The sequence below is a fragment of the Bartonella clarridgeiae ATCC 51734 genome, assembly GCF_000518185.1.
GTDB classification, from domain to species: Bacteria; Pseudomonadota; Alphaproteobacteria; order Rhizobiales; family Rhizobiaceae; genus Bartonella; species Bartonella clarridgeiae.
In genome coordinates this window covers 57,672-115,342 of sequence record NZ_KI912397.1, presented here as the reverse complement: position 1 = coordinate 115,342, position 57,671 = coordinate 57,672, and the positions used below count along the sequence as shown (strand labels likewise).

The following is a 57,671-nucleotide window of genomic DNA, read 5'->3' as shown; positions in this document are numbered from 1 at the left end:
ACTGCTGATTTAATTCGGCTTATTATTCGTGATGAGGCTGTTCATGGTTATTATATCGGTTATAAATTTCAATTAGGCTTTGCGAACCTTGATAAGGCTAAAAGGCAAGAAATAAAAGATTTTGCTTTTAACATGCTTTTTGATCTTTATAATATTGAGTGTAAATATACTGAAAATCTTTATGATTCTATTGGATTAACAGAAGATGTTAAGGTTTTTCTTCATTATAATGCAAATAAAGCATTAATGAATTTAGGTTTTGAAGCTCTTTTCCCACCTGAAGTGTGCCGTGTTAATCCTGCTATTTTAGCAGCCTTGTCACCGAATTCTGATGAAAATCATGATTTCTTTTCAGGGTCAGGTTCTTCTTATGTTATTGGTAAAGCAGTTGCAACTGTTGATGAGGATTGGGCGTTTTAATGAGTAAAGGAAAAAAGAAGCGCACGAGGTATCCCGTTTAAGTCTTCGCGTATTTTTAGACATTTAAATCCATTTTTTTCAAATAAATCACAAACTTTTTTTTCCTGGGAATAGCTAATTTCAACAGCGATATGGCCCTTCTCTTTTAAATAATTTTCTGATTCATGGGCGAGCTTTCGATAAAAATCAAGGCCATCTTTTCCACCAATCAGAGCGCGCAGAGGGTCGTGTTGACGCACTTCTTTTGCAAGATTTTTAATTTCTTTTTCTGGAATATAAGGGGGATTAGAAATAATAAGGTCAAACTGTCCCTTGATCGAATCAAACCAATTACTGAGAAGAGGTGCAAAACGGTGGGCAACATTTGCATGCTGTGCATTTTTTGTAGCTGTTTTTAAAGCATCTTCGGAAATATCAACGGCTACAGCATAGGTTTGAGGAATTTGCTTGAGAATTGCAATGGCGATAGCTCCACTTCCTGTTCCCATATCAAGCAGTGTAGCTTGTTCTGATTTTTCTAGATGTGTTTTGAGGATTGGTACAACAAGATCAACAAGTGTTTCTGTATCAGGACGTGGTTCTAAAGTATCTTTGGACAAGGCAAATGGTATGCCGTAAAATTCTCGTGTTCCTATAATACGGTAGACGGGTTCGCCTGCAATACGGCGATTTATAGCTTGTTCTAATTGTACAAGCTGTTTAGAAGATAGACACATATTGGGTCGAAGAATTCTATCAGATGCATTAGTGCCTGTTATCCATTCAACGAGTATTTTTGCGTTAAGATCGGCTTCAGAAATTCCTTTATGTCGTAATTTTTCTTGTGTTTTCTGAATAGTATTGCTGAGCGAATGATCGTTCATCTATTATAACTCCAATTCAATAAGGAGTGTTGTCTGATGATCAGAAATGAGTGCATTGATCAGCTCATTTAAATCTCCTTCCATGATACGATCAAGTTTATATAGAGTCAGATTAATACGATGATCAGTTACACGTCCTTGTGGAAAATTATAGGTACGAATACGTTCTGATCGATCACCAGAGCCAACTTGAGTTTTTCGGGATGCTGAACGTTCACTTTCTGCTTTTTGTCGTTCAATATCGAATAAACGCGCACGTAAAATTTGAAGTGCGCGCGCACGATTTTGATGTTGTGATTTTTCTGCTTGTACAACCATAATTCCTGTTGGAATATGTGTAATACGAACAGCTGAATCTGTTGTGTTGACATGTTGCCCACCTGCACCAGATGCACGCATTGTATCAATGCGGATATCTTCTGGGCGAATTTCAATATCAATCTCTTCCGCTTCTGGTAATACTGCAACAGTGGCGGCTGATGTATGGATACGTCCTCCTGTTTCTGTTTCAGGGATGCGTTGCACACGATGGACACCTGATTCAAACTTAAGCTTAGAAAATACGCCTTTTCCTGAAATGGTAGCAATAATTTCTTTATATCCACCGACTTCGCCATCACTCAAAGAAATGACTTCAACTTTCCAGTTATGAGTATTAGCATAACGTTCATACATACGGAAAAGATTTCCTGCAAAAAGTGCTGCTTCTGATCCTCCTGTTCCTGCTCGAATTTCAATAATAACACTTTTTTCATCAGCAATGTCTTTGGGTAAAAGAAGAATTTGGAGTTCTTGCTCAAGTTGTTGAACTTTTTGATATAATGATGATAGCTCTTCTTGGGCCAAATTACGCATTTCTGTATCTGTTTGTGTATCACTGATTATAGTTTCGAGCTCTGCTATTTCTTTACAGAGAGAATTTAATGCTCGTATAAGAACTATAATTGGCTGTAATTCTGCGTATTCGGAAGCTAGTTTTACATATGTTTCCGCATTTGGGTTTTCAGCCATTTGGCTTTCAATTGTTTCGAAGCGTTTTTCAAGCTGCTTCATGCGGTCTTTTGGCAAAGAAACCATGGCAATATTGGCCTAATTCATTAAATGTTAGAAGTTGATAATATTATACCATTATATTGTAGAGGGTGATAAAGAAGAAAAATACTCTTGCCAATCAAATTATAGAATTTTAGAATAAATTTATGTAAAAACTTGATGTGCATAAGTAATTTCTTTCATTATACACGTAGGTCTATTAATTTAGGAATTGCGTTTTTTCCCGTAAATTTCAAGACGATGATGAACGATATTATAACCAAGGGAATGGGCAATTTCTTCTTGCAGTTTTTCAATGATAGCAGAATGAAATTCAATAGCTTCTCCTGTTTCTATATCAATAAGATGATCATGATGTTCGCTTTTTGCTTGTTCGAAACGAGAAGGACCTCCATTGAAGGCGTGACGATGAATTGTTCCATTTTCTTCTAATGTTTTCATTGTGCGGTAAACAGTTGATAGCGAAATACTGGAGTCTATTTTATGAACACGCTGAAAAATTTCAAACGCATTCGGATGATCATCTGTATCGGCTAAAACATCAAGAATAATACGTCTTTGACGTGTTACCCTTAAACCGGCAGTCCGTAATTCTTTTTCATAACTTTGTTTAATCATTTAATTCTTTGACTTTTTAGGTAAAGGATCCATGACAATGTTTATATTTTTTTCTTGAACCACAAGGACAGGATTCATTTCGTCCAATTTTTCCCCATGTTGTTGGATCATTAGGATCGCGTTTTGGGGGATTGACTAACCTATTTTCGTTTATCTGTGTCCACGCTATGGTATTATTTTTTTCGCTCTGAGTATTAGAAGAATATTGGGAGCGGGGTTTTTCAGGGGTTTGTGATTCTATGGGCTGTTGAATAATTTCAAAATGCATGAATTTAGAAATAAAATTTTTACGGATATTGATGAGCATGGTTTGAAAGAGTTCGAATGACTCTGTTTTATATTCATTGAGAGGATCTCGTTGTGCATAACCACGGAAGCCAACAGCAGAACGTAAATGATCTAAATGAACCAAATGTTCACGCCATAACATGTCAATTGTTTCAAGAAGTATAGCTTTATGAAAGTAAGCAATTACTTCTGGACTATAGCGTTTAGAGCGCTCCTTTTCAAAATTCTCAACAGCCTTTGTGATGCGTTCTACAATTTGCTTTTCTGCGATTCCTTCTTCGCTTGCCCATTTTTCTATTGGAAGGTTCAAATTGAAAATCTGATATAGTTCCTTTTGTAAACCTTGCACATTCCATTTTTCTGCGTATGCTCCATATGGAATATGGGTTTCTACCAGATCTTCAATTACTTCATTACGCATTTCAACGATCATTTCAGTTAAATTTTCTGCGTTCATGATTTCCATGCGTTGCTCAAAAATAACTTGGCGTTGATTATTCATCACATCGTCATATTTTAAAAGATTTTTACGAATTTCGAAATTTCGTGCTTCAACTTTTTTTTGAGCTTTCTCAAGAGCTTTATTAATCCATGGATGGGTAATGGCTTCATCTTCTTTTAGTCCAAACTTTTGCAGCATACTATCCATACGATCAGAGCCGAAGATACGCATGAGATCATCTTGAAGAGAAAGAAAAAATTTCGAACGTCCAGGATCACCTTGACGCCCAGAACGACCGCGAAGTTGGTTATCAATGCGACGACTTTCATGGCGTTCAGTTGCGATGACATAAAGGCCCCCCGCAGCTAACGCTTTCTCTTTAAGTCGTTGAACATCTTGCTTAATTTCTTCAATTTTAGCGATTCGTTCTGGACCTTCAGGCATATTCTGCAATTCTTGTCGAATACGTATTTCAACATTACCACCAAGTTGTATATCGGTACCACGACCTGCCATATTGGTTGCAATAGTCAATGCTTTAGGGACACCTGCTTGCGCTATAATATGTGCTTCCTGTTCATGATAGCGAGCGTTCAAAACTTGAAAATTAGTAATACCTTTTTTCCGCAAACGTTCTGCCAATTGTTCTGACTTTTCAATAGAAGTAGTTCCAACTAGAATAGGTTGTCCTTTTTCATGAGCTTGGCGAATATCACGGACAATGGCTCGATATTTTTCCTCTGCTGTTCGATAAATTTCGTCATCTTCATCGCGGCGTTGAACAGGTAAATTTGTAGGAACTGCAACGACATCAAGATTATATGTATTATTAAATTCTTCAGCTTCCGTTGTAGCCGTTCCAGTCATACCAGATAGTTTTTTGTACATACGAAAATAATTTTGGAAAGTAATAGAAGCTAAGGTCTGGTTTTCTGGTTGAATAGTGACATGTTCTTTGGCTTCTAATGCTTGATGCAATCCTTCAGAGTAGCGTCGTCCTGGCATCATACGGCCAGTAAATTCATCAATGATAACAATTTCACCATTGCGGACAATATAATCTTTATCACGGATAAACAATTTATGCGCTTTTAGAGCGTTGTTAATATGGTGAACAATCGTAACATTTTCTATGTCGTAGAGGCTTTCATTTTTGAGATGCCCAGCTTTTTTGAGCATTTCTTCAATTTTTTCAGTACCAATTTCAGTAAAAGTTGTTGTTTTTTGTTTTTCATCTATTTCGTAATCTTCTGGTGTTAGGAAAGCAATAAATGCATCAATAAGATTATAAAAGTCGGTACGATCTTCTAGAGGACCAGAAATAATAAGCGGGGTTCGTGCTTCATCAATAAGAATTGAATCAACTTCGTCAATAATTGCATAATGATGATCACGCTGCACCATTTGGCTACGGTCAAAAGCCATATTATCGCGAAGATAATCAAATCCTAATTCATTATTTGTTGCATAGGTAATATCACATGCATAAGCTGTTCGACGAGAATCATTATCAAGATTATTGAGAATAACACCGGTTGTCATTCCTAAAAAATTATAAATTTTCCCCATTGTTTCAGCATCGCGACTGGCAAGATAATCATTGACTGTAACAACATGGACACCTTTTCCTTCTAATGCATTAAGATAAACTGGTAAGGTTGCCATTAATGTTTTACCTTCGCCGGTACGCATTTCAGCAATCCCTCGGTTATGAAGAACCATTCCACCAATGAGCTGTACGTCAAAAAGACGCATGCCATAAACACGTTTCGCTGCTTCACGGACAGTTGCAAAGGCTTCTGGTAAGAGCGAATCAATCGTTGTTCCTTCAGTTAACCGTTTACGGAATTCAACAGTTTTTTGACGTAATTCTACATCGCTTAGTTTTTGTAATTGTTCTTCTAAGGCATTAATTTGTATTGTTTTTTGGCGAAGTGCTTTAAGGCGGCGTTCATGAGCCGAACTAAACAATTTATGCGCAAGAGCACCTAAACTGACCATTTCTGGTCCTTTCTTTCATTTGTTGTCACCGCAATCGGGTGTTTATACATTGTACCTATTACTCTGAATCACTTAATATTTTTGATATAACAAAATACGAGCAGTGTTTTTATATTGATTTATGTGTAGTATTTTTCATTTTATTTCTAAAGTAGAGATTAAGGGGCTAAACTCATTGTGTCAACTTTAGTGATATTATTTGAATAGCAAGGTATGGAGTAATTTAGGGTATAATGTGACATTTTTCTATATTATTATGTTTTGTATTATCTGGAATTAAAGCGTAATAAGATAAAAGGATCAGTTTTTGTTTTTGTGAAATAAAATTGTTAATTTATCTATGTTTAGGTTTTAAAATGCTATGGTAAAAAAGTTTGAATTTGAAAACGCATTTATTTTTTAAAAGGGAGATATTTATGAAATTCAATTTTAGTGCTCTATTGTTGGCATCAACTTTATTGGTTAACATAAATATGGATGTGATAGCCAAAGAGAGCGTAAAGTCTGCACGAAGTGATTTAAATACTTTAGAGAAAGCTGTTGAAAAAACAATTCCTCTTTCTCATGTAATGGCAGTGATTGATGGAAAAAATATTACAGCGGGGCAATTAGATGAGCTAGCACTTGAAATAAATCCTAATTTAGTTCGTATTCCTGATGAACAACGTCGTGTAACAGTCTTAAAAGCTTATTTGAATATGCAAGCACTTGCTAAAGCTGCACTGAAGAAGGGGATGGATAAGACAGAAGCTTATGATAAGCGTATGGCAGTAATGCGCGATAATATTCTTCAGCAACTTTATTTTAAAGAGATGATTGTTGATAAGATTGCAGATGCTGATGTGAAAGCTCTTTATGATAAGGAAATTGCTGCTTTACCTAAAGAAGATGAGATTAAAGCGCGTCATATTTTAGTTAAGACAAAAGAAGAAGCAGAAGCAGTTATTAAGCGTTTGAATAAAGGTGAAAATTTTGAGGAGGTTGCAAAAAAGGATTCAACAGATGGTTCTTCTGCTGTTGGCGGAGATCTTGGGTATTTTAGTCGTGGTCAAATGGTTAAACCGTTTGAAGAGGCTGCGTTTAATTTGAAAGTAAATGAATATACTAAAAAACCTGTTGAAAGTCCATTTGGTTGGCATGTTATTAAGGTAGAAGATCGTCGTTTGAAACAACCTCCTGTCTTTGATGATGTTAAGGATGTATTGCGTACGCAGCTTATAAGAGAGCGATATCAAACGCTTATCCCTGATTTGCGGAGTGAGGTTAATGTACAATATCCTGATTCTAATTTTGCAAAACTCATGCAGTCACTTAGTGAAGATGAAGCACCATTTTTGGGTGAAACACCCAATTTAGAGGGAGGAGAATAATATTTCTTATGCTGGGTCTTTAATTAAAAGACTCAGCGGCTTTATTAAGTTGCATTTAATTAAATTTATGGAAAAGCATGTAATGGTTGTGAAGATGTCGCCTTTGTTACCTAAACAAATACAAGAGCTTCCATCATTGTCCGGTGTGCGGATAGCAACAGCCGAAGCTGGTATTAAATATAAAGACCGTACAGATCTTCTTTTTATTGTGTTTGATGAGCCAGCCAACGTAGCAGGTGTTTTTACACGTTCAAAATGTCGGTCTTCAGCTGTAGATCATTGTCGTGCATCGCTTCTTCATGGAGCTGCTAGAGGGCTTGTTGTTAATTCTGGAAATGCAAATGCTTTTACAGGATACAAAGGTAAGCAAACAACAAATGCAATAGTACATTCTGCATCCAATGTTTTAAAGGCACAAGAAAATGAAATTTTTATAGCTTCTACGGGTGTTATTGGTGAACCAATGGATGAGGCTTGTATTTTAAATCTTTTACCTGATATGGCTTTTAAAGCAGAGGAGGGACGGTGGTTAGAAGCTGCGAAAGCTATTATGACAACCGATACGTTTCCAAAACTTGCGACGCGTCAATTTGATTTTGGAGGAGAGCTTATTACTATTAATGGGATTGCTAAAGGCGCTGGTATGATTGCACCAGATATGGCAACGATGCTTTCTTTTGTGGTGAGTGATGCAGCGATTTCTTCAGATATACTCCAAATTATGTTATCAGAGGCCGTTCAGGAAACTTTCAATTCGATTACTGTTGATGGTGATACTTCGACATCTGATACATTAATGATCTTTGCAACAGGAAAAGCAAAGGGTTGTCTCCCTTATTTGACAAGTCAATCTGATTCCCGTTATTGGACATTTGCAAAGCACTTGCGTGAGCTTTTGCATGAACTTGCATTACAAATTGTTTGTGATGGTGAAGGAGCCCGCCATTTAATTGAGGTATCTGTGATTGGTGCTTCAACAAATAGTGCTGCTAAGACTATTGCTTTATCAATTGCGAATTCGCCACTTGTAAAAACAGCTATTGCGGGTGAAGATGCCAATTGGGGGAGAGTTGTTATGGCGGTTGGTAAGGCAGGTGTTGAAGCAGATCGCGATCGATTAAAAATTTGGTTTGGTGAACATCGTTTGGCTTTCAATGGTGAACGTGATCCTCATTATAATGAAGAAGCAGTGAATGCTTATATGAAAGGTCAACACATTACGATTTGTGTTGATATTGGTCTTGGAAGTGGGAAAGCAACGATTTGGTCTTGCGATTTAACGAAAGAATATGTTGTGATCAATGGTGATTATAGAAGTTAATTCATACAACACAAACTTGAATATTTGATATTTATACACTTTTAGAGAATATTAGATATTAGTTGTTTATTCTACGATAGGAATTTACAATATAAAGGCAATAGTCGTCTATTATCTCTTTTGGCCATTAGTATGCATATAAAAAAATCACTTCTTCTTGTTGTTGCATGTGCCTTATTAGATCATGATAATCGGATTTTGCTTACGCAACGGCCTCAGGGAAAATCATTAGCTGGTTTATGGGAATTTCCTGGTGGAAAGATTGAAAAGGGTGAAACGCCAGAGGCATCATTAATTCGTGAGTTATCAGAAGAGCTTGGTATTCATGTTCAGTCAGATGATTTATTGCCCTTAACGTTTGCAAGTCATAATTATGAAACTTTTCATCTGTTAATGCCATTATATACTTGTCGCCATTATAAGGGGATTCCAAAAGGACGAGAAGGACAAAATTTAGAATGGGTTTTCATTAGCAATCTTGATAAATATTCTATGCCTGATGCTGATAAGCCATTAGTTGAAGCGCTGAAAAATTTTCTGCTTTAATTGTTGATAGCGGAAAATATTTATAAACAATGGGGGACTCTTTTCGCTAATATTTTTTGATTAAGGGATCTTAGTGACTTTGCTTTTTAAGACAAGGTGTTTAGGATTATTATGAAAATTTTCTATATTCTTGAAGATAAATTGTTTGATTGTTGTTATCCACTTTAATTGTGTATTATTTTGCGTTGGAATAAGAGGGGGGTATGCGTAAATTTATTTTTGTGAAGAGATCTTATTTTAGAAGATAATTTTGAAATAAGTTTAAAATTATATTATTATTTGAATAATTATTAATAGATAAAAATTATTTTTTTAATATAAATTTAAAAGTAATAATTTTTTAAAATTATATTGTAGTAAATTTTATATTTTTTATTTTATGTATTAATTTTTATTTGTGAATTATTTTTTAAGTTAAAAAATAATAATACTAGGCATAAGTAATGACATTTAGTTTTTTTATTAATTTAAGTTTATTTATTATTTTTTTGTTATGTCTTTTTCATAGCAAAAAAATTAAAAAAGGCCCTACATTACAGGTTATAATAGGTCTTGTTACTGGTTTGATTTTTGGCAGTGTTTTGCAGATTATTTATAAGGAAGGCAATTCCATTCTATTAGAGTCTGTTGAATGGTTTAACATTGTTGGTAATGGATATATATCGTTGTTAAAAATGATTGTTATGCCATTGGTTTTTGTCTCTATCGTTTCAGCAGTAGCGCATTTGCATTCTGTTTATGCTGTTGGCAGAATTGGCATAATAACAATTTCAATACTCCTTTTGACGACATCTTTTTCCGCATTGATTGGTATCTTTGTGGTTAATTTCTTTGGTCTCACTGCAAATGGTTTGGTGCATGGAGGAGAAGATGTATCCGCTATTCTTGGAAGTCATACGTCTCAGCTTGGTGATATAAGTATACCAAAGATGATTTTATCATTTATTCCTCAAAATCTATTCGCTGAGTTAATAGGGACAAAGCCTACATCAATTATTAGCGTTGTTATTTTTTCAGCTTTTTTAGGAGCAGCGGTTATTCTTTTAAAAAAGGATGAACCAGATAAAGGAGAAAAGGCCCTTTTATTGATTCAGGTTATACAATCTTTAACTATGCGGTTAGTGCGTATTGTAATTTCTTTAACACCTTATGGTGTTTTTGCACTTATGACTAAAGTAGGAGCAACTTCAAACGTTACAGATATTTTAAAATTATTGGTTTTTATTGTCATTTCTTACGTTGGTATTATTCTTATGTTTGGAGTTCATAGTATATTACTTGGCATATCAGGTATTAATCCATTCTGCTTTTTCAAAAAAGTTTTTCCTGTTTTAACATTTGCTTTTAGCAGTCGTTCAAGTGCTGCTAGTATTCCTTTGAATATTGAGGCACAAACTCAATGGATTGGTGTACCTCAGTCAATTGCAAGTTTTGCAGCTTCCTTTGGTGCAACAATCGGACAAAACGGTTGTGCAGGTCTTTATCCAGCAATGCTTGCGACTATGATAGCTCCCTCTGTTGGTATTAATTCTCTTGATCCTATCTGGATGGTTACTCTTGTTGGTGTTGTAACATTAAGTTCTATTGGTGTTGCTGGTATTGGCGGAGGAGCTATTTTTGCTGCGTTGATTGTTTTGCCAATTATGGGGCTTCCTGTTACTTTGGTCGCTGTATTAATTTCTGTTGAACCTTTAATTGATATGGGGCGTACGGCTCTTAATGTAAATGGCTCAATGTTGGCTGGAACTATAACAAGCCAGATATTGTGTACAACAGATAAGAGTATTTTTGAGAAATGATTTTCATATTGAGACTATTGCTTTTTAGTGTTTATTTCGATTGTTTTTTCAGTGTAGTCTTTAGAAATTTTATCTCTTTTATACAATACAACACTTGTATCCACGAGATGTAACGTCTTACAAACTTGCGCATTGTCTACAAATGCTGTAAACCTGAGTTTTATTATAGTCTTAGCACTGCCAAATTTCGGTATTGTTGAAAATTGTCTCATCTTTAGAAGTTCTAATTCTATCATAAATCTGATAATCGCATTTATCTAGTTTTCAAATTCAATAAAACTTATTGAAGGTGCTTTCTTTAGTCTTTGGGAGTTCTAATATAATAAAGTTTATAATTGTCAGCTATTATATCTTCTTTTGTAACTTTATATTTGGATAACAATTTTTATGCATAATATGTATTCTTAGTTTGTATATTTTAAACTGATGCTCAAGGCACTAAATGTTAATAATCTATAAAACTAAGGAAATATTGCTATTTTTTCTTTTTGCAGTAATTACAAAACTATAGCAGAGCTACTTATCTTAGATAGCTATTTTAAAGTGTTATTTCCTGTTTTGATAAAAATTTACTGCGATTATAAATTCTAACATTAAGTAAAAAATATTGTTTAATACGATTTTATATCCAGTTTATAAATTCGGATTTCATTTCCAAACATTCATAGAGCTAACGTGCATCAAAAAATTTCTTTAAAAAGCGTTGTTGAATTTACAGCTTTTAATATTGCTTTCTGAATTAAGAGTTTCTTGATTGCTCAAAAGAGAAATTTTTAGTATTAGGTTCTTGTGTCTATTTATTATAAATAAAGCTTTATTATAAGCTAAGCTAAGCTAATGCTCTGCGACTATTTAAATTAGTAATTTCTAATCGTAAAGCAAGATTAATGTTAATTACTATCTTATAATTTAAAAATTGTAATAAAATAATTAATATTCAAACGATCGGTTGGTTCGTTTATTGGTTTCAAAGCTCATTAAAAAATTCTTCTCTTAAGATGTTACTATGGTAAGCAAGATTTTACATCATGATAGTCAATTATAACCTTGATAGTCAATAAACTTACCATTTATGCTCAATAGCTTCTTGAAAAAATCCTAATCAAAAACATATCAATTGAAATATGTTTTTACTTTTTTTAGAGACTCTTTAACAAGAGATTCTTTAATTAAACTATTTGCTTGCTCAGCGTCTAATTCTTTTGTAATAAGAGTATTTGCAGCAGAAACTGCTAAATCAATAGCAGATGAAGCAACCATTCGAACTGCATTAGCTTCTGCTTGAGCAATTTTCTGTTCCGCTAATTTATTGCGACTCTTGATATATTCGTCTGTTTTTACGCGAGTTTCAATAAGAACGGCTTCAATTTCACGTTGAGCCTCAGCAATAATCTCTTGCGTTTCTTTTTCTATTTCCAGATGTTTACGCTGATATTCAGCAAGTATTTCCTGCGCCTCTTCACGAAGACGAAGAGCTTCATCAAGTTCATCCTTAATACGTTTTGCACGTGCATCAAGCTTACGTGTCAGCATAGCTGGAACTTCAAAATAGATTAAAAGAGCTAAAAAAAGAACTAATCCAATAAAAGCCCAAAATGTATCAGTCATTTTTATAATCCTTAATGACTTACAGCTTTAACAGCTGAGCTAACAGATTTTCTACTAACATTAATATCAATTAATTTCTTAACGATTTCAAAAGTAATTTCTTCTGCGATTAAACCAACATTCTGCATTGCTTTATTTTGAATTTCTTTAATTTTATCTTCAGATTTTTTTAGCTTTTTCTCTAAATCTTCTTCAATTTTCTTGCGTTGAAGATCAGCCCTTATTTTGATTTCATTACTCTCTGTCTGTATTATAGTCTTTGCTTCTAAACGAGCCTTTGCTAATTTTTGCTTATAAACTTCGACTACATTATCTGCTTCCTGTTTCAGGCGCATTGCCTGATCTAAATCAGATACAATTCGATCCCGACGTGTTTCAATAACACCACCGATACGTGGTACAATTACACGAGAAATGAAGAGATAGAACAATCCAAAAGAAATTGCCAACCAAAGAAAATGTGAACCAAAATACATAAAATCGAAAGGTGGAAAAACACGATTTGCATGCTCTACACTACTATTAAACTTTACTCCATCACCGTGACATCTAGGCATTTCAGTATCTTCATGATCAAAGTCTGATCCATCATCAAAATGCTCTGGCATTTTAGTATCTTTTGCATCATCGCTGGAAATCAACATTTTATTTTTCCTTCGAAAGAATCACTTTGATTTTGTTAATTAAAAGCCTTTGATAAGTATAACTCGCTTTTATGAAGAGTTAAAAGATTATGTCTATTCTCAATCAACTTATAAAATAGACATGCTCTTTTAAAGGTAATTTAGACTGCAAAAAGGAGTAAAAGGGCAATAAGCAATGAAAAAATACCTAAAGCTTCTGTTACGGCAAAACCAAATACTAAACGACCAAATTGACTGTCTGCTGCTGATGGATTTCGTAAAGCACCAGAAAGATAGCTTCCAAAAATATTTCCAAGACCTAATGCGGTTCCTGCCATACCAAAACAAGCAAGACCAGCACCAATATATTTTGCTGCAAGTACTAGTTCCATATTATTCTCCTTTGATGTGAAATTGCATAATTTGACGGAAATCCGCCGGTTTTATTAATGTCCTGGATGGACTGCATCATTGATATACATACAAGTTAAAACTGTAAAAACATAAGCTTGAAGAAAAGCAACTAAAAATTCAAGAGCAGTAATTGCTACAGTCATAGCAAGTGATAAAATCGCACCGCCCAAACCTATGATTCCAATCCCAACCATTGAAACAATGAAGCCAGAAAATACCTTAAGTGTGATATGACCTGCAAGCATATTAGCAAACAGACGAAATGAAAGACTAATAGGACGAGACAAAAAAGAGATAACCTCAATTATCGTAACCAAAGGTAGAACGATAACAGGAACACCACTAGGAACAAAGAGCTTTAAAAAATTTAGCCTATGTTTATAAAAACCATACCCAATTACCGTCAAAATTACCAACATCGCTAATGAAAAAGTAATCACAATCTGTGAAGTAATTGTATAAAAATAAGGGAATAAACCAATAAAGTTGGCAACAAGAACAAAAACGAATAACGAAAAAACTAAAGGAAAAAATTGCATTCCCTGCGCACCAGATGATTCTCGCAAAGTTGATGCTACAAATTCGTAAACCATTTCGGAAACAGATTGCATCCGTGTTGGAACTAACCGACGACTTGATGATGAAATAAAAAGAAACAATGAAGAGATAACAACTGTCAAAACGATAAAAAACGATACATTTGTAAACGACAAATCAATATTTCCAATAGAAATATTAATCAATCGTGAAACCTCAAATTGATGGATAGGATCTGGAGCGTGGGATGTCACTTTTAAACCTTTCTATTATCTTCTTTATTTTGTTGCAGAGCACTACGTTGTTCTAATCGGCTGGGAGCAATATATTTTATAGATCGAAGAATACTTAATATACCCGCAACAAATCCAAGGAAAAGAAAAAATACTAATCCCCATGGTAATGAACCTATTAATTTGTCAAACCCAAATCCTAAAACAGCTCCCACAATAATATTTGCCAGAAATTCACTCGACAACTTAACGGCATATGCCACTTTTTTCTGTTGCTCTTCTCCTCCAACTTTAGGCTGTTCTTTCTTTAACACTTTTTTACTGATTAAAGCTAACCCTAAATTTCGACTACGACATTCTAAATCTTCTGAGTGAAGAGAAGAGACTCGTTTGTGTTTTTGTCTTTCAACACCCCTTTGCGGCATATTGGGTTTATCACCCTTCGCCATAATTGGCTCCTTAATCAAAAACAAAATTACAATACATTCTATCAGGCTTTGTGTAGCATATTGCTGTCAGATTTATTCGTCAAGTCCTCAAAAGAATTCTAACACAAAGATTTTTGTAGATAAATAAAAACACCTAAAATTTATTTTATTGCGAGAAAATATAATAAAAGAGGCATTAAATCTTAAATTTTAGCAGATTTGCAAATATTTGTTTTTTATTGACAATAAGTAATCAAATGTCGATTTTTAATTTTATAAAATTTAACAGTTACTCAATATCTAAAAGAAAATTACTTCTTTTTTTTGCGTCCTGCAAAAGGATTATCAGATGTCCGCAAAGATAGGCGAATTGGCACACCTTGCATATCAAATTTATCTCGCAGTCGATTAGAAAGATAACGCAAATATGATTGAGGCATTTCTTCCGATCGTGAACAAGAAATCACAAATTCAGGAGGACGTGTTTTAACTTGTGTTATGTATTTAATTTTAAGTCGACGTCCAGAAACAGCTGGTGGTGGATAATTGACAATCATCATTTCAAGCCAGCGGTTAAGTTTTCCTGTAGAAATACGACGGTTCCATACACGATGCATCATCGTAATGTTTTCCATTAATTTATCAATCCCTTGACCATATTGACCTGATAAAGGGACAGCTCTCAAGCCATGTACTTGAGGAAGAAGGCGAGTACATTTTTCATATAAAGTATTTAATGCTTCATGACGATTTTCAATAAGATCCCATTTGTTGAAAGCAATGATGGGAACACGCCCTTCACGAATCACAAGATCAGAAATTTGTAAATCTTGCTTTTCAAAAGATGCAGTTGCATCAAAAACAATTACAACGACTTCAGCGAAACGGATTGCACGTAAAGAATCTATAACAGAAAGTTTTTCTAACTTTTCTTGAACTTTTGATTTGCGACGTAAACCTGCAGTATCAAAAAGTTTAATACGACGATTATTCCATTCCCAATCTACAGAAATAGAATCGCGCGTAATACCAGCTTCAGGTCCTGTAAGTAAACGATTTTGCCCTAACATGCTATTGATAAGTGTTGATTTCCCAGTATTTGGACGACCAACAATTGCTATTCGAATGGTTTTTTTTTCATCATAAACAGGATCTTCTTCTGCTGTATTATCAACATTATCGCTAAAAGATGAAACCTGTGCAGCAGTAATATAAGCATTTTCTTTTTTTTTCTTCGGATCAAAAACTTTATCTGCACCAATAGCATCTAAAATAGCATCACGAAGGTCTGAGAGACCTTGACCATGTTCAGCAGATATTGAGCAAGGTTTACCCAACCTCAATGACCATGCATCATATTCTCCCGCTATCGCTGCTTTTGATTCAGATTTATTGGAAACGAGCACAATTGGTTTTCCTGATTTGCGAATGAGTGAAGCAAAATCTAAATCACTGGACGTTATTCCACTCTTAGCATCAAGCACAAATAAAATGAGATCTGCTTCATCAATGGCAATCTTTGTCTGAGAACGCATACGGCCTTCAAGTGTATGGTTATCTGCTTCTTCCAAGCCAGCTGTATCAATGACATCAAAATGCAGATCTTGAAGCTTAGCTGAGTGTATACGTCGATCACGGGTTACACCCGGTTGATTATCAACTAAAGCTAGCTTTTGCCCAACCAAACGATTAAATAGTGTCGATTTTCCAACATTAGGCCGGCCAACTATAGCAATGGTAAGGCTCATCAATTTATTCCTTATTTACCTTTCCACTTGCTTGAATAAGCTCAAGCATAATTTTTGCTCGATCTGTTATTTTAAATCCTATAGCGCCCTCTTCAACAATTTTCTGGAAATAATAAACTGCATTTTCCATTTTATTAGCTTTATAAGCGGCTAGACCTAAGGCTTCTCTTGCAGACATGCGCATAGGATCAATATCATTTGCCATATCTTTAACACGCTGTATCACATCATCGAATGTTCCTATATCAACTAAAATATAAGCTGCTCGAATTTTTGCAACTTTCCGCAAAATTTGCGGTGCTCTTTCATTAGCTACAATCACATCAAACATTTTTACTGATTTAACAGCATCACCTCGTTCCATCCACAAAGAAGCTTCACGTAAACCAGCAAGAAAAGGATATCCACCAAAATCAGATTTTTTAACACTTTCTAATTGCTTAATTGCTTCATCAAAATGATGTGCATCGGCTAAATCGAGGCTTTTTATAAACTTATCACCAACATTACTGGCTTTATTCATCTGTTGATGATGATAAATTTGATAGAAAGCTATCATCAAAACAAAAACAATAATTGCACCAATAATCAAAAAACCATAACGTTTCCAAAAAGCGTAGAATTTTTCTTGACGGAGTTCTTCATTAACTTCATAAATAAAATTATCATGTGTCATAATATTCTACCTTGAAAAAAATATTCTGCAATTTTACATAAAATGAGTAAAATCAATAACCTTAATCAACAAAAAATTCTATAATTTCAGTTGATGAAATTAGAATTAATGTTCATTTTCATCAATTAGATTTTTTTAATCATTGTACCACTTAAAATCTCTGTAAAATCTGTCAATTGATTTATGGTTTTGATATGCTTTACCTTTATAAAAGCGTGAAAAACTATTTTCAATGACTTCATTCATTGATACTCAACTGATTACTCATTTAAATATAATACAGGTTATTCAATTCTTAGTTATTTTTTGTAATAGCTTTGTAACGATAATGCATGAATAACAGTTACAGTGCAAGATAATCCTGTTGTCAACTGTTTTTACTGCTTATGAAAATTTTATACGAATGATTTTGTAGATAACAAATAAGTGCCAAAATATAGCATGTAGAAAAAAATAATCATCTTCTGATTATTTAGTTTTACATAGATCTATATAATTTTTCAATAATATTATTGAATTTCGCTTTGTTTTTATCTACACAATCTTTTCTACAAAGCATATCTGAATTAAGAGTATTCTATTGCAGTGGCCAAATCCACATTAACATGGGAACGGCAACGATTGCTATTAATATAGCTAATGGAATACCAAAACGTGGATAATCACTAAAACGGTAACCACCTGGACCCATTACTAACATATTGCATTGATGTCCAATAGGTGTAAGAAAATCACATCCAGCACCTATCGCAACAGCCATTAGAAAAGCTTCAGGTTTATAATGAAGAGAATGAGCAAAACTTGATGCGATTGGTGCTATCACCATTACTGTTGCAGCATTATTCAAAAATGGTGTCACCAACATTGCTGTAATTAAAATGAGTGCCAACGCTCCAGATGGTGGTAAAAATACAGCCAATTGACTTAACCAATTACCGATTAAATTTGTGCATCCTGTTTTCTCTAATGCTTCACTCACTGGAATGAGAGCTGCTAATAATACCAATATTTGACCATCTAGAGTTTGATATAAATTACGTGCCGGAAGAACCCGAAAAATAACCATTGCGGCAGCGGCTGCAAAGAAAGATAATGCAACTGGAATAATTTGGAAAGCTGTCAAAGCAATTGCTATAAATAAAATAGACAAAGCCGCAAGACTATGTCGTAAATTACCAAACATAATATTACGTTTTGCTAATGGCAGACATTTTAATTCCCGTAATAAATTTGGAATAACTATATCTTGCCCTCGTAAAACAATCACATCTCCAAGACGGAAAATGATATCACTAAGCCTTCCCCGAACCCTTTCATGTTGACGGCTTAATGCAAGAAAACTCACGTCATAACGTTCAAAAAGTGAAAAATTTTTAGCACTAATGCCAATAAGAGGTGAGTCATGTGCGATAACTGCTTCAATAATATCAAGATCACTGTCTTTATCGTTTGTAGGTATGGAACGGCCGGTAAAAAATTCCAAACGAGAAGAATTAATGACAATATCTAATCCCTTATGCGATCCTTCCAATAAGACAATATCTCCCTCAGAAAAAACAAAATCCGGCAATGGAGAAATAAACACTTGATTTCTAATTACCTGAATAACCATAACTTCACCACTTGATGGTTTAACAAGATCAATAATGGTTTTACCAATAATCGGAGAACAAGCTGGAATATGTACTTCTGAAACATAATTATGAATATCAATAGCATCATCAAATGATACATCTGGATGTGCACGGATAGGTAAACGCCAAGAAAAAAACACCAAATATAATACCCCAGAGACAGCAACTGCTATGCCAACTGGCATAAAATCAAACATAGTAAAGGGAGCTCCTGTCAAACGCTCCTGCATAGCTGAAATAACAATATTAGGAGATGTACCTATCTGTGTCATAAGACCACCCAATAAAGCACCAAATGCCATTGGCATTAAAAATACTGATGGTGTAACCTGAGAACGTCGAGCAAATTGAAAAGCTATCGGTAGCATGATAGCCAAAGCACCAATGTTTTTCACAAATGTTGACAAGAGTACTACAGAAAGAACTAAAAAAGCTAGCTGAAGCCGTACCGATTTCACATCAGGCCATATATGTTGAATAATCAATTCCATCACACCAGAGCGTGATACAGCGGCACTAACTACAAATACGCTACCGACAATAATGACGATATCATTACTAAAACCGCTAAATGCCTCCTTTGGACTAACAAGGCCTAATATGCAAGCAATCAGTAATGTACAAACAGCAACAATATCATAACGAAATCGGTCCCAAATAAAAACAATCATCATAAGACAAATCATAGAAAAAGCCATTATTTGATCTTCTGTCATGACATCCATTTCTCCTTGTTAACTTAAAATGATTGCAAAGCACATATTGTTTTTAACTGTTCCTATTACTAGAAACAAGATCAAACCAAACATGGCTGTAATTGAATCGGTGATTAAAAATGATGATATTTAGCATATACTTTCTTGTTCATTATCATAGTTTTTGCAAAAAATGAAACTAAAGAAAATTGGTGATAGTTAATAAAAGTTTATTGAAAAAAAGATGATAATAACTCTACATGTAAAAGGAATAAAAATCGATAGTTGTTTAATAGATAATCTGAATTGTAGAGGAATTTATCTATATTTTTGCATTATGGATTATAAAATCGAAAGAAAAAATGATGGCCAATTTTAATAGTCAGTATCAAAACACCCAAAAGAATTGGTTAATATATATCATTGGATTTATCGCTATTTTTTCTATCATATTCGTTGGGGGATTTTATATAGCAAAACCCTATCTTGACAACTTTATAAAAAAAGAAATGGCTCGCCACTTTATTAATGTTGAGACATCGGAAGTTAGTATTATAGGAAAAGTTAACTTAACTAATATTATTCTCCCAACCCCTACAGGTATATTACTTAAAATTGGTGCTATTTCAGCTCGTCCTCCTATTAGCTTCATTCCAGGAATTTTCACACTTTATGATATTGATTTAAAATACGATAATATTCATTTACAAATACCCAAAATGTCTATCAATAATGTATTTTTAAAGGGAAAGGATATCACAATTAAATCTCGTATTTTGCAGTCACTTATGCGTCTTCATATCGCATCAATTTTTGCACCAGACATGTTTCTTTTCATAAACAGTGGAAATAAATCAGCTGAAAAGATCAATATAAAGAACTTTCAGATTGCTGATTTTAAAAATGGCCGCATTCGTTCTATTGGTATCGACAGTATAATAACGAACATAGATCTTGTATCAACAGCTGCAAATGATACTCAACAAATACGTTTGATAGCTCAAAGTGATGAAATGAAAGCTTATAATATCAATGTTAATTATGCCCATTCTATCATTTTTGGTACAAGTAAAACAAAGAAAAGCAAGACCGTTATTGGTTCTATTGTGCTGGATAATATAATGATTAATATCCTTCGAGGAAGCAAAAAAAATACCTCTTTCTCTCTTGGCAAGTTTAAAACATCTTGTCTGAAAATGAAACCGATGGCTCATTCTCTTGAGCAACTTATCAAGGCCTATATTAATGCAAGAAAGACAAATAATCACGAAGATGTAAAAGCAGTACGAAAAGCTGCTCTATTAAATAGTTTTTCAGCTATAACCTCTATTGATGTTACCATTAATAAAGCAGCAATTGATATGCCACAGCTTAAAACAAAACTTAAATCATTTGAATTGAGACCAAGTCAATGGCAGCAATCCATACCTCAAAAACTTTTAATTTCTCTCGATGGCCTTTCGATTTTATCTAAAAAAATGGAAAAAAAAGACTTAGATTTTCTTAAAAAAATGAATTTTGAAGATTTTAATCTTTCAGGAAAAATTGATGTTTCATACAATGAAGAAAAACGTGAGCTTTTGCTAAACACGATATCTTTTAATATGAAGGATATCGGTTCTGGAAGTATATCAGCAAAAATAGTGAATATTGATAAAGCATTCTTTTCAGGTCAAAAAGATACAATGATTATTGCTTCTCAAGATTTTAGTATACCTGAAATTGATATGTATTATAAAGATGCTGGTTTCATTGATAAATTTTTCTCTTATCTTGCACAAAATTTCGGTGATCATGATCACAATCTCAAAGAAGAGCTTTATGATTATTTTTATCTAATTATAACCAAAAGTTTGAAAATGTTATTAAAAGATCACGATGAAGCTGAAAATATTTCAAAATCTTTTGGAGACTTTGCTAAAAATCCACAAACATTAAAAGTTAAAATGAGAGCAAAAGATAATAAAGGTCCTACAGCTGTCGATCTTAAAAATATTTTGCAAAATGATTTATCAAATATTTTAAATAAAATGAGTTTAACTATCAAAAATGAAGCATCTTTTTAAAAAAACGTAATTGGTTTTAAATCATTTAGTTATAAATTAAAAGCTATCGTTCCTCTTTTCATCTTTATATGATACTATGAGAAGTATCACGAAAATAATCTATAAACAAAAATATATATTAACAAAATTGTTGATATTTGGAGTTGTTTTATGGCTAATTTATCATCAAACCGCTTACCCAATCGTGCTTCTGTTGTAACCAATCGAGCGCTTTCTGCTATTGAAGGTTTTCTCCATATAGAAGCTCTAAGTGGTATTATTCTGTTAATTGCAGCAGCTGCAGCTCTCATTTGTGCCAATTCTAAATATACTTCTCTTTATGAAGCACTTTGGCATACATCTCTTGGTTTCAATTTTGGGCATTTTAATCTTTCATGGGATCTACACTTTTGGGTTAATGATGTTCTTATGACTGTATTTTTTCTCGTAGCAGGTATGGAAATTCGGCGAGAAATTCATGAAGGAGCTCTTGCAAACTTCAAACAAGCAGTTTTACCAATTGTTGCGGCAATAGGAGGAGTTTGTCTCCCTGCTATTATTTATCTTAGCTTCAATTTAAATGGTGGACATACGTATGGTTGGGCGGTACCAACTGCTACTGATATTGCTTTTGCTTTAGGGATTCTTGCTCTTCTTGGAAAAGCAATTCCCTCCAATCTTCATATCATTCTTTTATCATTAGCCATTATTGATGATATCATTGCTGTTTTAATCATTGCCTTTTTCTATTCAACCAACCTGGATCCTAGTGGTTTAGCTATTACGTTAGCAGGTATTGTATTGGTTTTATTTTTTCAATGGATTGGATTTGCATCGGCATGGCTTTATATCGTGCCAGGTGCAATTATTTGGTGGGGTTTAATGGTAACAGGGGTGCATCCATCACTTTCTGGTGTAATTTTAGGCATGATGACTCCGGTTTTTCCTACCCGTCATCTTGTAGCTCCACTCACAATGCTCAGTAATGCGGTAAAATCTCTTCAAGAAAAAAATACTGTTAATGATTTACACCATATCTCAATAACATTAAAAAAAGTACGTAAAGGACAACGTGATATAATTGCGCCTGTGATTCGTGTTCAAAAAGCGCTACATCCATGGGTGGCGTATGGTATAATGCCAGTTTTTGCTTTTGCAAATGCGGGTGTTAGTTTTGCAAATTTCGATCTTTCTTCCGGTAAATCATTTATAATTGTTCTCGGTATTATTATTGGTTTACTTGTTGGTAAACCACTTGGTATTATTGCTGCTAGCTATCTTGCTGTAAAATCAGGCCTTTGCCGTCTTCCACCTGACATGACATGGGGAGGAATCTTACTGATTGGATTTTTAGCAGGTATTGGCTTTACAATGTCTATCTTCGTTTCAATGCTTGCTTTTAAAGATATGGTTCAGCTTGATTCTGCAAAAATTGGTGTGCTTTGTGGGTCTGGTTTATCTGCTTTTATTGGCCTTGGATATGGTCTCTTTTATATCAAAAAAAGTAAAAAAGCATATGATAAAGCCCAATAAAGAAAATGATGATGAAATCTTAGCCAAATCCTTAAAAAGGGATTTGCTTTATTTAGATTAATATAATTTTCTCATAATCGTAAAAAATATAATAATTAGTTCTCATAATTGAGAGAAAAATTGCATTATATGGAATAAATAATTCAGTTTACAGATTGCATAAACTTTTAAAAATTACCAAGCATGTAGGACATAACAAGAATAAAATTCAGTCCCTAAATTTTGCTTTATTTGGTAAATAATTCGATTAAATTATATTGCAAAATTCGAGCTATATATTTTATGATGTAGAAAAGTGGAGATGTGATAGTTTTATGCTTTTTTGCGGAGTTAAAAACTTTAGTTTTGCTCGTTTTCTTTACTTTTTTCTTATTGAGAACAAGCCTTGTTGTGAGTTGAAATATTAAGTTTGGTTATTCAAATCTTAAAACATTGTTCTAACTGTAAATTCAGTATAAACGCTAATTTAGCCTAACATCTTTGAGAAATATAATAAACAAAAATGATATTATTATTTCAAATCGTATTTAGAGTTAGTATTTCATATTATATCAAGAATAGAGAATAAATTTTTCAAATTTAAGTCTAGCGTTTTTTACTAATTTTTTAAATGAGTGAATATATTGTCCCGTATATCCGCGAATCATTCAGAGGAGAATAATACGTATAATTAAACAGAGAATGCATATTTTTCTCTTTTTTTTATCAAAGACTTATTTTTTATAGTTCACGACTACTCTGCATGTGTAAGTATACTTTGTTGTTATGGAGATTTTTAAGAGAAAAAAATGCTTATTCTTTATCAAGGCTATAAACACCGTGTAGCGTTCTAACTGCAAGTTCAGTATAAGCGCTATCAATCAGAACTGAAATCTTGATCTCTGAAGTAGTGATTGCTTGAATATTAATACCTTTTTCAGCTAAAGCCTTAAATGCTGTAGCCGCAACACCTGCATGGCTGCGCATTCCGATCCCAATAATAGAAATTTTTGCAAGATCACTTTCAGATTGGATAACATCAAATCCAATTTTTTTACGATTTTTTTCAAGAAGTATAACTGCCCTTTCTACATCTGCTGACGGTACTGTAAAAGTCATATCAGTTTTCGAACCATCTTCAGAAATATTTTGCACAATCATATCAACATTAATATGCTCTTCGGCTAAAGGACAAAAAATTGCTGCAGAGATACCTGGACGATCTGCAAGTCGGCGTAACGAAATTTGCGCTTCATCTTTAGCAAAGGCAATACCAGTAACAGTTTGTTGTTCCACAATTTCATCCTCACTACAAATAAGTGTTCCAAGGGGGGTAATTGGATTGTTCATGCCAACAGCATTGGGATTCTCAAAACTTGAGCGCACAAAAATACGAACTTTATGCACCATAGCCAGTTCAACAGAGCGAACCTGCAAAACTTTTGCTCCAAGAGAAGCCATTTCAAGCATTTCTTCAAAAGCTACTTTTGGTAAACAGCGTGCTTTGGGTTCAACACGAGGATCGGTTGTATAGACACCATCTACATCTGTATAAATATCACAACGATCAGCTTTTAAAGCTGCTGCCATTGCAACGGCACTTGTATCTGATCCACCACGCCCTAACGTAGAAATCCGATTATCTGGAGCTAAACCCTGAAAACCAGCTATAATTGCCACTTGCCCTTCCTGAAAACGCTTTATCAAAGCAGATCCATCAATATCTGTAATTCGCGCACTACCATGGGCATTATTAGTATGAATAGGAATTTGCCAACCAAGCCATGAACGTGCATTTATTCCCATTGACTGAAGTGTAATAGCTAATAAACCAGCTGTTATCTGTTCACCAGAAGCAACAACGACATCATATTCATAAGCATCATTCAATGGTGCAGCATCACGTGTCCATTGCACAAGCTTATTGGTGGTACCAGCCATTGCTGATACCACCACTGCAACCTCATTGCCTGCATCTACTTCTCTTTTAACATGCTGTGCAACATTATGAATACATTCAATATTTGCTACAGATGTTCCACCAAATTTCATGACAATACGCATTATTTATGACACTCTTATGATTTTTATTTTAAGTAACAATGAGAATAAGGTTTTGTGCTAGCTGCATCAATTTTCCATTTTGACATAACCAATATCTATCATTTTCACAAGTCTGATATGTTTATGTTAATTTGTTCTTGACTTTAGAAAGAATTCACATGACTTGATATGCCAAAAAAAGGAGAGCGATATGATAAATGAGACGCTTACAACAATTGATCAGAGTGAAATTGATCATTTTTCGCGTATTGCTGCTGAGTGGTGGGATCCACAAGGAAAATTTCGACCACTTCACAATTTCAATCCAATACGTCTTGCATATATCAAAGAAAAAATCTGTTTGGCATTTGATCGTAATCCTATTTCACTTATGCCCTTTGAGGGTTTGAAAATTCTTGATATCGGCTGTGGAGGTGGTTTGTTATGCGAGCCAATGGCACGCCTTGGAGCTACTGTCATAGGAGCTGATGCTGCGCAAACAAATATTGAAATCGCAAAAATTCACGCAATTCAAAGCGGTCTTTTGATTGATTATCGCACCACTACTGCAGAAGACCTTGCAAATGCAGGTGAAAAATTTGATGTAATCCTTAATATGGAGGTTGTTGAGCATGTTATGAACGTTGATCTTTTTATAGAGGCTACGGCTAAAATGCTTAAGCCACAGGGACTCATGTTTGTTGCAACACTAAATCGCACATGGAAAGCATGGGTGCTCGCCATTGTAAGCGCTGAATATATTTTACAATGGCTTCCCAAAGGGACACATGACTATAAAAAATTTTTAAAACCTCAAGAACTTAAAAAATTATTGTACAAAAATTCTTTAGCTATCGTTGATGAAATTGGTATTACTTATAATCCATTAACTGACAGCTGGAACCGCTCATGCGATATGGATGTTAATTATATACTTCTTGCAAAATTGCCTTAATAAGCATATCATAGTAAGTAGTTATTAAAAAACACCTTGCAGTAGAGAATCAAGCTTGCCTTCAATATCTAAAGCATAAAGATCATCACATCCTCCAACATGATAATCTCCTACAAAAATTTGCGGAAATGTATTACGCCCATTTGCTCGTTGCACCATTTGTTGGCGAAGAGAAGTTGATGCATCAATATCGGTATATTTTACTCCTTTTTGATCAAGCAAAGTACGCGCTTTTATGCAATAGGGACAGTTAGGACGTGTATAAAGTGTGATTTCTTTCATGATATTCTCCGATGCTTTTTTATATAATACACTTTAAAATGAATTCTCAAAAATAAGGCAAAGTAAAATTGCCTTTTAAAACACGCGAAAATGTCAATACATTAACTTGTCGTGCACCTGCATGTTTTAATGTTTTTGTTGCTGCAGTAACCGTTACACCTGTTGTCAAAACATCATCAATAAGCAAAATAGAGCGTCCCTCTAAATACTTTTTAACCTTATTAGGCACCTTGAAAGCATTCTGCACATTCATTTTTCGTTCTTTGGCAGATAAACCAACCTGTGGACGTGTGTATCGATAACGCACAAGCCAGCCAGGTTTGAAAGGTTTTTTCTGTTTTTCTGCAATATAACGAGCAAGTTCAGCAGATTGGTTATAACGTCTCACGAAAAAACGACGAAAATGTAAAGGGATAGGAATAATAAAATCGCAATCATTAATAATTTCATGTCCAGCAAATATCATTGAATTTGCCATAAAAGATGCTAATTCTAAACGGTCGCCATATTTCAATCGTGTTACTAAAGTTCGTGCTAAACCTTTATGAACAACAGCTGAGCGTAAAGACGAAAAGGGAGGAGAATTCTGAATAGCTTCGCCGCTAAGAAAACCCTCTCCCATATCATACGCAAAAGGAGTTCCCATAACAGGACAATAAGGTTTTGTGATAAATTGAAGATCTTTCCAACAATCAGAACAAATAGTCCCATAAGCAGAAACAATTTTTGCACATCCATGACAAATTGGTGGATATAAAATTGTTATTAAGCGCTTGATTAATTTATTCAATATATCACCATTAATCAAAAAATTTTCTTCAAAGTACTTTTTTATTAAATTACTATAATAATGTGAAAAAATTCTTTCATATCTTAAAAGAATAAAATTTAATTTTTCAATTGCTATTTCTCTTTTGTGAAATCATTTTTCTTTTTTCTTGTATTATAAAATTGATATAACATGTATTAAATAATTTTATTATAAATCATATAATCTCATAAATTAACAGTGCTATAAGATGCTATAAGATAATGTCTCATCCTTTGATCTTTGATTACAGTTGTATTGAACAATTTCGTCAACGTGCTTTCAAAAGAGCAAAAAAAGGGTGTGATTTTTTGCTTTCTTATGTGGTTGATGATCTCTACAAACGTCTCAATGCTGTTAATCGTAATTTCATATTGGCCTTAGATTTACACGGTCATACAGGTCTTGCAGTGCAAACTTTAAAAAAATCCGGTAAAATCGGTTCTATAGAACGTGTTGAAACCAATATTCTTTACCAAAATTACGACAGTCCATTTCATTTACGTCATCGAGAATTGCTTGATTTTCCTCAACATTATTGTGATCTTATTGTTTCACTTCTCTCCTTACAGTTAACCAATGATACTCCTGGTGTTCTCAGTCAAATAAAAAATATCCTTAAACCAGATGGCTTATTTCTTGCTGTTATGGCTGGAGCTGGCACGTTAAGGGAATTACGTGAAAGTTTACTGCAAGCTGAAAACGAAATTTACGGCGGTGTTAGCCCAAGGATTTATCCCTTTGCAGATATTCGTGATGCAGGAGCTCTCTTACAGCGTGCCGGTTTTGCTATGCCCGTAGTAGATGTTGAAGATGTCACCATACGCTACAATACCATGTTTGATCTTATGGATGATCTTAAAGCTATGGGAATGCAAAATGCGCTTATTAGCCGCTCTCGACGTCCTGTATCCAAGCGATTTTTCTGTCTCGCTAACGAAATTTATGCAAAAAAATTCAGTGATTCCGACGGTCGTATTCGTGCGCATTTCTCTTTCATTTGGCTTTCCGGTTGGGCTCCTGACCAAAAACAACAAAAGCCTATACCTCCAGGATCAGCTCAAATATCTCTCGTAGATTTTTTTAAAAAATAACATGCTGAAAATAACATGCTGATGTATAAAGATAATCTATCATTTTCATATTGAATTAAAAACGGAAAAAAGTAACATTTTCTTATTTTAAAACAAACAAAATTACTTATTTCCATGTCACCAAACGAATTGATAGGGGAATAAAATTATTTGAGCAATTATTTTTATAGCTTTTCTTTTAAGATATTTAATGCAGAAAGTGCTAAAAGTAAAAGACATGCATTAGGTTTTAGAATTTAATTTCGAGAAATCTGCAACATTTTGTGTAACTATGCGAATACGTTCAAGAAGAGCAAGACGATTGGTTCGAATATTTATATTGCCATCATTTACAAATACTTTTTCAAAGAATTCGTTAATAGGCTTTTTAAGGAGTAATAAACTACTCAGTGTAGAGGATAATTCTGTTACATGAATATGATCAGCAATCTTTTTTTCTGTTTCAATGGTTGTTTGATAGAGCTGCTTTTCTTCTGTTTCAATAAAAAGCTCAGGTCTAACTTTGTTTATTATTGTCGTTCCTTTTTTTGTTTCATTTTCAAGAATATTGATGGCCCGTTTTACTGCAATTAAAAGGCTGTTTCCATCATTGGTGTTGATAAAGAAGGTGAGTGCTTCAACTCGGCGCGCAATTAATAAAATATCATCGGAATCTTTTGTTAAAACGGCTTCAATAATATCATGGCGTGCTCCTTCATCTTTGAGATAACCTTTTAGTCGTTCATGAAAAAATGTTAACAAGTCTAATACAATATTTTCCGTTTTTTCTACAGATATGTTTTGAAGTTGTGTAGCTTCTGTTTCAGATGTTGCATACTGAATTTTTTGTTGTAATAAAAAATTCATTGCCTGATGAAAAAGCGGCATAAGGCTTATTTTCCAATCATTTAAAAGCATAAGCCTGATAACTCCCAATGCTGCTCGTCTTAATGCATAGGGGTCTTTTGAGCTAGTTGGTTTTTCATTAATGAACCAAAAACCAATGAGCGTATCGATTTTATCAGCTAATGCGACTGTTATAGCAATGGGTTCACATGGGATACGATCTTTAGGTCCTAGGGGTTTATAGTGGTCTTCAATGGCTTCAGCTACACGTGGATCCTCTCCTTGAAGTAATGCGTATTTTCGTCCTATCAACCCTTGTAGTTCAGGAAATTCACCAACAATTTCCGTTTGTAAGTCAGCTTTTGCTAAAATCGCTGCACGTTTAGCCAATATAGAATCCGCTTTTACTAATGGTGCAATTATTTGTGTTAAAGCAGCAATCCTTTCTACTTTTGCACCTTGTGTTCCTAATTTAGCATGGAAAGTAACATTCAAATAATTAAGCTGTGCTATTCGCTGATCGAGAGGTTTATTTAAATCAAGATCGAGTTTTTTAGCAGAAGATTCTAAATGTGTAATGTTGGGTAAATTACATTGATCTGTTTGCCAAAAATAGAGTGCATCAGAAAGGCGGGCATTTACAACTTTACTATTTCCCTTAGAAATTTCTATTCCTTTGTCATTGGCAAGAATATTAGCAACAAGAATGAAATAGTTAGAGAGTTTGCTCTTATCACCTCGTTTGCGTGTTACAAAGCATTTTTGGTGAGTTTGAATGGTCAAGCGAATAATTTCTGGAGGAATATTGAGAAAAGTTTTATCAAAAGTGCTCATGAGTACAACAGGCCATTCAACGAGTCCTGCCACTTCTTCCAAAAGAGCCTTATCTTCAACTAATTCCAAGCCATTTGCAAAGCAAAGATTTTGAGCATCTGCTAAAATAATATCTTTTCGTCTCTCTGCGTCCAAAATAACTTTATGGTTTTCAAGTTGTGTTACATAGTCATCAAAACGGCGTACCTGGATAGACTTTCCATTACTTAAGAAGCGATGACCATAGGTTAAATTATTACTTTTGAGGGAACCAACTGTAAATGGAATAATGTGTGTTTCACCAATTGCTGATCCAAAAACACAAAGAATGTTTTGTAAAGATCGTATCCATCTTAAGGCACCACTTTTAGCTGACTCTTGTCCCCACCGCATAGATTTTTGCCATGGAAAATTGCGAATAATGTCAGGTAAAATATCTGCAATAATTTCTTCGGCTAAACGACCTTTTTTGGTTGTTTTAGCAATATAAAAATCACCCTTTTTATCATCATGTGTAATGTGTACTTTGGAAATATCATTTAGACCTGTAGTGCGTAAAAAAGCATCAATAACTTGTTGTGGTGATTGTGCATTAGGTCCTTTACGTTCTTCATGAACATCTGGCGAACTTTTAGAAAGACCGCGTATGTTTAATGTTAACCGACGAGGTGTCCAATATTCACAGGCTGCTTTATAACTTAAGCCTGCATTAACAAGTTTATCTGTAACACATTTTTTAAGATCAGAAGCAGCTCTGCGTTGCATGTGAGCAGGGATTTCTTCACTAAAAAGTTCAAGCAGGAGATCAGGCATTATACATTCCGTTTGTGGATATATTACCAGCTTCAGTTAATAAGAACGCTTCACCGCAGCGGCGTGCAAGATCACGAATACGAAGAATATAACTTTGTCGTTCAGTGACAGAAATAACACCACGTGCTTGCAAGAGATTAAAGATATGGCTTGCTTTAATACATTGGTCGTAAGCTGGAAAGACGCATAAATGGGAACTATTCTCTTTATTTGGCTTTCCAGAATCAAGAAGTGCATTGCATTCACGTTCTGCGTCAATGAAATGTTGTTGCAAGAGGTCGATATTAGCAAATTCAAAATTATAATGTGAATATTCTTGTTCTGCTTGTAAAAAAACATCACCATAACTTATTCGTTCTGCACCATCTAAGCCGTTAAAGTTAAGATCGTAAACATTACTGACATCTTGAATATACATTGCTAATCGCTCAAGTCCATAAGTGATTTCTCCTGAGACTGGAGCACATTCAATGCCACATACTTGTTGAAAATAAGTGAATTGAGAAATCTCCATTCCATCGCACCAGCATTCCCATCCAAGTCCCCAAGCACCAAGTGTTGGGCTTTCCCAATCATCTTCAACAAAGCGAATATCATGAAGTTTCATGTCAAGGCCAATAGCTTTTAGAGAGCCGATATAAAGTTCTTGTAAATTTGGAGGAGAGGGTTTGAAAAGCACTTGAAATTGGTAATAGTGTTGTAGACGATTAGGATTTTTACCGTATCGACCATCTGTTGGACGTCGGGTAGGTTGAACATAAGCTACTTTCCAAGGGCGTGGACCTAATGAACGTAGCGTTGTAGCTGGATGAAAAGTTCCAGCTCCTACTTCTATGTCGTAAGGTTGCAAAATTGTACATCCATGCTGAGCCCAGTAATTTTGCAGGCTTAAAATAAGTCCTTGAAAAGAACGTGTGGGATTTAAATTTGAAGGTAGGTTCACTCTTTGAATACCATTTTAATGTTTAACCAATAATAAAGACCAAAAGAATTTCAGTTTTTATTACTGTCTATTGCTTCATATCAATATGGTCAAGTATCGTTATTTTTACAGACCAAACTTTATTTTTTCTTTAATTCTTTCTGGATTGTCTGGTTCTCCATCAATTGCGTGGTTCCACTGAAATACTGCTTCACGTTTACGTCCAACTTGCCAGTAGGCATCACCTAAATGATCATTAAGTGTTGGATCACTAGGTTGTAGTCTAACAGCGGTTTCTAATGTTGTAACAGCTTGGGAATATTGTTTAAGTTTGTAATAAGCCCATCCTAAAGAATCAAGAATATAACTATTTTGAGATTGTAACGTGACAGCTTTTTTTAGCATATTTAATGATTCTTCGAGTTTTTGATCACGATCAATAAGTGAATAAGCTAAATAATTAAGTACTTGCGGTTGATCAGGAAAAAACGTAAGTGCTTTGCGAAAATCAGTTTCAGCTTTTGGCCATTGTTTTAAATAATTAAATGCGATACCACGTTGATAAAAAAGTCTCCAATTATCTCGTTGAAAGTCTGTTATTTGTGCGATAGCCTGATCTAGGATTTTGATCGCTTCAGAAAAGTTATTTTTCTGCATATAGATAGCAGCCAGAGTGATAAAAATGTGGCGGTCATTAGGAAATTTTTTCTCTAATAACGTTAATAATTTAATGGCTTCATCGTGGTTTCCGTTCTCAGCAAGAGTCAATGCAAGTTGAAATTGCCCATCTCTATAATAAGGGGAGCTAGATGGTAAAGCACGATAAATTTTAATTGCTTGATTATAATCATTCAATTTTGCAGAAATTTTTGCTAATTGAAACAGCGTTGCTTCATTTTTAGGATATAGAGCTAAAGAAAATTGTTGAAAAATACGTGCAATCCGTTCTGAACCTCTTTTATTAAGAGTTGTTCCAAAATTATATAACACTTCACCAATTCCTTGTTGAGGCGTTGTAATAAGATTTTCTATATTAGCTCCTTTTTCAACTTTTTGACGGATATTTTTGAGCGTTTCGTAGCCTAATAATATCTTTTCTCCATGCCGGAGAGTTTTTATGGCATCACTGCGCATGTTCTGACGTAATTGGAATGAGGCATAAGCTATAATAACACGTTCGTAGGTATCTGTAGCTGTAATGGCACCTTGTTGGTTGTTTAATGCTTGAATGAAATATTTTTTTGCATCTTGTGGACGTTTTGCTAACTCACTCATGAGTGCAAGATGATAATGTATAAAAAGGTTATACCAAGCAGGTCCTAAATGTTTTTCAAGGTCAGTGATTGCTTGAAATTGATTACCAGATCCAAATTTAGCCCAAGCATTGGTCAGCTCAAATATTGGATTATTATCAGGGGGAGATGTTTTAGCTTGTAGAAGCAGTTGAGCTTCTTTGTAATTTTTTTTGATAAGATTTTCTATTGATAATGTTAAGGAAATAAGAGGTGTAATAATATCTTTTTCTTTCAATTTTTTTGCTTGTTGAACAGCTTCTGTGAATGCTCCTACACTTAGCATGGCTTGAAAAATTTCTTTTTTTGTTTCAAGATTATTAGGTTCATAAATAAGTGCTTGTTGAAAATAATGGATAGCAAGATTCATTTTATTTTCGTAATTCGCAATTCGTCCTGCTAGATAAGCACCTGTAAATGAGTTTGTATCAATAGTTTTCTCAACTGCACTGTAAGTGGGCAGTGGCATTAGTATGATTCCTATGAGAGTGAAAAAACCCGATACTGTTGCACTGCGCATAAAGTTAATCCTTCTTAAAGATAATCAATTATTTCTATAGTTTATAAACTATGTCTGATTGTTTTATTAAAAAATACTATATTATGATTCTTACAAAGAATCAGTTTACGCGTTCGATACAAAAATCGATAATATCAATTAATGCATTTTTAGCAGGATTTTCTTTTATTGAAGAAAGAGCATCAATTGCACGTTTTCCATAAATTCGAGCTTGCTCTATTGTATCAATTAGACCGTCGTATTTTTCTATTAATTGTTGTGCATGCTTTAGGGCTTCATCATTATTATGGTTATTTTCAAGAGCTTGTTTCCAAAATGTTTTTTCTATGTCATTACTGCGTGTGTATGACAGAATAACAGGCATCGTAATTTTTCCTTCTCGAAAGTCATCACCAATATTTTTTCCTAGATATTGAGCACTGCTACTGTAATCAAGAACATCGTCAATCAATTGGAAAGCTACTCCTAATGATAGACCATATTGATGTAATGCAGAACGTTCTTCATGTCCGTACCCAGCAATAATTGGGCCGACTTCAGCAGCAGCTGAGAAAAGGGCAGCTGTTTTTGCGTTTATAATTTTGAGATAATTTGAGACGTTAGTTTCTATATTTTTTGCGGCAGAAAGCTGCATAACTTCTCCTTCAGCAATGATTGCAGCAGCGTTTGCTAAAACAGAGAGTGCTTCTAGAGAACCAACATCTACCATCATTTTAAAAGCTTGTCCTAATAAAAAATCACCAACAAGAACACTTGCTTGATTGCCCCAAATCATCCGTGCTGTAGATTTTCCCCGTCGTAGCTCGCTTTCATCAACGACATCATCGTGTAATAGGGTTGCTGTATGCATAAACTCAACTGCTGTTGCGAGTTTTATATGTTTATCACCTTGATATCCAAACATATGAGCAGCGGCTAAAGTGATCATTGGGCGTATTCGTTTACCACCCGATGAAATAAGGTGATTAGAAATTTCAGGAATCATTTCAACGTTTGATTTGGCCATAGAAATGATCAATTGATTTATAGACTCCATATCTCCTTTAGTAAGATTTAAAAGAGGATGGAGGGAATGCTGATTTTTCTTTTCATGATTTAGTTTTGTGGTAGCACCCAATTGGTTCACTCCTAAAATATTTCAAATAGATATCTTTATACCATAATAGCATAAAGAGGGATGAGCTTTGACTCAAGCTTTGGTGCTGATTTGAAATGAAAGTTTTAATAATATTAAAGAAATATTTTTTTACACTAACCATATAAATTAAAATAGGATAATTTAAATGAAAATTTCAAAAATATAGATAACATAAGATGAGTAGGGTAAAAAATCATAGTGATGAAACAATAGATGGTTTTCATCGTGGTAAGTTTTATTTAGTGCAACCACGTTTACGTGGTCATCGGTCTGGTATGGATGCTATGTTGCTTGCTGGTTTGGTGCCTAGTGGTTTTAAAGGGAAGGTTGTTGATTTAGGTGCTGGTGCTGGTGCTGCAGGATTAGCAGTTGCTTCACGTTGTATTGAAGCTCACATTACGTTGGTTGAACGGTCTTCCTTTATGATATCTTATGCTCAAAAAACACTCGCGCTAAAACAAAATGAGAAATTAGTTAGCAGAGTTTGTTTGTTAAAAGCAGATATTACCTTAAAAGGTAAAGAACGTTTGAAAGCAGGCCTAATGAATAATGTATTTGATTTTGCAATTATGAATCCGCCTTTTAATAGTTCAGCAGATCGTAAAACACCTGATGAGGAAAAGTTAAAAGCACATGTTATGCCTGAATCAATGTTTGAGAATTGGTTCCGGTGTGCATCAGCAATTGTTAAGCCAGGTGGATATTTAGGATTAATTGCACGTCCACAATCATTGACTGATATATTATATGCTTTGGAAGGACGCTTTGGTAATGTATTTATAATTCCTATTCATTCTCACGTTGAGACATCCGCGATTCGTATTTTGTTTTATGCAAAACGAGGAAGTAGAGCGGGTTTATCTATATTGCCAGCATTGATTGTACATGAGAGTGGTAGTCATGTTTTTTCACCACGGATTGATGCGATTAATAATGGATATATCAGTTTGTGGGAAAGTTTTTAATACTTGCGTTTTTAAATTTATTTCTTAAATTCAAATGAAGATTTTTATTTTTTAAGAATTGTTTTACTTTTTAAATTTCTTATAGGGAGCTTTTGTTTTGATGGGTTGTATAAAGAATTTAATTGCGCGTTGTTTTCGTTCTAATACGATTCAAATCCCTGTAGTGCGGCTTCAGGGGGCGATTATATCATCAAATTCATTGATGTCACGTACACTATCATTGGCGAGGTGTGCAAGCCTTTTGGATAAGGCTTTTTCTTATAAAAAAGCACCAGTGGTTGCTTTAATTATCAACTCTCCTGGTGGTTCGCCTGTTCAATCACATCTTATTTTTCAGCGAATTCGTGATTTGGCAAATGAAAAAAACAAACAGGTTTTCACATTTGTTGAGGATGTGGCAGCGTCGGGTGGTTATATGATTGCTTGTGCTGGGGATGAAATTTTTGCTGATCCTTCTTCTATTGTTGGTTCCATTGGAGTTGTCTCAGCTTCTTTTGGTTTTCCTGAACTTTTGAAGAAAATTGGTGTGGAGCGTCGTGTCTATACGGCAGGAAAAAACAAGGTTACATTAGATCCATTTCAACCAGAAAAGAAAACAGATGTTGATCATTTAAAATCTTTGCAACTTGAAGTTCATCAGACTTTTATTGATTTGGTTAAGGAAAGGCGCACGTCAAAATTGTCAGATGATTCAAATATTTTTACAGGAATGTTTTGGAGCGGACAAAAAGGTGTTGAACTTGGCTTAATTGATGAATTAGGTGATGTCCGTTCTGTTATTAAAAAACGTTTTGGTAATAATGCAAAGTTACGCTTGATTTCTCCTCCAAAAAGTCTTTTGTCATCTAAAGTACCTTTAGGTATTTCTGCTGACATCGCTTATACAGCGGTTGATGGTGTTATGATGGCGGCAGAGGAGCAGGCACTTTGGCAACGTTATGGTTTGTGATGGAAATAGTGCTTCAATAAACGCTTAAAAAGTTTGTAATTATTTTAGAGTAAGTGCCAATAGGAGAAGAAAGTAATAATGGTGCGTTTGATTTTATTTAGTTTGATATGTATCATAGCTCTTTATAGTTATTGTTTATTGAAATATTATTTACAATGGATATATCGGTATATCTTTCGTTTAAAAGTTAAACCATATACAAATATAAAAGGAGAATTAGTGAAAGATCCTTGTACAGGTGAATATTACGTTCAATGATATCAAATGCACATGTTTCGCGTGAAAAGTGTTTTTATATATTTACGCCTATTAAGTTGAATTTAGCTTTACATATTGTAGGGCAGCGTGCTGATGGCTATCATTTGTTAGAAAGCTTGGTTTATTTCAGTTTTAGCGGTGATTGCTTAAGTTATACGCCTTTTGAAAGTGATCGCTTTGTTGTAACAGGCCCTTTTGCAGATAGAATTGTTTCTGACACAGGAAATTTGGTTATCCGCGCCCGTGATTTTATGCGTGAGAGATTTCCTAAAAGTGCTAAACCTGGCTTTTTTCGGCTTGTTAAAACATTGCCTATTGCATCAGGTATTGGAGGCGGATCAGGTGATGCTGCAAGCGTATTATATATGTTACGTCGGCAATGGAAACTTGATTATTCTTGTGAAAAATTAGCAGAAATGAGTTTAGTTCTTGGAGCTGATGTTCCGATGTGTTTGTTTGCATTGGAGTATCAACAGCCACTTTTTGTTAAAGGAATTGGTGATGATATAATACCGGTAAAAGAGGCTTGTTCTCTTGCAATGGTGTTGGTTAATCATGGTCAGCACATTGCCACAGAGACTATTTTTAAAGCGTTAGAAAAGTGTAATCATTCTCATTTGAAAATTGATTCATCTGCCTTCAAAACGGTTTTTTCATTGGTTGAGTCTTTACAAGAAACGCGTAATGATCTTTTTGTTCCTGCATTAAAAATTGCTCCTCAGTTGGCTGAAGTCTTATATGCATTGGATAAAAGTGGAGCTCTTTTTTCTCGTATGTCTGGTTCAGGTGCAACGTGTTTTGGGATTTTTAAAGATCAGCAAGCAGCACAAAAAGCAGCTTTTTTTATTAAATCAATATATCCAGATTGGTTTGTGAAACCTATAATAACTTTAGGTACACGATGATGTTAATAAGAAAATAATTTTGATCTTCTGCGTTGGGTGTAGAAGAAAAGATGTTTCTTGTATTGGTTTTTTGCCTATTGATCTAAATCACTAGGATTTTGATATGATGAGTTCATTTTTGGCAAAAAATGTTTTGAAGTATAATAAATATGGTGGATTATTGTTTAAGGGATGAAGTATTAGAAAAGAAAAATGATAATGAAATGCAACTGTTAAGCAATGAAAAGAAACTTTATAGTGAAATGATCATAACCTATTATGGTGTTAACTCATGTTTCATTTTGCGAAGTAACTTTGTTACTTCTGGTTATGCTGATTTAGATTTTTCAACCTTTAATACTCTGACAACATTTTTACATATTTAAAAAATGGCTTAATTCTAAGAGTTGAGAAGAAAATGATTGAAATACGACTTTCATAATATTAATGCATTATGCAATTAAAGCAGCTGCCATCATGTTTGCCAATTGCGTATTTTAAGAATAAATGCCTATTATACATTTCAAATGCAAGTACTTATAGATAGAAGATGTTCTATAATGACGTTATCAAATATATAGTTTATCATTAACTGAGGTTTTTGTATTGTACATTATAGGTCATATTTCACATGATGCATGTATAACTAATACATAACGTTACAAGCTTTTCCTAAAGCTGATGTAGATTATTTCGAGTATATAGTTGAAAGATTTGTGGGTATATCGCTGAAGTGTATCAATCTAAGATTTTTAGTTGATAGTGTTTGGTTCAGTGGTACAACTGAGTTTAGGTGTTTATGTTCAATTGGCTTTCTAATCTAGAGCTTTGTGGTGATTTATTGTTCAATATATACTGACGAAAACCAGTTTTGCTTAAACAGTTTTTTTTAAGTAGAACACGTCATTAGTTTTAATATTTTCATCTGAAGCAGTTTTTATCAGTTTAAAAAGTAAAGCAGTGTATTTACTCATTATAATTTTTCATTGGTTAATTGCTCGATAGTTTGAGTCTTTTATTGACCAAAGGATTAGTATATTTGGGCCTTTTTTGATTAAATTTCCAATATAAAAATTTAGTGGGTTTTTCCTCAATCGGTGAATATTCAGCATCGTTTTTATTTTATAATATTTCTAATTTGTAATTTTCCAAATGATAATTTTTTATGGAAAGGCAATCCTTGTTATTAATGTTATTAAAAAAATGATTTTTTTACGCTGAATAGCGGTTTTTTGTGCATAATATTAAGAATAGCTTTTAAAAATTGGTATTGGGTATAAGGTTATTTTAGCTATACTGGAAATTTTTATAAAAATATTGGGCAGTCAGTATTGGGGAGGTATGATTATGTCAGGAATAAAAGCTATAATTTCTGGTGTTTCTGGTCTTTTTCTAGAAGATTATGAGAAGGAATTTATTATCGAGCATAGGCCTTGGGCTTTTATTTTGTTTGCGCGGAATATAGGTGCAGCAGATGATCTAAAAGCACTTACTACTTCTATACGTAAGATAAGCAAACGCGATGATGTTTTTATTTTTATTGATCAAGAAGGTGGGAGAGTGCAGCGTTTGCGTCCACCTTTAGCACCGGATTATCCAGCTGCTAAAGTCTTGGGAGAAATTTATAGAAAAGATCAGGATAAAGGACTTCGTGCTGCGTGGATTATGTCACGTCTTCACGCTTTTGATTTGATGAGGTATGGTATTAACGCGAACTGCCTTCCTGTTTTAGATGTGCCGGTGGCAGGAGCTCATGATGTGATTGGGATGCGCGCTTATTCTCAAGATCCAAAAGTCGTTGCTGCATTAGGGCGTGCTGCTGCTCGAGGGCTTTTGGATGGTGGTGTTTTACCGGTAATGAAACATATACCTGGGCATGGGCGAGCATTTTCTGATACGCATTTAGAGCTAGCACGTGTAGATGCATCACTTGATATTTTGGAGCAGAGTGATTTTGTTCCATTTAAAAATTTGGCTGATTTACCAGCTGCAATGACTGCTCATATCGTTTATGAAGCGATTGATGATAAATTACCTGCAACGTTATCTAAAAGGGTTATTGAAAATGTTATTCGTCAAAAAATAGGCTTTGATGGACTTTTAATGTCGGATGATTTATCAATGAAAGCCCTTTCAGGGAGTGCATTTTCAGAAAATCTTTCAGATCTAACAAGTAAAATTTTTGCGGCAGGTTGTGATATTGTTCTTCATTGTCATGGTAAGCCACAAGAGATGCATATTGTTGCTAATGCTGCTCCATTTTTAGGAGGAGAATCATTGGAGCGTGCATGTAATATTTGCTCTAAAGTTATAACACCGGATCATTCGGATGAAAATGCTTTAAGAGAAGAATTTTCAAGTCTTTTAGCTCTTGTTTAAATGAAGGAAGAGAAGTTTTTAATATGGAGATCAATGATAAATGATATGCAGAATTGAAAATGTTATTTTTTAATAGTCGTTTTGTTGCCTTTCATTTGTAAAGAAAATATAATATTAAGCAGAATATAAGGCTATGATTATATTTTCATAATATTTATAGGATGATTGTGGACGAATTAAATCAGTCTTAGAGGCATAGATGAAGTGATGGGTAATATTTTTTCACCAACGCATTTAATTGTAATTTTGCTAATTATCCTTGTACTTTTCGGGCGTGGTAAGGTTTCTGAATTAATGGGCGATGTTGCTAAAGGTATCAAGGCTTTTAAAAATAACATGAAGGAAGAAGAGGGAAGTATTGAAGATGAACTTGAAGTAGCTAATTATTCTAAAACAATAGATGTTGAATCTCAGCATTCTCAGCCATTATCAGAAAAGCGTGCGGTAGATTCAAAAAACGACACTTCTAAGGTGAAGAAGGATTTTGTTTCGAAAGAATGATGTTGCAAAGTAACTAAAGATGAAATCATAATTTTAGCAATAGCATTTTAAATAGAGAAGTTGAGTATAAGTGATGTTGGGAATTGATGGGTCGGAGTTTCTCGTTATCTTACTTATTTTCATTATCGTGGTTGGACCAAAAGATTTGCCTAAAATGCTAAAAGTTATAGCAAAAGCGTTTACATATGTACGTTCAACAGCTAATGAATTTCGTCATCATTTTGATGATGCAATAAAACAAGCTGAGTTAGATGAATTAAAAAAGATATTGTCAGACACCGGTAATCTTAATCCTAGAAAACAGTTAAAAACCACTTGTGATTCAATATATGAATATGATGAAAAAAAGGATGTTTCAGGTAATCCTGATGTTGATACAATCCATAAAACAGAAAAAGATATACAGATTTTTGAATTTGGTACAAATGAAGTTAACGAAGATTTGACAGTATCTACTATTCATAGTCATGAAATTATCTGTACAGATTCTAAAGATAAGGAAAATGCATCGTGAATTTTGAAAAAGATGAAGTTGATGTCAAAGTTACGCTTCTAGAGCATTTGGTTGAGCTTCGTCAGAAAATTATTGCAGTTCTGATTGTGTTTTTTATAACTTTTATTCTGTGTTTTCTTGTCAAAGATTATATTTTGAATTTTTTGATATGGCCTTATCAGTGGGCGATGAAGATATCAGGTGGTTATCCCGAAAATATTCGTCTTCAATCAACCCAAGTATGGGAGACTTTTTTAACAAAGATGAAACTTGCTGCATTTGGTGCAGTTATTTTATCATTTCCTTATATGGCTTTTCAACTTTATAGTTTTATAGCTCCAGGACTTTATAAAAATGAGCGTAGAGCTTTTTTACCATTTCTCATTAGTGCGCCGATTTTATTTATTGTGGGAGGAGCATTTGTTTATGGTCTTTTAGCTCCGCTAATGCTATGGTTTAGCCTTTCTCAACAGGCTTTGCCGGATTTTCGTTTAAGGATAGAGTTTATAGCCCGTATCTCAGACTATTTAAATTTTATGATATCCTTTATCTTGATTTTTGGTTTGATTTTTCAATTGCCTCTCATCACAAGTCTTTTAACGAGAGTCGGACTATTGACAGGTCATATGTTAGTATCCAAACGAAAATGGGCTATTCTAATTTCTTTTATAGTTGCTGCTATGGTAACACCATCAGATTTTTTTACTATGTTTGCAGTGGCTTTACCAACTGTGCTTCTTTATGAGGTATCAATTTTGATTGCATGCTGGATAGAAAAAAATAAAAAATCCTTGTAGTGCAATTATATTTTTTACGGTACAAAATGATTAGAAATAATGCAAAAGAGGGTTTTAATGCTTGATATTAAATGGATCCGTGATCATCCTGAGGAATTGGATGCGGTACTTGCAAAGAGAGGTATTGAGCCACAAGCTAAAAATTTGCTAGAGTTTGATCTTGAACGTCGTTTGCATGTTTCTAAAGTACAACAAGCGCAGAAGTTGCGTAATGCATCTTCAGAAAAGATAAGACAAGCCTTAGCTGTTGGTGACCAAAAAACCGCTGATCATGTTAAGGCTGAGGTTGAAAAAATAAAAGTTTTTCTTTCTTCTGCTGTTTTAGAAGAAAAGCGGCTGACAGATAGATTAGAAGCAGCTCTTTCAGCAATACCAAATATTCCATTAGATGATGTTCCAGAAGGAAAAGATGAAAACGATAACGTTGTTATTCGCTATTTTGGTACTCCACCGATGTTTGATTTTTCCCCAAAGGAGCATTTTGATCTTGGTCAAAATCTTAAGCAGATGGATTTTGAACGAGCTAGTCGATTATCAGGTTCACGCTTTACGGTCCTTTCAGGTTCATTGGCACGCTTGGAACGAGCTTTAGGCCAGTTTATGCTTGATCTGCATGTTGATGAACATGGTTATCAAGAGATTTCAGTTCCTCTTCTTGTCCGTGATGAAATTGTTTACGGAGCAGCCCAATTACCAAAATTTTCTGAAGATCTTTTTCGAACGACAGATGGTCGTTGGCTTATTTCTACGGCCGAGGTACCCTTAGTTAATTTAGTTAACAGTGAAATTCTTGATGTCACAGAATTACCTTTGCGCTTTACATCTCTTACTCCTTGTTTTCGTTCAGAGGCAGGGGCTGCAGGGCGTGATACACGTGGTATGTTACGTCAACATCAATTTAGGAAAGTAGAACTTGTATCGATTACCACAGAGGAACAGTCTTTAGATGAATTAGAACGTATGACAGAATGCGCAGAAAATGTTTTGAAACACCTTGGTTTGCCTTTTCGTACTATTGTTCTTTCTACTGGAGATATGGGTTTTGCAGCGCGTAAGACCTATGATATTGAAGTATGGCTTCCAGGACAAGAATGTTATCGTGAAATTTCAAGTTGTTCAGTTTGTGGTGATTTTCAGGGGCGTCGTATGAATGCTCGATATCGTCTAGAAGGTGAAAAAGCATTGCATTTTGTTCATAGTCTAAATGGTTCGGGTACAGCTATTGGTCGTTGTCTTGTAGCTATTCTTGAAAATTACCAACAGGCTGATGGTTCAATTGTTATTCCGGATGTTTTACGGCCTTATATGCAAGGGATGAATTATATTACAGTTTAATTGAGTCACAAGAGATCTGACGTACATTTATTTTTGATGAATGATTACTCATAGATTTAAAAATCATTTATATATTTTTATCGTGCATCAGCGTTTTGAATAGGGTTGTATTCTCTTATTTTAAATTTTATTATTTTGAAACAAAAAAACTACCTTTTTGTATATCAAAAAAAAACATTGATAGGAAGATAAAACCATTCTATTATGTGCTATCTTTACACACTGTTCACTTTCGATAAAATACAGATTCTATTTTTTAACTGTTTTCAATGATAGAAAATTCTTCACCAAGGCTAAAAAATAAGGAAGTATTATTTTAAAATACTTTGTGGGAGATTTTTTCCAAAATAGCTCCTCCCATAAATGTCAGAAAAGAAGGATCTCACATTTTATTGGTTATAGGCAACGCTTTCGTTTTCTCGGGAAAATGTCTTAATTTCTCAACTTGGTTCTGCAAGCTTTTAACTTCTTTAACGGTCTTTATAATGCTTTTTGCCTTGTTTTCTGGTATATTCATACTGTTAGCAAGTAGTCTATACTCATTATTCTTAAGCATTATCAATTCATCTTGTGAAAGACGAGAATTAACTTGATTTAAAAACTTCAAAAGCTCTTTGTTAAGATGAGGATTGTTATTCTTTTTTAAGGCATTCTGCCACATATCACGTGGTAGATCAACAATACGTTGCACTTCTCTGCTAAGCATATATACTGGTTTACTACAGCGTTTTTTCTCGTCTCGATGATTTTGAAGAATTTGGTCCTTAGAATGTTGTATAGTGTCGCCATATTCTTTTATAACTTGACCGAGTGCTGAAGCATTTCTTTCAGCTTTTATACGTTTTGGACTTTTTATGAACAATATTTTATTACCTGCAAGTTTAGCAAAAAACTCAGGAGCGTTTGTCATTTGCTTACAAAATAATTGCCCTAAACTTGACTCTTCACTGATCTGTTTTATCTGGATGTCTAACTTGTTATAGTCTCCAAATACAATTTGTGACAAACGCCTAATTTCTTCTGCTTTTTCTTGAACAGAAGGATTACTGACAACCTTTTTGATAAGCTCACTATGGGTTAAAGGAGGTATTTTTGAGGGAGAGATAAAAATATCTGCAGAAACTTGTTTTTGAGTTTCATTTGCCTTATTATTATCTATAAAGACTTCTGCATATTCAACTGTATCTTCTATAGAATTTTTTTGAGTTTCATTCGCCTTATTATTATTATTATCTATAAAGACTTCTGCATATTCAACCTCTTCTTTAGGTGGAGCATATTTATTTTGCTGTTTCATCTTCTCAACCTGTTTAATAAAATTTATAATTTGTTGTGTCTTGTTTTCATGACATCTCTAACCGAGAAAATATTCTCTTGTAGAATACTTCTTTGAGGATTTTTCCTAAAACAACCGCTTCCATGAATATTAAAAGAAGAATTTTACATTTTTAATGTGTTATAACCATCGTTCTCATTTTCTGAGGAGAAGATTGGTTTAATCTATTAATTTCGTTCTGCAAGCTTTGAGCTTTTTTAAAGATCAGTATGAAATCTTTTGCATTGTTTTCTGGTATATTCGTATTTTTAGCAAGTAGTTTATACTCATTATTCCTAAGCATTGCCAATTCATCTTTTGAAAGACAAGAATTAACTTGATTTAAAAAATTTGAAAGCTCTTTGTTAACATTAATATTGTTATTCTGTTCTAAAGTTTTGTGCCACATATTACGTGGTAGATTAAGAATATCTGTCACTTCTTTGCTAAAATTATTTTGAATAAGGATAAAGGATTTTCGCTCTTTTTGATAATTTTGAAGAATTTTGTCCTTAGAATGTTTTACAACTTCCATATATTCTTTAATAGCTTGACTAAGTATTGGAATATTTTCTTCAGCTGTCTTACGTTCCTGAGTTTTTATGAAAAATATTTTACGACCTGCAAGTTTAGAAAAAGACTTATAAGATTCTAGCACTTGTTTATGAAATACTTTCCCTAAACTTGGATGGTTATTAATCTGTTCTATCTCGTTGTTTAATATTTCCGACTTTCCAAATACAATTTGTGACAAATTCCTAATTTTTGTTGCTTGTTCTTGAACAGAAGGATCATTGGCAATCTTTATGATGAGTTCTTTTTTGGTTAAAGAAACTAATTCTTTATTCTTTTTATATGTGTCATAGTTCTCATAGATTTCAGAGTCTGTTGCAGAATTGCCATAGATTTCAGAATTTTCATAGATTTCAGAATTTGTCGCAGGAGTGTCATAGATTCCAGAGTCTGTTGCAGGATTGTCATAGATTTCAGAATTTTCATAGATTTCAGAATTTGTTGCAGGAGTGTTATGGGTTTTCATAGTCAAACTCTTTGAATAATTGTATTTGTAAGTTTTTATACTTTAATTTTTAATACACTCACCTTGTCAATGGGTATCTTATAATTTCTACTTTTAAACACTTTATATTCATCTACTGAAAGATAAAAAATGACTTAATTTAAAAAATCTAAAAGATTTTTTTAAACGTGCTATAGCCATTATGTTCGAAGGAGAAAGCCTAATTTGATTAAGTTCTTTTTGTAAATTTTGGACTTCTTTAACAACACCTATAATTTTTTGTGCTTTTTCTTCTGATATATTCATATTTTTAGCAAGTAGTTCATACTCATTATTCTTAAGCATTATCAATTCATCTTGTGAAAGACGAGAATTGATCTTATTTAAAAAGTTTGTACATTCTTTGCGAAGCTGAGTATTATTCTGCTGTTTCAAAATGTTTTCTCGCATTTTGCTTGGTAGATCAAGTAAGCTCTGCAAACTATCACTCGGAAGTTCTACTGATTGTGCGAGGCGTTTTTGTTCTGCGTTATGATTTTTAATAATGTTACCCATAGAATTTTCTACAGCATCTGCATATTTGTGAATTGCTTCAACGAGTTTTGAAATATTCTTTTCAGCTTGTTTACGTTTGGAATTTTTTATTCCAAATGTTTTAGACCCCGCAAGTTTAGCAAAAGACTCAGGAGAATTTGTGAGTGTATTGCTGATAATTTTTGTAAAACTTGGGTTTTCATGAATTTGACTTAGTTGATTGGCTAACTGGTTCTGGTTTCCAAATACAATTTGTGACAAACGCCTAATTTCCTTTTCTTGTTCTTGAATAGAATGATCGCTAACAACCTTTCTGATAAATTCATTATAGCTTAAAGGAACTATTTTTTGTGGAGAGATAAAAATATTTGCAGAATTTCGTGATTGAATTTTATTCGGATTATTATTATTTAAACGGATTTCTGCATATTCAACCTCTTGTTTGCGAAGAGGGTCTTTTTGAATTCCATTTGTTTTTGTGTTATTAAAATGAACTTCTGCATATTCAACCTCTTGTTTGCGAAGAGGGTCTTTTTGAATTCCATTTGTTTTTGTGTTATTAAAATGAACTTCTGTATATTCAACCTCTTGTGAAAGAGATTCAGTAGATCTAGCGTGTTGTTTCATGTTTTAACTTTCTTCATGAAATTTATATTTATTGTACCTTGGTATTCATAACATCTCTATATATTATTTACATTCAATAGAACAAATACGTACTATAAAGCCTCCCTGCTACGTCTAAATCAGGAAAATTTTCTCTTAAAAATACCTCTTTTAGTTTTTTTTTCTAAAACAGTTCCCCCCCCCAATAAATATTAAAATGAAAAATCTTACATTTTCAGCTGGCTATAGCCATCGCTTTTTGTTGGCGAGGAGGTTTGATTAATTTAATATCATTTTGCATTTCTTTGGCTTGCTTAACAGTTTCCATAATTTGCTTTGCAAATTTCTCTGGCATGTCAAGACTTTGAGCAAATGATGCATAATCGTTATTACTAATCATTTTATGTTCATCTTTTGAAAGACGAGAATTGACTTGCTCAAGAAAACTAGCCAATTCTCTGCGAAGAGTAGGATTTCCCTCTGTTTTTAAAACATTTACACGTTCTTTTGATGACATACTAAGAAACAACTTTACTTCTTCTGTAGGCAGCGGTATTGTTTTTCCTACGCGCTGCTGTTCTTCTTTATGATTTTTAATAACTTCTTCCTTAGAGATTCTCAGAGAATCCGCTAAATCTTTAATTGCTTCACTGAGTTTAAAAATATTTTCTTCAGCTTCTTTACGTTTTGGACTTTTTATTCCAAATTTTTGAAAACCTGCAAGCTTAGCAATAGATTTAGGATTATGTAGAATCTGTATGGAAAGTTGTTGTGAAAAATTTGGGTTTTTATAAACTCTTTCCATTACAGAGCTGATCTTTTCCCTGTGTCCAAAAACACATGCTGCAAAATGATCAACTTCTTTTTTTTGCTCTTGAACAGAAGAGCTCAATATAGCCATTTCAGTAACTTTATCTTCTGTTAAATCAGGTATTTCTCTTCCTGGGATAAAAACTTTGTTTAAGTCTTCTTGAGCCTTAAATGTTATTGTATCACCTATTTTTAAATTTTTAAATTTGTGCCTTGGAATGACGTGTCTATTACATACAATCAAAGAATTTTCTGTTTTGATCACAATAGCGTCCAGTTGACGACTTTCAAAGGTACCTGTGTAGGTTTGCCCTGGAATTGGCGTTGTAACAAGTGCTTCTGCGAGAGTTTTATCTTGGTTTTTGGACTTAATTCCATTTAAGGTTTCTTTTAAAACATGAGCTTTTTCTGGATTAGAAGCATCTTCAAACAGATGTTTCATAGGCTCTAAATTGTCATTTGCTGCCTCGACATTTGCAATTTCCATACGTTTTGGTGTCACAGCTGCAAGATCTATCTTAATACCCTCAGCTTGAGAGAGTTTTTGCATAAACAAGTGTTGTGTAACTCCATTACCCTGTACAAAGGGACGCGCATGGTTGAGTAATGCATAAATAGTCGTTATATCCTCGGATAATCCTCTCTTTTTTTCTTCTTGCGTTTTATTTTCCGATGAGACTTTATTATTTCTATCAACTGAGACTTTATTATTTCTATCAACAAGCTTCGAATTCAGCTCATTTAAGCAGTTTTCGAGTTTTTCATTAGATGCAAAAACAAGAGCTTGATTTTTTTTTCCGTCTGATGTGCTAGTACTAGCAATTGTACCATCTGACATTTTAATTGACTCATTACGAGTTTTTCCAGCCCAATCAAATATGTTGCAAAATAAGCGCTGATGAAGCTTTTTTAGATAAGAAACGTCAATATTTTTTGGTGGCGGTTCTTGGTGCGCATTAATAAATTCTTTTGCTACTAAATGCGCACATTGCTTTCTAAAGGCCTCATTGTTTTGTATATTAAGTTTATTTTTTAATACACCGTTGTTATAGGTATAATTATGGCTTTGTTCCAATAATAATTGCTTTGCTTGTTTCAAATCAGCGGCGTTTTTTATCGACATGATTACTCCTTTAAAAGGTATAGTTACAAAGTACTAAATTTTTAGTACATAACCCCATTCGCGTATCTTTCTAAAGTTTTGAAGTATAATAAAGACTTCACCTTCCAATCGCCTGTATAACAAGACCTACACTAATAACTTAAAAACACTTTTATAATTCTTGGGATATTATAGAAATAAAACTAGCAGTTTAAGTTATTTCCATGCAATCTTCCTTATTTTTTTAATTACCTTTTAGCTTCCGTAAAACAGGAAACATGTTTTTACTTTCCATGCCATTATTATGATCTTAGCACTAAAGCTTCAATAAATAGCATTTCGTTCTTTTCATTCATAACTGGAATATTGTCAAGTAGTAAAATTGATTTTTATTGAAAAAAATCTAATACTCTTGTCTTTTTTCAACTTATATACTGCTGCTCAATAGTTTTGTTTACCATATGAATGAAGACCTTTCCCCTTGTTTTCTAAGTACAACAGGTAGAATACTGAAATTATAAGAATAACTAGCAGAAATCTATTTATATATATGTGAGTAATATTCTATGATATATTCATTAGATTCGCAGTATGTGAAATTTATAAATAGAGCTAGACTTCATTTAACAGAAAGTGAGATTATGAAAAAAATTCCTAACAATAAAAACTCTTAAAAAGAGTTTTTAAAAGCATATATTAAAGCTCTAATATATAAAGAGCTGAGTAAATTCAGCTATTTTAGTAGGCGTTTACAATATTTTGCTACCTTAGTTATTCTTAATAATACTGCTTGCTTGTAAATAATTTATATTTTTCAGTTTTTTATCGCTTTACTCAATCAGTTTAGTAAAATTCTTTTTCTTTTTTCTTATAAGCTTATAGGAAGGATAATCAATAATGCTTTAAAACAAAAAGGTGATTCCAAAAAACTATTTTAAGGCCTCAAAATACTAGTACAATCTTATCATGAGCATGCTCGATCTGAATGTGATAAAGGAATTTATTCGAAAGTTTTGTTAAATCATTATCTTAATTATTTTCTCAAAAACCGAGAATATTCATATATTCAGACTTATTATGATTTTGATAGATCTAATATAGGTATTTTATAAAAAAAGATCCAAATACTTCTTTATGTATAAACAAAGGAGGAATTTTAGAAGATACAAATCTTATACTTTCATAAAGTTTTGTTTCTCTACAAATTGTATTTTTAGTGATTAATAATCTAGTCCTTAATTAAGATAGGAGCATTCAAAAATGCATTGTTACTTAACTTCATGGATAGTTTCAAACTACTGAAGCTTTAGTAGTGTTTTGTAATGTTATGATTAAGAGCATATTATAATGCAAACTATTTTGCACTTCATTGAATATTCATTATACATCGTGATATCTACGTCATTGTTTTTTATATTTCTTTTCATACTTGGTAGTTTATTGTAAAGAATAGGGAATTGAAATATGCACTAAAGCATCAATTTTAAGAGGGAATTAAAACAACAAAAGTAAGCAACCCATTGGTTTTATTTTATGTATGTTGGCTTGTTGGTCAACTGATGGTATTTATATGCAAAGTTTGACTGTTTATGAGGGGATAATTCATATATATTATGAGATAGCCATTGCATTGGAGGTCAAATAATATCATGGAACAGAAAGGGATTTTACGATTTCGTGAAGAGTTAGCAAGTCTTGTGCTAAAAATGCGTAGTAAAGGCATTGATGATATAAACTTTTTTGCGGCATTAGAGAGAGTCCCACGTCAGAAATTTGTCTCTACTCCTTGGCTTAATAGTGCTTATGATAATAAAGTTATTCCGATTGAATGTGGAGAATATATTGAGCGTCTAGAGGAGCAGCTTTTAATTCTTTCGGCATTATCGTTGAAGAAAAAACATCGTGTTTTAGAAATTGGTACAGGTTCTGGTTTTTGCACTGCCCTTATGGCTTGTCTTAGTGATCGTGTGACAACGGTTGATCGTTATAAAACACTTATTGATTTGGCACGACAAAGATTTGAGAACTTAGGGATTGAAAACATTATTATACGGCAGATCGATGGAAGTCGAGGCGTTACGGGTTTGGGATCATTTGATCGTATTCTCATTTGGCCATCACGTTCTAATGAACCAAAAGAATGTTTAGAACTGCTAGCGGGAAATGGGATTCTCATTCAAGCTATTGGACCAGATGAAGGGATACAAAAAGTAATGCGTTATACAAAAATTGGTAGCCAGTTTGAGTGCTCAGGAATGTTTCAAGTGCGTTATCAACCCTTCATTGAAAATATTGCAGAAGTTCTGTAATTGTGAATTTAGGATATTGCTAAATATTTTATCTGTTCTAACTAATTAGGAATACATTTTGATTTTATCATAAAGATATTTATTTATATTTTTAAAATTTTAACTCTTAGGTAAGATTAGGAAGCTTTAATAGAGTGATTTAAATATTAGGCTAGTGAGCAAAACTATGCATTTAAAGGTTTTGAGTAGCATTTTAAAATGTAATTTTCTGAGAGTGATTCTTTTAGCGGTAACAGCAATAACTACAGGTTGTAGTTCCAGTACAGAGCGTTTTTATGGAGGTTCTTATAATAATACTACTCCTGTCCACTCAATCACGACTATGACTGATGATTCGGGAATGTTATCACAAAATGTTGAAATACAAAGCAGTGAATTGCCGCCTGTAGAATCAAGTAGTATTTCAGAGGCTGGTTACGATTCCATATATAATGATTCTTCAAGACAAGGGGAAGTGTCTTATTCTGATAAGAACAAACAGTTTTTTTCTGATGGGCGGGTTATGGGGACACCGCCTCGAAATCTTGGAACCCTTCCTCGTTCACAAATAAATACTTTTCCTGTTTTTAAGCGGAACTCTTATATTGTGCAGAGTGGAGATACATTATTAAGTATTGCACAACAATTGGGTGTCAGTGTTGATGCGTTAAGGTTAGTCAATGGTATAAACGCTAATTCTATTTATATTGGTCAGTCGTTGATTATCCCAGATCGAAGTACAAAGATGGCTTCAAATGTTCAAGATAGTACTTCAGATGTATCAAAAAAGGTATTTTCATCTCAGTCTAAGAATGTGTCTTCTGTTGAACAGAAAAAAACTCCTGCTTCTGTATATGAAGCGCCTATAAAGACTGCGCCTGCGGTAAAAAACAATATGTTAGACATTGAGAAAAATTCTCTTGCACAGGCAACAACACATAAGTCCATAAATGATTCATCAGATCGAGTTACTGATCCAAATGATATTGTAGTTCCACAATCGACAGGTATTTCTAAAATGCGATGGCCAGTACGAGGACGTTTGTTGAGTCACTTTGGTCAAAAGAAAGGAACTGCAGTTAATCGAGGAATAGATATTACAGTGCCTGAAGGATCATCAGTAAAAGCTGCGGAAAATGGTGTTGTTATTTATGCAAGTGATGGGTTGAAAAAGCTTGGTAACGTTGTCATGATTCGGCACGAAAACAATATTATTACTATTTATGGGCATAATAGTAAGCTTATTGTTAATAGAGGACAAAGGGTCCGCCGTGGTGATGAAATTGCGAAATCGGGTTTTTCAGGAGATGCTAAAACACCGCGTGTTTATTTTGAGGTCCGTAAAAATTCTATACCTGTCGATCCTGCTGAATATTTAGAAAACTAAGTTGGTTATCGAAATAATTTAAATTCATATGAATTCGCTTGCTTTGGTTACAAATATAAGCTTTATTATAATGTTTTGTAAGTTCTTGTTTGACTGTTTTGAATATTATTACTTATTAGATTATGTTAGTTTGTAATGTTAATAAACAAAGTGATTAGCTGAAATAGCATTTCAGTTGTCAAGTATTATGGGTTTGTCGAGGCTAATCATTCATCTAATAGTAGGATAAGAGAGTCATTTCCCGTTGTTTATTTCTTATTGTTAAGAGAGTAGGCTATTCTAACCCGATTACTCTTAAATTTTGCGCATAGGAAGAAGCTAACAAAGCACGAACACGAATCAGATCTTATAGGTTTGTGATCTCGTGGAGACATCGTTGTCAATGAAAGTCACAGTTGCGTATTTATATAGTCGTTCTTTTAAGCTTGAGAGTTTCTGAAATGCCGATTCTGAATAAAGCTATGGTATAACTTTCATAGAGATTTTAACAAGTATTTTAAATGAATAGTCAAGTAGATTTGATAATATCATGTTCAAGCGTTAAAATTGACAAAAATATTAATTCACTTTGTGTGATCTTGAAACCTTTCATGAATAGTTTTTTAAACTATCAATTTTTATAAAAGTGTGAAAAACTATTGCATTAAAAGTTCTACAGTGAACCACAGTAAGAGCACCTGATTGAATAAAGGACTCATAAGTTTACCTCCGCAGCTTACTATTCCAACTATGAAAAAAGCTGTGAACCATGATTTTAAAAGTATCACAATAAAAGAGATGATACAAGAAATGATGAGAGCGTGAGTAATAAATGTCGGTTTCAAGAGAAAACAATTGAAAAAAATCGAACAAGTAACCCATATTCCAATACTACACATAACGAAAGCTAAGGGGGTACTTATTGTTATTGTTTTTGAAAGTAACACTAATTTCATATAGATGGCATCCCTTTTGTTGATAATCGATTTGTAAACCTCTTAAACTGTAGATGATTCATGTAGATTATATCAATATGTAGTATTTTTCTATTGACAGTATTTCAAAAATCGTGTCTGAAAATCCCACATTATTATTTGTATTGTGAAGTTCTGAATTTATAGTCTTCGGAAGTTTTTACTTTTGGTTTTTTGGGGGGGATATAAAAGGATCTTGTTATCTAAGATAATAAGAAAATACAAATTCTCTCCTTTTGAATAGAGTTAAGAGTATCTTCCTGATGATCGGCTGGAACGTCTAAGGAGAACACAACTTAAGAGTACACGTTTTTTGAAGAAAGCTATTTAAAAACAATTGAGGAAATCAGTAAAAATATACGAAAAATGTAATGATTGCTGTATTTAGAATAAAAAGTTTTAAAATATTCTGATAATTAATTTAGGGAAAAGTTGATATTTAAATGATATACAGAAAAACGAAATAAATTTTTTTAATTTTTGTTCGTTGCTTTCTTGTTCTTAAAGCTTTATTTCCTTTGAAAAAGTTACAACTGTATGATGTAGTTTTACAGTATCTAAATGAGCTTTCTTCTTATGAGTCAAAAACTTATTTTAGTGAAGTAAGAGATACTTGAAGTTTAATCTATAGGAGATAAAAATGTTGGTTACTAACGCTTACGCTCAGGCTATAAGTGATACTTCGAATGGAGCATCATTTATTACCTTTGTCCCTTTCATTTTAATTTTTGCAATCATGTATTTTTTGATCATTCGTCCACAGCGTGCGCAAATGAAAAAGAGGCAGGAAATGCTTAATGCTGTGCGTCGTGGAGATACAGTTGTGACGGGTGGAGGTATTCTTGGTAAAGTTACAAAAGTTTATGATGGGAGTGGCGAGTTAGAAGTTGAAATTGGTGAAGGTATACGTATTCGCGTTATTCGTTCAACATTAGCTGATGTTCGGGTTAAAGGTGAACCACTATCGGAAGAAAAATCAAAACCTAGCACTAAGATAAAAGCATCCAAAACTTCTGAAGATAAGGTTGGAATAAAGAAAAATATGTCTGCTACTAAAATAAAAAAAGTTGTACAAAAGAAAAATAAACAGAAAACGTAGTTATGATTTATATGATTCTTTTAAACATTACTTTTACGGATACGTAATGGCTTTTTGTATAAGGGCCATTATATTTTATTAAGTAGCTTGATAATTGATAAATGGTATTTTACCTCTATTTGTTTTTTATAGGTTATTTTTAAAAAAACTAATTTAATTGATGAAATATTATAGCAGTTTGTAATTATTTATTACTCTAATGTGCTTGCTGTATATGATACGATCAAATTTTTTGAAGAAAATAGATTGAGATAACTTTCTCTGTTTATGATATGTGTTTTCATTACATTTTATTGCAAACTTTTTGATATTATTTGCAATATTTTAGGGTATTGCCCTCTTTCTTATTTTGGTGGATTGATATTAAAGATTTTACGTGTCTTTGTTAAAATGTTATGATCCCTGCTTATTCGTTAGTTTTTATTATTGTTTCTATGCTGATTTAGGAGAGAAAAATGCAATTGGGTTTCCAAAAATAAAAGATGTCTGTTATGTCATATGCAATTCAAATTCGTGAAGCGCATTTTCCGGGACGTGCATCTATTGATGCTTATGGGAATGGGGGATTTCGTTTCGCAGATATGTCTCACAAAGGTTCTATTATTTGTTTACCATCAGGTATTTATGGTATCGATATGAAAGGGCCTATTCCTACACAGGATAATATTTCTCGTGTTGTGGAAGAAGCAGATAAGATTGAGATTTTATTGATAGGTACTGGACTCGAATTGTTGCCCTTACCCGAAAAGTTACGGTTTCTTTTATGGGAAAAGCATATTTCGACAGATACAATGAGCACAGGAGCTGCAGTACGTACGTTTAATGTTCTCTTGGCTGAAGATCGTGCGGTTGCTGCATTATTATTTGCAATAGAATGATAAATTTTCTTCCTTATTGTCTTGATATTTTACGTAATACAGATCGTGATCGTTATATATCAGTTTTATTTGCACCCAAACAAAAACGTAGAGCATTAGCTGCTCTTTACGCTTTTAATGCAGAAGTTGCTCGTATTCGCGAAAGTGTACGTGATCCGCTTATTGGTGAGATACGATTACGTTGGTGGCGTGATTCTATTGCTAATGATGAAATACAAAATAGTGAGAATAATCCCGTTTTAAGTGATTTATTAAAAACAATTACTTTGTTTAAATTACCGAAAACCGCTTTTTTACATTATTGCGATGCGCGTATTTTTGATCTTTACCATAATCCAATAATAACTATTCATGATCTTGAGACTTATTGTAGTAAAACAGCAAGTACAATATTGAAACTGTCTTGCCAGATATTAGATTTTGATGTGGCACCAAATTTCACAGATGCTTGTAAATATGGGGGGATAGCTCAAGCATTAAGTGGTATATTACGTCTTTTTTCATTGATGCAATCACGATATCAATGTTATTTTCCTGCCGATATGTTAGAGGCTTTGGGGATGAATAGGGGAGAGTTAGATTCCAATTGCATTAATGATGAACAAAAACAGCAGATTATTGAGGCTATGGTAGCGTTATCGCGAGATTACTATCTTAAGTTTTATGAGCATTCTGTTGTTTTGCCTAAAACGCTTAAACCAGCATTTCTCCCATTAGCAGTTACGCCGGCATCTTTGCAAAAAACAATACAGTTGGGAGCAAAAGTTTTTCACGGCAATACGACTTCATTATTGCTTCATCGTTATTGGTTGATAACCAAAGCAGCGATTAGTGGTAATTTTCCAAAGTTATTTTAATAATAATTTTTAGATATTTAGCACTTTAAGCATATCTTATATTTAATTTTATGTGAATATAATTATTGTCTTCAATGATGGAATAGAAGGCCATTGTTTATGCTAAATTATTTGCTAATATAGTCTTTAATAGTGATTTGGTGTATCAGCATCAGTTAATTACAGCAGTTTTGTTTGGAACAAGTATTGCGGTGGAATAAGCTATCATAAAAGAGGGGATTAGTGAATTCTTATATTTGATCTTTGTTAGTTTTCTTAAATCCCAGAAGAACTGAAAAGGTCTTTGTATTTAGACATCATAGCGTTTTATCTGTTTTTTTATAATATTTTATAAGTATATTGGGTTACTAAGAACATAATCTATAGTGACCTGTTTAAAGAGTAACTTATACATTCGATTTGGAATATAGATTTTGTCAAACTGGTATATGTAAAATTATCATCATGAAAAGTTAAATTGGTTTAAAATAATCAAAAATTAAATACTGATATCGCTCTAAAGAGCAAGTTTAATAATTATGGTTTAAAACTTAGCGCTATTCATTAAAAAATTTTTACTATTCTTTTTAGCTTAATGTAATAAAGATACTTTATGTTATAATAATAACTTGAAATGTATTTATTGCTATTATATAGCTCATAATGTGTTTAAACGATTTTAAATATTTGAAACTTTATTGAGTTTTGTAATGGTAAATATTAAATATGCTGCAAGTTTTCTCTTCTTTTCTCTTCTTTTCTCTTCTCTTTTTATAGCTGATACTGTTTATCCGAAAACTAAAGTTCCTCGTAAAATAGAATCGGACGATCGTGCTTTTGTTGCAGAAATTTATAGAGACGATGGAAATATAAAGGTCCGTACAATAAAAAATATAACATGTAGTATACCTAATAAAAGTGAAGCCTTTTGTTGCAAATCCGATCAGAAAAATTGCAATAGTTCAAAAAAGAAGAAAGAAAAAAATAACAGTAAAAACAACAATGAAGAGTTAGCTGCACTAAATGAAGGGGTAGTTGCAATATATGCGTCGGAATTGGGCACTGTTATTGATGTGGACGATATGAAGATTTTTGGTCCAGTACAAAAGAGTGAGCAGCCTAAAGGTACTGAGCATATATATGGTGTGTGGGTAAAACAACAGGGAGCAGTTACTGTAGGTGAAGCAACCTTGAAAGACCTAACAGTAGGTCTTAATGCTGAAGCCGATAGTATAATATACATAACATCGGGATCAATTAAAGATAGTGAGGTTGCTGTTTATTCTCATGGTAATAGAGCTTATATTGGGTTAGAGGATGTAAGCATTACAGTAGGTGATAAGGGAGTCGGTCTTTTAAATAAGGAAAATGCTTCTATTATTATGATGGGAGATGAAAACAAGGGAGACATTACTTTTACGGCAGGTAATGCAGTTTATATAGATACAGGAGAGGTTATTTTAGAAAATATTACTATTCGTAATAATGTTAAAGGCAGTGATACTGTTAACCGTCAGCATGCTATATTTTCTTCTACTGTTCAAACTGCTATTCACATACATCCAGATAGTGTTTTTAAGATGGAGGAGGGAAATGTTACTCTAGAATATGCGCATGGTCTGGTATTTGACGTTGGAGGGTCTAGAGAAGAAAAAAAAGCTTCAGGACCAATAGAGGTTGATATTGATAGTGCAAATATTCAAGTAAATAGTGCTCAATTTTATGGCATGTATTTACATTATTCGGATAAGAAGAGCCAATCTTCTAATGGAAAATCTCCAGAAAATCACATTTCTAATGGAAATAATAGAAAATCTCTAGAAAATCACAATAGTATAGTTGTTTCTTTGAAGAAAACAAATTTTTCTGTTCCCAAAAGTGCGGTTATTTATAGTGATAAGTCTG

General features: G+C 33.5%; 46 protein-coding genes (2 of these 46 cut by a window edge). 23 read left to right on the top strand and 23 right to left on the bottom strand.

Annotation, left to right across the window (positions count from 1 at the left end; genetic code table 11):
* On the top strand, nt 1-420 hold the end of the coding sequence (gene nrdF, locus T420_RS0105975) for a class 1b ribonucleoside-diphosphate reductase subunit beta (protein ID WP_013545381.1). Its footprint begins 555 nt before the window's first position; 420 of the gene's 975 nt are visible here — the last part of the coding sequence; the start codon falls outside the window, past its left edge; its stop codon occupies nt 418-420.
* Here nrdF and prmC read toward each other — a convergent pair.
* From prmC to secA, 4 genes are all read right to left on the bottom strand, one after another.
* A complete protein-coding gene (gene prmC, locus T420_RS0105970; protein WP_013545380.1) occupies nt 417-1,283 on the bottom strand; it encodes a peptide chain release factor N(5)-glutamine methyltransferase in 867 nt (288 codons plus the stop codon). The genes nrdF and prmC overlap by 4 nt on opposite strands.
* Nucleotides 1,284-1,286: 3 nt before the next feature.
* Nucleotides 1,287-2,360 (bottom strand): peptide chain release factor 1, encoded by a 1,074-nt coding sequence (gene prfA, locus T420_RS0105965; protein WP_013545379.1) that lies wholly within the window; start codon nt 2,358-2,360, stop codon nt 1,287-1,289.
* Between the two features lie 180 nt (nt 2,361-2,540).
* Nucleotides 2,541-2,954 (bottom strand): Fur family transcriptional regulator, encoded by a 414-nt coding sequence (locus T420_RS0105960; RefSeq protein WP_013545378.1) that lies wholly within the window; start codon nt 2,952-2,954, stop codon nt 2,541-2,543.
* Nucleotides 2,955-2,970: 16 nt separating this feature from the next.
* The gene (secA, locus tag T420_RS0105955; protein ID WP_013545377.1) at nt 2,971-5,685 is read right to left on the bottom strand and encodes a preprotein translocase subunit SecA; all 2,715 of its coding nucleotides are present in this window, start codon (nt 5,683-5,685) and stop codon (nt 2,971-2,973) included.
* Nucleotides 5,686-6,101: 416 nt separating this feature from the next.
* Between secA and T420_RS0105950 the strand changes: the two genes are divergently transcribed.
* The 4 genes from T420_RS0105950 (at nt 6,102) to T420_RS0105935 (ending at nt 10,721) form a co-directional block, all read left to right on the top strand.
* The gene (locus tag T420_RS0105950; RefSeq protein WP_013545376.1) at nt 6,102-7,055 is read left to right on the top strand and encodes a peptidylprolyl isomerase; all 954 of its coding nucleotides are present in this window, start codon (nt 6,102-6,104) and stop codon (nt 7,053-7,055) included.
* A gap of 82 nt (nt 7,056-7,137) precedes the next feature.
* The gene (argJ, locus tag T420_RS0105945; protein ID WP_026501225.1) at nt 7,138-8,376 is read left to right on the top strand and encodes a bifunctional glutamate N-acetyltransferase/amino-acid acetyltransferase ArgJ; all 1,239 of its coding nucleotides are present in this window, start codon (nt 7,138-7,140) and stop codon (nt 8,374-8,376) included.
* 132 nt (nt 8,377-8,508) lie between these two features.
* The gene (gene mutT / locus T420_RS0105940; protein ID WP_013545374.1) at nt 8,509-8,922 is read left to right on the top strand and encodes an 8-oxo-dGTP diphosphatase MutT; all 414 of its coding nucleotides are present in this window, start codon (nt 8,509-8,511) and stop codon (nt 8,920-8,922) included.
* Nucleotides 8,923-9,365: 443 nt separating this feature from the next.
* Nucleotides 9,366-10,721: an L-cystine transporter gene (locus T420_RS0105935; protein WP_026501224.1), complete on the top strand. Its 1,356-nt coding sequence runs from the start codon at nt 9,366-9,368 to the stop codon at nt 10,719-10,721.
* 1,113 nt (nt 10,722-11,834) lie between these two features.
* On the opposite strand, the gene T420_RS0105925 is transcribed toward T420_RS0105935, so the two are convergent.
* The 8 genes from T420_RS0105925 to T420_RS0105890 form a co-directional block, all read right to left on the bottom strand.
* Nucleotides 11,835-12,329, bottom strand: coding sequence for a F0F1 ATP synthase subunit B (locus T420_RS0105925; protein ID WP_013545372.1), 495 nt, complete (start codon nt 12,327-12,329; stop codon nt 11,835-11,837).
* A gap of 11 nt (nt 12,330-12,340) precedes the next feature.
* A complete protein-coding gene (locus tag T420_RS0105920; protein ID WP_049785207.1) occupies nt 12,341-12,886 on the bottom strand; it encodes a F0F1 ATP synthase subunit B in 546 nt (181 codons plus the stop codon).
* Between the two features lie 227 nt (nt 12,887-13,113).
* Nucleotides 13,114-13,344, bottom strand: coding sequence for a F0F1 ATP synthase subunit C (locus tag T420_RS0105915; RefSeq protein WP_006589457.1), 231 nt, complete (start codon nt 13,342-13,344; stop codon nt 13,114-13,116).
* 54 nt (nt 13,345-13,398) lie between these two features.
* Nucleotides 13,399-14,157: a F0F1 ATP synthase subunit A gene (locus T420_RS0105910; RefSeq protein ID WP_013545370.1), complete on the bottom strand. Its 759-nt coding sequence runs from the start codon at nt 14,155-14,157 to the stop codon at nt 13,399-13,401.
* Between the two features lie 2 nt (nt 14,158-14,159).
* Nucleotides 14,160-14,585, bottom strand: a complete 426-nt coding sequence (locus T420_RS0105905) for an AtpZ/AtpI family protein (RefSeq protein ID WP_013545369.1) — start codon at nt 14,583-14,585, stop codon at nt 14,160-14,162.
* Nucleotides 14,586-14,875: 290 nt separating this feature from the next.
* Nucleotides 14,876-16,312 (bottom strand): ribosome biogenesis GTPase Der, encoded by a 1,437-nt coding sequence (gene der / locus T420_RS0105900; protein ID WP_013545368.1) that lies wholly within the window; start codon nt 16,310-16,312, stop codon nt 14,876-14,878.
* A 4-nt stretch (nt 16,313-16,316) separates the two neighbouring features.
* Nucleotides 16,317-16,988 carry a DUF2659 family protein gene (locus T420_RS0105895; protein WP_013545367.1) on the bottom strand — a complete coding sequence of 224 codons (672 nt, stop codon included), beginning with the start codon at nt 16,986-16,988 and terminating at the stop codon, nt 16,317-16,319.
* Nucleotides 16,989-17,565: 577 nt separating this feature from the next.
* Entirely contained in the window at nt 17,566-19,338 is a 1,773-nt protein-coding gene (locus tag T420_RS0105890) for an SLC13 family permease (RefSeq protein WP_013545366.1), read from the bottom strand.
* A gap of 344 nt (nt 19,339-19,682) precedes the next feature.
* On the opposite strand from T420_RS0105890, the gene T420_RS0105885 reads away from it, so the two are divergent.
* Together T420_RS0105885 and nhaA are read left to right on the top strand one after the other, a co-directional pair.
* Entirely contained in the window at nt 19,683-21,383 is a 1,701-nt protein-coding gene (locus tag T420_RS0105885; RefSeq protein ID WP_013545365.1) for a hypothetical protein, read from the top strand.
* A gap of 150 nt (nt 21,384-21,533) precedes the next feature.
* Nucleotides 21,534-22,895, top strand: coding sequence for a Na+/H+ antiporter NhaA (nhaA, locus tag T420_RS0105880; protein WP_013545364.1), 1,362 nt, complete (start codon nt 21,534-21,536; stop codon nt 22,893-22,895).
* Between the two features lie 792 nt (nt 22,896-23,687).
* Here nhaA and T420_RS0105875 read toward each other — a convergent pair.
* The gene (locus T420_RS0105875; RefSeq protein ID WP_026501222.1) at nt 23,688-24,941 is read right to left on the bottom strand and encodes an aspartate kinase; all 1,254 of its coding nucleotides are present in this window, start codon (nt 24,939-24,941) and stop codon (nt 23,688-23,690) included.
* 187 nt (nt 24,942-25,128) lie between these two features.
* Here T420_RS0105875 and ubiG point away from each other — a divergent pair, with 187 nt between their 5' ends.
* Complete coding sequence (gene ubiG, locus T420_RS0105870; RefSeq protein ID WP_013545362.1) at nt 25,129-25,872, top strand: bifunctional 2-polyprenyl-6-hydroxyphenol methylase/3-demethylubiquinol 3-O-methyltransferase UbiG; 744 nt, start codon at nt 25,129-25,131, stop codon at nt 25,870-25,872.
* 24 nt (nt 25,873-25,896) lie between these two features.
* On the opposite strand, the gene grxC is transcribed toward ubiG, so the two are convergent.
* Complete coding sequence (gene grxC / locus T420_RS0105865; RefSeq protein ID WP_013545361.1) at nt 25,897-26,154, bottom strand: glutaredoxin 3; 258 nt, start codon at nt 26,152-26,154, stop codon at nt 25,897-25,899.
* Nucleotides 26,155-26,200: 46 nt separating this feature from the next.
* On the bottom strand, nt 26,201-26,944 hold the full coding sequence (locus tag T420_RS0105860; protein WP_013545360.1) for a ComF family protein: 744 nt from the start codon (nt 26,942-26,944) through the stop codon (nt 26,201-26,203).
* Between the two features lie 242 nt (nt 26,945-27,186).
* Between T420_RS0105860 and T420_RS0105855 the strand changes: the two genes are divergently transcribed.
* Nucleotides 27,187-28,056 carry a methyltransferase domain-containing protein gene (locus T420_RS0105855; protein WP_013545359.1) on the top strand — a complete coding sequence of 290 codons (870 nt, stop codon included), beginning with the start codon at nt 27,187-27,189 and terminating at the stop codon, nt 28,054-28,056.
* A gap of 222 nt (nt 28,057-28,278) precedes the next feature.
* On the opposite strand, the gene glyS is transcribed toward T420_RS0105855, so the two are convergent.
* The 4 genes from glyS to T420_RS0105835 all read right to left on the bottom strand — a co-directional run bounded on the left by glyS (nt 28,279) and on the right by T420_RS0105835 (nt 34,358).
* The gene (glyS, locus tag T420_RS0105850) at nt 28,279-30,507 is read right to left on the bottom strand and encodes a glycine--tRNA ligase subunit beta (protein WP_013545358.1); all 2,229 of its coding nucleotides are present in this window, start codon (nt 30,505-30,507) and stop codon (nt 28,279-28,281) included.
* Nucleotides 30,500-31,450, bottom strand: coding sequence for a glycine--tRNA ligase subunit alpha (locus T420_RS0105845; RefSeq protein WP_013545357.1), 951 nt, complete (start codon nt 31,448-31,450; stop codon nt 30,500-30,502). Before T420_RS0105845 ends, glyS begins: the two co-directional genes overlap by 8 nt.
* Nucleotides 31,451-31,555: 105 nt before the next feature.
* On the bottom strand, nt 31,556-33,241 hold the full coding sequence (locus tag T420_RS0105840) for a tetratricopeptide repeat protein (RefSeq protein WP_013545356.1): 1,686 nt from the start codon (nt 33,239-33,241) through the stop codon (nt 31,556-31,558).
* A gap of 100 nt (nt 33,242-33,341) precedes the next feature.
* Complete coding sequence (locus T420_RS0105835) at nt 33,342-34,358, bottom strand: polyprenyl synthetase family protein (protein ID WP_013545355.1); 1,017 nt, start codon at nt 34,356-34,358, stop codon at nt 33,342-33,344.
* Nucleotides 34,359-34,555: 197 nt separating this feature from the next.
* On the opposite strand from T420_RS0105835, the gene T420_RS0105830 reads away from it, so the two are divergent.
* The 8 genes from T420_RS0105830 to serS all read left to right on the top strand — a co-directional run bounded on the left by T420_RS0105830 (nt 34,556) and on the right by serS (nt 42,940).
* Complete coding sequence (locus T420_RS0105830) at nt 34,556-35,344, top strand: tRNA1(Val) (adenine(37)-N6)-methyltransferase (protein WP_013545354.1); 789 nt, start codon at nt 34,556-34,558, stop codon at nt 35,342-35,344.
* A gap of 100 nt (nt 35,345-35,444) precedes the next feature.
* Entirely contained in the window at nt 35,445-36,293 is an 849-nt protein-coding gene (locus T420_RS0105825) for a S49 family peptidase (RefSeq protein WP_013545353.1), read from the top strand.
* Between the two features lie 254 nt (nt 36,294-36,547).
* On the top strand, nt 36,548-37,456 hold the full coding sequence (locus tag T420_RS0105820; protein WP_013545352.1) for a 4-(cytidine 5'-diphospho)-2-C-methyl-D-erythritol kinase: 909 nt from the start codon (nt 36,548-36,550) through the stop codon (nt 37,454-37,456).
* Between the two features lie 1,326 nt (nt 37,457-38,782).
* Nucleotides 38,783-39,814 (top strand): beta-N-acetylhexosaminidase, encoded by a 1,032-nt coding sequence (gene nagZ / locus T420_RS0105810; protein WP_013545350.1) that lies wholly within the window; start codon nt 38,783-38,785, stop codon nt 39,812-39,814.
* 207 nt (nt 39,815-40,021) lie between these two features.
* Complete coding sequence (tatA, locus tag T420_RS0105805; RefSeq protein WP_013545349.1) at nt 40,022-40,315, top strand: twin-arginine translocase TatA/TatE family subunit; 294 nt, start codon at nt 40,022-40,024, stop codon at nt 40,313-40,315.
* Between the two features lie 73 nt (nt 40,316-40,388).
* Nucleotides 40,389-40,829 (top strand): Sec-independent protein translocase protein TatB, encoded by a 441-nt coding sequence (gene tatB / locus T420_RS0105800; protein ID WP_013545348.1) that lies wholly within the window; start codon nt 40,389-40,391, stop codon nt 40,827-40,829.
* The gene (gene tatC / locus T420_RS0105795) at nt 40,826-41,605 is read left to right on the top strand and encodes a twin-arginine translocase subunit TatC (RefSeq protein WP_013545347.1); all 780 of its coding nucleotides are present in this window, start codon (nt 40,826-40,828) and stop codon (nt 41,603-41,605) included. The genes tatB and tatC overlap by 4 nt, the downstream gene beginning before the upstream one ends.
* A 57-nt stretch (nt 41,606-41,662) precedes the next feature.
* On the top strand, nt 41,663-42,940 hold the full coding sequence (gene serS / locus T420_RS0105790) for a serine--tRNA ligase (protein ID WP_013545346.1): 1,278 nt from the start codon (nt 41,663-41,665) through the stop codon (nt 42,938-42,940).
* Nucleotides 42,941-43,322: 382 nt separating this feature from the next.
* On the opposite strand, the gene T420_RS0105785 is transcribed toward serS, so the two are convergent.
* From T420_RS0105785 to T420_RS0105770, 4 genes are all read right to left on the bottom strand, one after another.
* Nucleotides 43,323-44,237, bottom strand: a complete 915-nt coding sequence (locus T420_RS0105785; protein ID WP_013545345.1) for a BID domain-containing T4SS effector — start codon at nt 44,235-44,237, stop codon at nt 43,323-43,325.
* Nucleotides 44,238-44,388: 151 nt separating this feature from the next.
* A complete protein-coding gene (locus T420_RS0105780; RefSeq protein ID WP_026501219.1) occupies nt 44,389-45,294 on the bottom strand; it encodes a BID domain-containing T4SS effector in 906 nt (301 codons plus the stop codon).
* 108 nt (nt 45,295-45,402) lie between these two features.
* Nucleotides 45,403-46,434 carry a BID domain-containing T4SS effector gene (locus T420_RS0105775; RefSeq protein WP_026501218.1) on the bottom strand — a complete coding sequence of 344 codons (1,032 nt, stop codon included), beginning with the start codon at nt 46,432-46,434 and terminating at the stop codon, nt 45,403-45,405.
* A gap of 214 nt (nt 46,435-46,648) precedes the next feature.
* Nucleotides 46,649-48,322: a BID domain-containing T4SS effector gene (locus T420_RS0105770; RefSeq protein WP_162097329.1), complete on the bottom strand. Its 1,674-nt coding sequence runs from the start codon at nt 48,320-48,322 to the stop codon at nt 46,649-46,651.
* A gap of 1,652 nt (nt 48,323-49,974) precedes the next feature.
* On the opposite strand from T420_RS0105770, the gene T420_RS0105765 reads away from it, so the two are divergent.
* The 6 genes from T420_RS0105765 to T420_RS07080 all read left to right on the top strand — a co-directional run.
* A complete protein-coding gene (locus T420_RS0105765) occupies nt 49,975-50,634 on the top strand; it encodes a protein-L-isoaspartate(D-aspartate) O-methyltransferase (protein ID WP_013545341.1) in 660 nt (219 codons plus the stop codon).
* Between the two features lie 166 nt (nt 50,635-50,800).
* Complete coding sequence (locus T420_RS0105760) at nt 50,801-52,000, top strand: M23 family metallopeptidase (RefSeq protein ID WP_026501217.1); 1,200 nt, start codon at nt 50,801-50,803, stop codon at nt 51,998-52,000.
* 1,593 nt (nt 52,001-53,593) lie between these two features.
* On the top strand, nt 53,594-54,052 hold the full coding sequence (gene yajC, locus T420_RS0105750) for a preprotein translocase subunit YajC (RefSeq protein WP_013545338.1): 459 nt from the start codon (nt 53,594-53,596) through the stop codon (nt 54,050-54,052).
* A gap of 491 nt (nt 54,053-54,543) precedes the next feature.
* Entirely contained in the window at nt 54,544-54,930 is a 387-nt protein-coding gene (locus T420_RS0105745) for an Mth938-like domain-containing protein (protein WP_013545337.1), read from the top strand.
* Nucleotides 54,927-55,787 carry a phytoene/squalene synthase family protein gene (locus T420_RS0105740; RefSeq protein ID WP_013545336.1) on the top strand — a complete coding sequence of 287 codons (861 nt, stop codon included), beginning with the start codon at nt 54,927-54,929 and terminating at the stop codon, nt 55,785-55,787. Before T420_RS0105745 ends, T420_RS0105740 begins: the two co-directional genes overlap by 4 nt.
* A 689-nt stretch (nt 55,788-56,476) precedes the next feature.
* Nucleotides 56,477-57,671: the beginning of an autotransporter outer membrane beta-barrel domain-containing protein gene (locus tag T420_RS07080; protein WP_051406287.1), read on the top strand. The gene runs 1,820 nt beyond the window's last position; only the first 1,195 of its 3,015 coding nucleotides appear in the window; it begins with the start codon at nt 56,477-56,479; the stop codon falls past the right edge of the window.

Bases quoted from the DNA above. Each gene is read 5' to 3' on its own strand.
- T420_RS0105925 (WP_013545372.1), bottom strand. From the start codon at position 12,329: ATGACTGATACATTTTGGGCTTTTATTGGATTAGTTCTTTTTTTAGCT.
- T420_RS0105780 (WP_026501219.1), bottom strand. From the start codon at position 45,294: ATGAAAACCCATAACACTCCTGCAACAAATTCTGAAATCTATGAAAAT.
- der (WP_013545368.1), bottom strand. From the start codon at position 16,312: ATGAGCCTTACCATTGCTATAGTTGGCCGGCCTAATGTTGGAAAATCG.
- prfA (WP_013545379.1), bottom strand. From the start codon at position 2,360: ATGGTTTCTTTGCCAAAAGACCGCATGAAGCAGCTTGAAAAACGCTTC.
- T420_RS0105785 (WP_013545345.1), bottom strand. From the start codon at position 44,237: ATGAAACAGCAAAATAAATATGCTCCACCTAAAGAAGAGGTTGAATAT.
- T420_RS0105740 (WP_013545336.1), top strand. From the start codon at position 54,927: ATGATAAATTTTCTTCCTTATTGTCTTGATATTTTACGTAATACAGAT.
- T420_RS0105960 (WP_013545378.1), bottom strand. From the start codon at position 2,954: ATGATTAAACAAAGTTATGAAAAAGAATTACGGACTGCCGGTTTAAGG.
- T420_RS0105775 (WP_026501218.1), bottom strand. From the start codon at position 46,434: ATGAAACAACACGCTAGATCTACTGAATCTCTTTCACAAGAGGTTGAA.
- T420_RS0105855 (WP_013545359.1), top strand. From the start codon at position 27,187: ATGTCTCATCCTTTGATCTTTGATTACAGTTGTATTGAACAATTTCGT.
- argJ (WP_026501225.1), top strand. From the start codon at position 7,138: ATGGTTGTGAAGATGTCGCCTTTGTTACCTAAACAAATACAAGAGCTT.
- tatA (WP_013545349.1), top strand. From the start codon at position 40,022: ATGGGTAATATTTTTTCACCAACGCATTTAATTGTAATTTTGCTAATT.
- T420_RS0105765 (WP_013545341.1), top strand. From the start codon at position 49,975: ATGGAACAGAAAGGGATTTTACGATTTCGTGAAGAGTTAGCAAGTCTT.
- T420_RS0105890 (WP_013545366.1), bottom strand. From the start codon at position 19,338: ATGACAGAAGATCAAATAATGGCTTTTTCTATGATTTGTCTTATGATG.
- T420_RS0105895 (WP_013545367.1), bottom strand. From the start codon at position 16,988: ATGACACATGATAATTTTATTTATGAAGTTAATGAAGAACTCCGTCAA.
- T420_RS0105905 (WP_013545369.1), bottom strand. From the start codon at position 14,585: ATGGCGAAGGGTGATAAACCCAATATGCCGCAAAGGGGTGTTGAAAGA.
- T420_RS0105745 (WP_013545337.1), top strand. From the start codon at position 54,544: ATGTCATATGCAATTCAAATTCGTGAAGCGCATTTTCCGGGACGTGCA.
- T420_RS0105830 (WP_013545354.1), top strand. From the start codon at position 34,556: ATGAGTAGGGTAAAAAATCATAGTGATGAAACAATAGATGGTTTTCAT.
- T420_RS0105920 (WP_049785207.1), bottom strand. From the start codon at position 12,886: ATGCCTAGATGTCACGGTGATGGAGTAAAGTTTAATAGTAGTGTAGAG.
- mutT (WP_013545374.1), top strand. From the start codon at position 8,509: ATGCATATAAAAAAATCACTTCTTCTTGTTGTTGCATGTGCCTTATTA.
- ubiG (WP_013545362.1), top strand. From the start codon at position 25,129: ATGATAAATGAGACGCTTACAACAATTGATCAGAGTGAAATTGATCAT.
- yajC (WP_013545338.1), top strand. From the start codon at position 53,594: ATGTTGGTTACTAACGCTTACGCTCAGGCTATAAGTGATACTTCGAAT.
- prmC (WP_013545380.1), bottom strand. From the start codon at position 1,283: ATGAACGATCATTCGCTCAGCAATACTATTCAGAAAACACAAGAAAAA.
- T420_RS0105825 (WP_013545353.1), top strand. From the start codon at position 35,445: ATGGGTTGTATAAAGAATTTAATTGCGCGTTGTTTTCGTTCTAATACG.
- nhaA (WP_013545364.1), top strand. From the start codon at position 21,534: ATGGCTAATTTATCATCAAACCGCTTACCCAATCGTGCTTCTGTTGTA.
- T420_RS0105950 (WP_013545376.1), top strand. From the start codon at position 6,102: ATGAAATTCAATTTTAGTGCTCTATTGTTGGCATCAACTTTATTGGTT.
- T420_RS0105820 (WP_013545352.1), top strand. From the start codon at position 36,548: ATGATATCAAATGCACATGTTTCGCGTGAAAAGTGTTTTTATATATTT.
- T420_RS0105915 (WP_006589457.1), bottom strand. From the start codon at position 13,344: ATGGAACTAGTACTTGCAGCAAAATATATTGGTGCTGGTCTTGCTTGT.
- tatB (WP_013545348.1), top strand. From the start codon at position 40,389: ATGTTGGGAATTGATGGGTCGGAGTTTCTCGTTATCTTACTTATTTTC.
- T420_RS0105840 (WP_013545356.1), bottom strand. From the start codon at position 33,241: ATGCGCAGTGCAACAGTATCGGGTTTTTTCACTCTCATAGGAATCATA.
- T420_RS0105885 (WP_013545365.1), top strand. From the start codon at position 19,683: ATGGCCAATTTTAATAGTCAGTATCAAAACACCCAAAAGAATTGGTTA.
- secA (WP_013545377.1), bottom strand. From the start codon at position 5,685: ATGGTCAGTTTAGGTGCTCTTGCGCATAAATTGTTTAGTTCGGCTCAT.
- T420_RS0105760 (WP_026501217.1), top strand. From the start codon at position 50,801: ATGCATTTAAAGGTTTTGAGTAGCATTTTAAAATGTAATTTTCTGAGA.
- T420_RS0105935 (WP_026501224.1), top strand. From the start codon at position 9,366: ATGACATTTAGTTTTTTTATTAATTTAAGTTTATTTATTATTTTTTTG.
- serS (WP_013545346.1), top strand. From the start codon at position 41,663: ATGCTTGATATTAAATGGATCCGTGATCATCCTGAGGAATTGGATGCG.
- grxC (WP_013545361.1), bottom strand. From the start codon at position 26,154: ATGAAAGAAATCACACTTTATACACGTCCTAACTGTCCCTATTGCATA.
- nagZ (WP_013545350.1), top strand. From the start codon at position 38,783: ATGTCAGGAATAAAAGCTATAATTTCTGGTGTTTCTGGTCTTTTTCTA.
- glyS (WP_013545358.1), bottom strand. From the start codon at position 30,507: ATGCCTGATCTCCTGCTTGAACTTTTTAGTGAAGAAATCCCTGCTCAC.